46 protein-coding genes (1 of these 46 only partly in view) are annotated in these 57671 nt (G+C 59.8%); 19 read left to right on the top strand and 27 right to left on the bottom strand.

The window, feature by feature from the left end:
* Positions 1-2034 carry the final stretch of a S8 family serine peptidase gene (locus WJU23_RS07680; protein ID WP_346331965.1) on the top strand. It extends 2115 nt beyond the left edge of the window, so 2034 of the gene's 4149 nt are visible here — the last part of the coding sequence; its start codon lies beyond the left edge, outside the window; its stop codon occupies positions 2032-2034.
* Between the two features lie 12 nt (positions 2035-2046).
* On the opposite strand, the gene WJU23_RS07685 is transcribed toward WJU23_RS07680, so the two are convergent.
* On the bottom strand, positions 2047-3078 hold the full coding sequence (locus WJU23_RS07685; protein WP_346331966.1) for a cobalamin-independent methionine synthase II family protein: 1032 nt from the start codon (positions 3076-3078) through the stop codon (positions 2047-2049).
* 125 nt (positions 3079-3203) lie between these two features.
* Here WJU23_RS07685 and WJU23_RS07690 point away from each other — a divergent pair, with 125 nt between their 5' ends.
* From WJU23_RS07690 to WJU23_RS07720, 7 genes are all read left to right on the top strand, one after another.
* Positions 3204-3788: a hypothetical protein gene (locus tag WJU23_RS07690; protein WP_346331967.1), complete on the top strand. Its 585-nt coding sequence runs from the start codon at positions 3204-3206 to the stop codon at positions 3786-3788.
* A 15-nt stretch (positions 3789-3803) separates the two neighbouring features.
* Complete coding sequence (locus tag WJU23_RS07695; protein ID WP_346331968.1) at positions 3804-5258, top strand: sulfatase; 1455 nt, start codon at positions 3804-3806, stop codon at positions 5256-5258.
* A 54-nt stretch (positions 5259-5312) separates the two neighbouring features.
* The gene (locus tag WJU23_RS07700) at positions 5313-6329 is read left to right on the top strand and encodes an NAD(P)H-dependent glycerol-3-phosphate dehydrogenase (protein WP_346331969.1); all 1017 of its coding nucleotides are present in this window, start codon (positions 5313-5315) and stop codon (positions 6327-6329) included.
* A gap of 121 nt (positions 6330-6450) precedes the next feature.
* On the top strand, positions 6451-7479 hold the full coding sequence (gene tdh, locus WJU23_RS07705; RefSeq protein ID WP_346331970.1) for an L-threonine 3-dehydrogenase: 1029 nt from the start codon (positions 6451-6453) through the stop codon (positions 7477-7479).
* Positions 7480-7488: 9 nt separating this feature from the next.
* Entirely contained in the window at positions 7489-8592 is a 1104-nt protein-coding gene (ald, locus tag WJU23_RS07710; protein WP_346331971.1) for an alanine dehydrogenase, read from the top strand.
* On the top strand, positions 8589-9785 hold the full coding sequence (locus tag WJU23_RS07715; protein ID WP_346331972.1) for a glycine C-acetyltransferase: 1197 nt from the start codon (positions 8589-8591) through the stop codon (positions 9783-9785). Before ald ends, WJU23_RS07715 begins: the two co-directional genes overlap by 4 nt.
* Positions 9786-9895: 110 nt before the next feature.
* A complete protein-coding gene (locus WJU23_RS07720; protein WP_346331973.1) occupies positions 9896-14005 on the top strand; it encodes an autotransporter-associated beta strand repeat-containing protein in 4110 nt (1369 codons plus the stop codon).
* A gap of 27 nt (positions 14006-14032) precedes the next feature.
* Here WJU23_RS07720 and WJU23_RS07725 read toward each other — a convergent pair whose 3' ends face one another.
* From WJU23_RS07725 to WJU23_RS07740, 4 genes are all read right to left on the bottom strand, one after another.
* The gene (locus WJU23_RS07725) at positions 14033-14338 is read right to left on the bottom strand and encodes a hypothetical protein (RefSeq protein ID WP_346331974.1); all 306 of its coding nucleotides are present in this window, start codon (positions 14336-14338) and stop codon (positions 14033-14035) included.
* 165 nt (positions 14339-14503) lie between these two features.
* Complete coding sequence (locus tag WJU23_RS07730) at positions 14504-15973, bottom strand: ammonium transporter (protein ID WP_346331975.1); 1470 nt, start codon at positions 15971-15973, stop codon at positions 14504-14506.
* A 22-nt stretch (positions 15974-15995) separates the two neighbouring features.
* The gene (locus WJU23_RS07735) at positions 15996-16691 is read right to left on the bottom strand and encodes a hypothetical protein (protein WP_346331976.1); all 696 of its coding nucleotides are present in this window, start codon (positions 16689-16691) and stop codon (positions 15996-15998) included.
* A gap of 12 nt (positions 16692-16703) precedes the next feature.
* Complete coding sequence (locus WJU23_RS07740) at positions 16704-16991, bottom strand: hypothetical protein (protein WP_346331977.1); 288 nt, start codon at positions 16989-16991, stop codon at positions 16704-16706.
* Positions 16992-17204: 213 nt separating this feature from the next.
* Between WJU23_RS07740 and WJU23_RS07745 the strand changes: the two genes are divergently transcribed.
* Together WJU23_RS07745 and WJU23_RS07750 are read left to right on the top strand one after the other, a co-directional pair.
* Entirely contained in the window at positions 17205-17984 is a 780-nt protein-coding gene (locus tag WJU23_RS07745) for an SDR family oxidoreductase (protein WP_346331978.1), read from the top strand.
* Between the two features lie 60 nt (positions 17985-18044).
* Positions 18045-18581: a hypothetical protein gene (locus WJU23_RS07750; RefSeq protein WP_346331979.1), complete on the top strand. Its 537-nt coding sequence runs from the start codon at positions 18045-18047 to the stop codon at positions 18579-18581.
* A gap of 89 nt (positions 18582-18670) precedes the next feature.
* On the opposite strand, the gene WJU23_RS07755 is transcribed toward WJU23_RS07750, so the two are convergent.
* The 4 genes from WJU23_RS07755 to WJU23_RS07770 form a co-directional block, all read right to left on the bottom strand.
* On the bottom strand, positions 18671-19150 hold the full coding sequence (locus tag WJU23_RS07755) for a glycine cleavage system protein H (RefSeq protein ID WP_346331980.1): 480 nt from the start codon (positions 19148-19150) through the stop codon (positions 18671-18673).
* A gap of 72 nt (positions 19151-19222) precedes the next feature.
* The gene (locus WJU23_RS07760) at positions 19223-20422 is read right to left on the bottom strand and encodes a PQQ-binding-like beta-propeller repeat protein (RefSeq protein WP_346331981.1); all 1200 of its coding nucleotides are present in this window, start codon (positions 20420-20422) and stop codon (positions 19223-19225) included.
* 214 nt (positions 20423-20636) lie between these two features.
* Positions 20637-22823: a DUF6600 domain-containing protein gene (locus WJU23_RS07765; RefSeq protein WP_346331982.1), complete on the bottom strand. Its 2187-nt coding sequence runs from the start codon at positions 22821-22823 to the stop codon at positions 20637-20639.
* A gap of 249 nt (positions 22824-23072) precedes the next feature.
* Positions 23073-23750: a spermine synthase gene (locus tag WJU23_RS07770; protein WP_346331983.1), complete on the bottom strand. Its 678-nt coding sequence runs from the start codon at positions 23748-23750 to the stop codon at positions 23073-23075.
* 127 nt (positions 23751-23877) lie between these two features.
* Here WJU23_RS07770 and WJU23_RS07775 point away from each other — a divergent pair, with 127 nt between their 5' ends.
* Positions 23878-25098 carry a hypothetical protein gene (locus WJU23_RS07775; RefSeq protein WP_346331984.1) on the top strand — a complete coding sequence of 407 codons (1221 nt, stop codon included), beginning with the start codon at positions 23878-23880 and terminating at the stop codon, positions 25096-25098.
* 24 nt (positions 25099-25122) lie between these two features.
* Positions 25123-25713, top strand: a complete 591-nt coding sequence (locus tag WJU23_RS07780; protein WP_346331985.1) for a hypothetical protein — start codon at positions 25123-25125, stop codon at positions 25711-25713.
* Positions 25714-25716: 3 nt separating this feature from the next.
* On the opposite strand, the gene WJU23_RS07785 is transcribed toward WJU23_RS07780, so the two are convergent.
* From WJU23_RS07785 to WJU23_RS07810, 6 genes are all read right to left on the bottom strand, one after another.
* A complete protein-coding gene (locus tag WJU23_RS07785) occupies positions 25717-26418 on the bottom strand; it encodes a hypothetical protein (protein WP_346331986.1) in 702 nt (233 codons plus the stop codon).
* 81 nt (positions 26419-26499) lie between these two features.
* Complete coding sequence (locus tag WJU23_RS07790; RefSeq protein WP_346331987.1) at positions 26500-27819, bottom strand: DUF1552 domain-containing protein; 1320 nt, start codon at positions 27817-27819, stop codon at positions 26500-26502.
* Positions 27820-27881: 62 nt separating this feature from the next.
* Positions 27882-28154 carry a hypothetical protein gene (locus WJU23_RS07795; protein WP_346331988.1) on the bottom strand — a complete coding sequence of 91 codons (273 nt, stop codon included), beginning with the start codon at positions 28152-28154 and terminating at the stop codon, positions 27882-27884.
* Positions 28151-28363, bottom strand: a complete 213-nt coding sequence (locus WJU23_RS07800; RefSeq protein WP_346331989.1) for a hypothetical protein — start codon at positions 28361-28363, stop codon at positions 28151-28153. Before WJU23_RS07800 ends, WJU23_RS07795 begins: the two co-directional genes overlap by 4 nt.
* Positions 28364-28425: 62 nt before the next feature.
* A complete protein-coding gene (locus WJU23_RS07805; protein WP_346331990.1) occupies positions 28426-30879 on the bottom strand; it encodes a DUF1592 domain-containing protein in 2454 nt (817 codons plus the stop codon).
* A 397-nt stretch (positions 30880-31276) separates the two neighbouring features.
* Entirely contained in the window at positions 31277-32635 is a 1359-nt protein-coding gene (locus WJU23_RS07810) for a cytochrome c peroxidase (protein ID WP_346331991.1), read from the bottom strand.
* 224 nt (positions 32636-32859) lie between these two features.
* Here WJU23_RS07810 and WJU23_RS07815 point away from each other — a divergent pair, with 224 nt between their 5' ends.
* The 3 genes from WJU23_RS07815 (at position 32860) to WJU23_RS07825 (ending at position 38749) form a co-directional block, all read left to right on the top strand.
* A complete protein-coding gene (locus tag WJU23_RS07815) occupies positions 32860-33903 on the top strand; it encodes a thiamine pyrophosphate-dependent dehydrogenase E1 component subunit alpha (RefSeq protein WP_346331992.1) in 1044 nt (347 codons plus the stop codon).
* Positions 33900-34862 carry an alpha-ketoacid dehydrogenase subunit beta gene (locus WJU23_RS07820; protein ID WP_346331993.1) on the top strand — a complete coding sequence of 321 codons (963 nt, stop codon included), beginning with the start codon at positions 33900-33902 and terminating at the stop codon, positions 34860-34862. Before WJU23_RS07815 ends, WJU23_RS07820 begins: the two co-directional genes overlap by 4 nt.
* Positions 34863-35080: 218 nt before the next feature.
* The gene (locus WJU23_RS07825; protein WP_346331994.1) at positions 35081-38749 is read left to right on the top strand and encodes a PVC-type heme-binding CxxCH protein; all 3669 of its coding nucleotides are present in this window, start codon (positions 35081-35083) and stop codon (positions 38747-38749) included.
* A gap of 3 nt (positions 38750-38752) precedes the next feature.
* On the opposite strand, the gene WJU23_RS07830 is transcribed toward WJU23_RS07825, so the two are convergent.
* From WJU23_RS07830 to WJU23_RS07860, 7 genes are all read right to left on the bottom strand, one after another.
* Positions 38753-39214 carry a hypothetical protein gene (locus WJU23_RS07830; RefSeq protein ID WP_346331995.1) on the bottom strand — a complete coding sequence of 154 codons (462 nt, stop codon included), beginning with the start codon at positions 39212-39214 and terminating at the stop codon, positions 38753-38755.
* Positions 39215-39536: 322 nt separating this feature from the next.
* Positions 39537-40964 (bottom strand): adenylosuccinate lyase, encoded by a 1428-nt coding sequence (gene purB / locus WJU23_RS07835; protein ID WP_346331996.1) that lies wholly within the window; start codon positions 40962-40964, stop codon positions 39537-39539.
* Positions 40965-41038: 74 nt separating this feature from the next.
* Positions 41039-41554 carry a hypothetical protein gene (locus WJU23_RS07840; protein WP_346331997.1) on the bottom strand — a complete coding sequence of 172 codons (516 nt, stop codon included), beginning with the start codon at positions 41552-41554 and terminating at the stop codon, positions 41039-41041.
* Between the two features lie 18 nt (positions 41555-41572).
* A complete protein-coding gene (locus WJU23_RS07845) occupies positions 41573-42139 on the bottom strand; it encodes a hypothetical protein (RefSeq protein WP_346331998.1) in 567 nt (188 codons plus the stop codon).
* A gap of 131 nt (positions 42140-42270) precedes the next feature.
* Complete coding sequence (locus tag WJU23_RS07850) at positions 42271-45681, bottom strand: family 16 glycoside hydrolase (RefSeq protein ID WP_346331999.1); 3411 nt, start codon at positions 45679-45681, stop codon at positions 42271-42273.
* 424 nt (positions 45682-46105) lie between these two features.
* A complete protein-coding gene (locus WJU23_RS07855) occupies positions 46106-46339 on the bottom strand; it encodes a hypothetical protein (RefSeq protein ID WP_346332000.1) in 234 nt (77 codons plus the stop codon).
* 4 nt (positions 46340-46343) lie between these two features.
* Positions 46344-46919 carry an N-acetylmuramoyl-L-alanine amidase gene (locus WJU23_RS07860; RefSeq protein ID WP_346332001.1) on the bottom strand — a complete coding sequence of 192 codons (576 nt, stop codon included), beginning with the start codon at positions 46917-46919 and terminating at the stop codon, positions 46344-46346.
* A gap of 139 nt (positions 46920-47058) precedes the next feature.
* On the opposite strand from WJU23_RS07860, the gene WJU23_RS07865 reads away from it, so the two are divergent.
* Genes WJU23_RS07865 through WJU23_RS07875 form a run of 3 tightly spaced genes read left to right on the top strand, consistent with a single transcriptional unit; the run spans position 47059 to position 49588 of the window.
* On the top strand, positions 47059-47901 hold the full coding sequence (locus WJU23_RS07865; protein ID WP_346332002.1) for a transglutaminase-like domain-containing protein: 843 nt from the start codon (positions 47059-47061) through the stop codon (positions 47899-47901).
* 41 nt (positions 47902-47942) lie between these two features.
* A complete protein-coding gene (locus WJU23_RS07870; protein WP_346332003.1) occupies positions 47943-48707 on the top strand; it encodes an AraC family transcriptional regulator in 765 nt (254 codons plus the stop codon).
* Positions 48704-49588 carry an RluA family pseudouridine synthase gene (locus WJU23_RS07875; protein WP_346332004.1) on the top strand — a complete coding sequence of 295 codons (885 nt, stop codon included), beginning with the start codon at positions 48704-48706 and terminating at the stop codon, positions 49586-49588. Before WJU23_RS07870 ends, WJU23_RS07875 begins: the two co-directional genes overlap by 4 nt.
* Positions 49589-49757: 169 nt before the next feature.
* On the opposite strand, the gene WJU23_RS07880 is transcribed toward WJU23_RS07875, so the two are convergent.
* Complete coding sequence (locus WJU23_RS07880; protein ID WP_346332005.1) at positions 49758-50834, bottom strand: hypothetical protein; 1077 nt, start codon at positions 50832-50834, stop codon at positions 49758-49760.
* Between the two features lie 218 nt (positions 50835-51052).
* On the opposite strand from WJU23_RS07880, the gene carA reads away from it, so the two are divergent.
* The gene (carA, locus tag WJU23_RS07885) at positions 51053-52216 is read left to right on the top strand and encodes a glutamine-hydrolyzing carbamoyl-phosphate synthase small subunit (RefSeq protein WP_346332006.1); all 1164 of its coding nucleotides are present in this window, start codon (positions 51053-51055) and stop codon (positions 52214-52216) included.
* Between the two features lie 356 nt (positions 52217-52572).
* On the opposite strand, the gene WJU23_RS07890 is transcribed toward carA, so the two are convergent.
* From WJU23_RS07890 to WJU23_RS07905, 4 genes are read right to left on the bottom strand one after another with little or no spacing between them, the layout of a single operon-like run.
* The gene (locus WJU23_RS07890) at positions 52573-53997 is read right to left on the bottom strand and encodes a DUF4340 domain-containing protein (RefSeq protein ID WP_346332007.1); all 1425 of its coding nucleotides are present in this window, start codon (positions 53995-53997) and stop codon (positions 52573-52575) included.
* A gap of 39 nt (positions 53998-54036) precedes the next feature.
* Positions 54037-56094, bottom strand: coding sequence for a GldG family protein (locus WJU23_RS07895; RefSeq protein ID WP_346332008.1), 2058 nt, complete (start codon positions 56092-56094; stop codon positions 54037-54039).
* Positions 56095-56135: 41 nt separating this feature from the next.
* Complete coding sequence (locus tag WJU23_RS07900) at positions 56136-56894, bottom strand: ABC transporter permease subunit (protein ID WP_346332009.1); 759 nt, start codon at positions 56892-56894, stop codon at positions 56136-56138.
* 38 nt (positions 56895-56932) lie between these two features.
* On the bottom strand, positions 56933-57661 hold the full coding sequence (locus tag WJU23_RS07905) for an ATP-binding cassette domain-containing protein (protein ID WP_346332010.1): 729 nt from the start codon (positions 57659-57661) through the stop codon (positions 56933-56935).
* Between the last annotated feature and the right edge of the window lie 10 nt (positions 57662-57671).

Here is a 57671-nt window from a genome sequence, read left to right on the forward strand (position 1 = left end):
GCCAATTATACGGACTGGACCTTTAGCAGCGTCCGGCATTGGGGTGAATCTTCGCGGGGCATCTGGTCTGTGGTGGCTTCTGAACCGGAGGACGATGTGGATGGCACGCTAGGCTCTGTGACCGTCGCCATGCATGGGACGGCCTATCCGGCAGTTCTGGTGGAGTCAGCTCCCATCTCGCAACTTGTCCCGGAAAACAGCAGCACCGATTTCACGGCGGTAGTGGAGACGCCGGCTTTCTCCACGACTACCAGGCAGTGGTTTAAAAAAGGCAAAGCCATCCCGGATGCCACCAAGGATGTGCTCAGCTTCCCGGCGGTGCAACTGGGTGACGCCGGGCTTTACAGTTACACGGTGGAGAATCTCATTGGGCTGACGGAGATCCCAGTCAGCCTGGGTGTCGTGCGCACCGCCATTGCCGGGCAGCAGGTTCTTGCCGGCAAGACGGCCACTTTTAAAGTCGAGGCAGCAGGACCCGACCTGCGATATCAATGGTTCATTGGCAGCCAGGCCCTGAGGGATGACGGACGCATCACCGGTAGCCGGAGTGCCACACTGAAAGTGAAAAAGGTCACCCTGGCAGATTCAAATGATTATTACTGCCAGGTCAGCATGGGAGACCTGAATCTGAATACCCTGCGTGCCAATCTGGCCATCACCATCCCGCCATCGCTGGAGCTTTTTGAAGCGCCGCTTCCAAGCATTGTCAGCAGCTTCACGGACCACCCCATTGTGGCCTTGAACGGAGCCACCGGTTACCGGGCAACAGGCCTGCCGCCCGGAGTCAAAATTGACAAGGCCACGGGCAGCTTCATCGGCAGGCCCACCAAGCCTGGGACGTACAACATCACGCTCATCGCCAGCAATGCGGCAGGCTCCAGCCCGCCGGTGTCTTTCGTCTGGGAAGTGGCGGATCTGCCTGAGGGTACCGTTGGCACCTATCGCGGCCTTGTGGAGCGCTACGATCTCTATAACCAGGGCTACGGCGGCGCATTCACGCTGACCATCGGCAAGACAGGCCTCTTCACGGGCACGGTCACCCAAGGCAAGCTGCGCACCCCTTTCAAAGGAGCCCTGGATGCCTATGCAGGGGAAGTTTTCTCCACCGGAACCGTCAGCCTTCGCCAGCCTGCAAAGGCTGACCCCTTGGTGCTGACCTTTACCCTGGAAAACGGCAGAATAGATGGCAGCATGGGCCGGGATGAGGACGATGAATACGCCAGCCTCTGGGCGCTCAAGCAATGGATCGCGCTGCCTGGAGAACTCGCCTCCCTGCCAGGCAGATACAACGTTCCTTTGATGCCCGAAGAAACCTCCGCCATCTATCCCCTCGGCAGCGGTTATCTTTCCCTCGCCGTTTCCGCCAAAGGCCGGATCAACTACGCCGGACGGCTGGCGGACGGCACAGCGTTGACCGGTGGCGGCATCGGTCTCGCCGAAGGTATTCTCCCCTTGCATCATATGCTTTACAAAAAAACCGGCTCCGTTCAGGGAAGCCTGGCGCTGGATGAAACGCGGACGTTTTTCAGCGCGGAGATGGACTGGTTTAAATCCCCCCAGCCTGCCAATGCCGCCACGCGCGTGTATCGCAACGGTTTCCCGCTCCATACGCTCAGCGGCACCGGTGGCCGCTACACCGCCCCGGCAGCCGGTCAGTTGCTGCTGGATCTGCCCCTTACGGAAAACAATGCCCGGCTGACGTTCAGCGAAGGCGGGCTTTTTATCCCTTTCTCGCAGACCTTCAGCCTGGTGCTGAACAACAAAGCTGTCTTCCCCGCTGCTACTGGCAATCCCCATCAGCTCAAGCTGACGCTCAATGCCAAAACCGGCCTCATCTCTGGCAAAGGTGCCACCATGGACATTGACCCGGCTAACCCTGCTCTCAACCGTCAGCGGGCGGGCACCGGCAGCGCACTCATCATTCCTGGGTTGGACAGAGCCGAAGGCCATTTCCTGCTGCCTGCGGATACCAGCAAGACAGCCCAGATCCTTTCAGGCCGCCTGCGAATGCTGCCCGCCAGCGCATTGGACTGATCTGCCGCAGGCCTACAGAGCCGCTTTCACCTTCGCCACTCCGGCGACCATGTTCGCCAGCTTTTGCTTCGCCGCCCATCGCGCCGTCTGGCTCAAACCGCAGTCAGGCGCCAAGACCAACCGCTCCGCGGGGGCATGTTTTAAACAGGCCCGCACCGCATCCGCCACGTTGTCAGGGCTTTCGATGTAATAGCTTTTCACATCAATCACCCCCACGGCCACATCCGTGCGTTTGGCGATCTCTCCGATGATCTCCAGCTCTGCATACTCGCGGTTGGCCATCTCCACATGGATCTCATCGCAATGCAGATCCAGGAAGTCCGGGAACAAGGGTGCATACTTGCGATAGCCCACCGGATGGCCTTTGAAGTTGCCAAAACACAGGTGCGTGCAAATGCGCGCCTGCCCATAGCCGCTTTCCACCGTGCGATTAAAGAGGTCCACAAAACGCCGCGTGTCCTCACGGAATCCATAGCAGCTCATGCTCGGTTCATCCACGCAGATCTCCTCCGCCCCCGCCGCCACCAGGTCCGCGATCTCCTGCCTAACGATGGGCAGAAGCGCCTCCGTAATGGCATAACGGTCAGCATACTGTTGGTTAGGCGCAAGCCTCCCGCTCAGGGTATAGGGACCGGGCACACTCACCTTCAGCCTTTTCCCCGATCGCTCAGCCAGCCGTTTCAGCCGCTTGAATTCTTCCACCGCCCCCAGCCCACGCGGAGCGAGCAGTTCTCCGGTGATCTCATGCTTCCCGCGCTGATCATGAGCTGGAGGGCCAAAGCGGCGCGGACTGGCAGGCTCCAATGCGATGCCTTCGATGAACCCATAAAATGACAGGTTAAAGTCAAACCGCGTCTGCTCCCCGTCCGTGATGACATCCAGCCCGGCGGCAAGCTGGTCCTGGATCGCCACCGTCGTCGCATCATCCTGCATCTCCGCCAGATCCGCGCTGCCAAACTGGCCCAGATGCTGAGCAGAAAATTCCAGCCACCCAGGAAAAGGGTAGCTACCGATGACTGAGGTACGCAGAGGTTGATCCTTCATTTCATCAAGGCTACAGCCTGACCATCCTGGCAGTCAACCAGGACCCGCATCTCGCAATTCTTTCAATGGGATAATCCATCCGCACAATGCTGGACATCATGCTGGCTTCTCCAGTATTCTCCTTTATGCGCTTGCTCTACCCCCGCCTCAGCTTGCACCAGTTTGCCTGGATGCTGTTGTTCGGACTCGTTGGAGCACTGATTGCAGGAGCTTATGGAATCCTGCATGACCAGATCACGATGCGGTTGGGCGTGGAGTATTTTTCGCGCTTTAAGCTCGAGCAGTTTCATTACCTGGACGCTTCAGCACCCCTTCATCTCAACGTCATGAAAATCGGTTTCCTGGCCACCTGGTGGGTGGGGCTTTTTGCGGGCTGGTTCATGGGTCGCGTGACGCTCCCTCACGAACCTGTCAAAGTCGCAGCCAGGCGATGCGCCATCGGTGTCGGACTCATGATCATGGTCGCTGTCATCTTCGCTGTCGGCGCCAGCATTTGGGCCCCCACACAGTTGGAGGATGCACGCATTGGAAACTGGTCGGACATGCTATCTTTTTATCATATCCAGGATCCCCTGGCCTTCATCCGTGTGGGTTATATTCATAATGCCAGCTACCTCGGCGGACTGGTGGGGCTTATTAGCGTTCTGGCCTGGCTGAGGATCACGCGCAAACCCTCGCCAAAAATCCCCGCGAGACTGCCGCTTTCCTGACGTTTCCAGCGGGTCATGTTCGCCCGGATCACCACCTGCCTCCTTTTCGTTTCCGCCTCGCTTCTTTGCGCGGCACCGAATGTGCTGTTCATCGCGGTGGATGATCTTCGTCCCGAACTGGGGTGTTATGGCACCAGCTTCATTCAGTCGCCTAACATTGACAAGCTGGCCGCCAGCAGCGTGCTTTTTGATCGAGCTTACTGCCAGGTGGCTGTGTGCAATCCCTCACGCAACAGTGTGCTCAGCGGCTTTCGATCCGATACCACCACCATCCTGGCCAACAACACCTACCTCCGCCCCGCCCTGCCGGATGTGGTGACGCTGCCGCAGCATTTCAAAAACCACGGCTACACTTCGCTCTCGCTCGGCAAGATTTTCCATCACAGCCAGACCGAACCTGGTGATGATCCGCAAAGCTGGAGCGAACCCTCCTGGTACCAGGGCCAGCCCTACCGCCATTGGTTCACCAAGGAATCCGAGGACTTCATCAAAGAGATGAAACAAAGGCCCAAAAAGGACCAGCCCCGGCTCATCCGGGCCAAACCTTATGAAGCGGCCAATGAGCCTGACGATGTGTATCCCGACGGCCAGACCGCCCTCAAAGCCATCGAGACACTTCAGCGTCTGAAAAGTGAAGGCAAACCTTTCTTTCTCGGCGTCGGTTTTGTGAAGCCGCACCTGCCTTTCACCTGCCCGCAAAAGTACTGGGACCTGTATCCCGAAGACAGCATCCGCATGCCGGAAAACTCCGCCCCGCCAGAAGGTGTTCCCTCCCCTGCCCTGCATGATCTATACGAGCTGCGCAGCTACGGCGGCATCCCTCGTACCGGTGACATTGACGAAGCCACAGCGCTGAAACTCATCCGTGCCTACCGCGCCTGTGTCAGCTTCATGGATGCCCAGTTAGGCCGTGTCATTGACGAGCTGGACCGCCTCGGTCTTCGCGAGAATACCATCATCGTTTTGTGGGGTGACCATGGTTATCATCTGGGGGAACAGGGCCTCTTCACCAAGATGACCAACTTTGAACTCGGCACCCGCGTGCCCTTGCTCGTCAGCGCCCCCGGCATGAAAGCCCCGGGCCAGAAAAGCCGCGCCTTGGTGGAGCTGGTGGACCTTTACCCCACCCTGGCCGAACTCGCCGGACTGCCCGTTGCGGATTCCCTGGAAGGCAGCAGCCTTGCCCCCCTGCTGGACACACCGGACCGCCCTTGGAAAAAGGCCGCCTTCAGTGTGTATCTGCGTCGCGGGCCGGAAGGCTACAAAGGCCGCAGCATCCGCACCGACCGCTGGCGCTACACCGAATGGAAAACCCCCAAAGGCAAGGACGCCGGCACCGAGCTGTATGACCATGATAATGATCCCAAGGAGACCGTGAACCTGGCCGCAGATGCCAAGCACGCCGAGACTGTGCAGCAACTGTCCGCCCAGCTTGCAGCAGGCTGGAAAGAGGCCGTCCCGGCACCTTGACCTTGGCCGCTTGACCACCTCCTGACCACCCCTTATAAAGGCGGTCCAATCATCATGCCTGCCCCCCTGCCCTACACCAACGCCCTCGTCATCGGAGCCGGAAGCTGGGGGACGGCGCTCACCGCTGTCCTGGCCGAGCGAGGCCTTAAGGTTCAGTTTTGGGGCCGCGACCCGGCGCTGATGGAAGAGATCCAGACCACCCGCCGGAACTCCCGTTACCTGCCCGGCCTGGTGCTGCCACCCAGCATCCATGCCACGGCCAATGCGGCCGAATTAAAGCCAGCCGACCTGGCGGTGTTTGTCGTGCCTTCCAAAGCCGTTCGCGAGACCGCCGCCAGCATGGCCGCCCTCCCCGCTTTGCAGTCCGTCCGTGTCATCATCTCCTGCGCGAAGGGCATCGAGATGGACAGCGGCAAGCGGCTGACTGAGATCCTGGCGGAATCTTTTGCTTCCACCCCGCTGGCTGTGCTCACGGGCCCGAATCATGCCGAGGAAGTCTCCCAAAGGATGGCCACGGCGGCCGTCGTTGCCTGTGAACAGGAAGACATCGCCCGTGAGGTGCAGGGCTGTTTCACCCTGCCCTGGTTCCGCACTTATACCAGCGATGACGTCACCGGAGTGGAGTGGGCCGGTGCCATGAAAAACCCCTACGCCATTGCCGCCGGCATCGCCCTCGGTTTGAAGCTGGGGGACAATGCTATCGCCGCCCTCGTCACCCGTGCCCTTGCGGAGATGGTGCGCATGGGCATCGCCATGGGTGGCCGTGCCGAATCCTTCATGGGCCTCGGCGGCGTGGGGGATCTCATGGCCACCTGTTACTCCGAGCACAGCCGCAACCACCGCGTGGGCCGGCTCATTGGTGAAGGCATGCCGCTTCAGGAAATCATGTCCAGCACCCGCATGGTGGCCGAGGGCGTGCCCAACACCGCCAGTCTTCACCGCGCCGCCAAAACCAAAGGCGTCCGCACCCCCCTGCTGGATGAAATCTACGCCATCCTCTATGAGGACAAGCCCGCCAAAGACGCCATGCGCGCCCTCCTCTCCCGCGATCCACGGGCAGAAAACGAGTAAACCGTAACCCGGCCAGCGTATCTTTAATGCGCACCCCATGACACTTTACCGGAATCCATTCCCATAAACCGGAATAAACTTCTTGCCAACTTAATGGATACACATCCAATATACCGTTACCATGAAAGCACTTGTCAAAGCCCATGCAGAACGCGGCCTCTGGCTGCAAGACGTGCCTGAACCTGAGGTGGGCATCAATGATGTGCTCATCAAGGTGCGCAAAACCGGCATTTGCGGCACCGACCTCCACATTTATAAATGGGATGCGTGGGCGCAAAAGACCATCCCGGCACCCATGGTGGTGGGGCATGAGTTTGTGGGAGAGGTCATCCGCGTCGGATCCAATGTCTCCGACTTCCACCCCGGTGAAATCGTCAGCGCCGAAGGCCATGTCGTCTGTGGCCGCTGCCGCAACTGCCTGGCCGGCCGCCGTCATTTGTGCAAGGACACCGTCGGCATCGGCGTGAACCGCACGGGAGCCTTTGCCGAATACATCAGTGTGCCGATGACCAACGTCTGGCATCACCGCGAAGGGGTGGATGAGGAAGTGGCGTCCATCTTTGATCCCTTTGGCAATGCCGTCCACACCGCCCTGGCCTTTGAATGCCTGGGGGAGGACGTGCTGATCACCGGAGCAGGCCCCATCGGCATCATGGCCATCCCTGTGGTTAGGCACGCAGGCGCACGCCACGTCGTCATCACCGATGTGAACGACTATCGCCTGGACCTCGCCCGCCAGATGGGCGCGACAGTTGCCGTCAATGTGCAGACGCAAAACCTGACCGATGTGCAAAAGCAGCTCGGCATGAAGGAGGGTTTTGATGTCGGCCTGGAGATGAGCGGCAATGCCTCCGCCTTCCGCAATATGATTGATAACATGTGCCATGGCGGCAAGATCGCCATGCTCGGCATCCCGTCGGAATCCATCAGCATTGACTGGAACAAGGTCATTTTCAACATGCTCACTATCAAAGGCATCTATGGCCGGGAGATGTATGAAACCTGGTACCAGATGAGTGTCATGCTGGAATGCGGACTGAACATCAAGCCCGTCATCACCCATCGTTTTCATTACACCGACTTTGAACAGGGTTTTGCGGCAATGGAGTCTGGTCATTGCGGCAAGGTTGTGCTGGACTGGAGCCACTAATTTCACCCTATGAACATCGGCGTCCCCAAAGAAATCAAGGAGCAGGAAAACCGTGTGGCGCTGACTCCCTCAGCCGCCTACCAGCTCATCAAGCGCGGTCATCAGGTCTTCGTCGAAACCAATGCCGGCAACGGCGCTGGTTTCCCCGACAAGGACTATGAAGCCGTCGGTGCCACCCTGCTCACCGACCACGCCAGCATCTTTGAAAAGGCCGAACTCATTGTGAAAGTGAAGGAGCCTCTGCCTTCCGAATACGGCCTGCTTCGTCCCGGCCATCTACTCTTCACCTACCTGCATCTCGCGGCCAACCGCCCGCTGACGGAGGCCCTACTCCAATCCGGCGCGACCGCTTTGGCCTACGAGACCATTGAGGTGAATCATCGCCTGCCCCTGTTGGAACCAATGAGCGAGATCGCCGGGCGCATGTCGGTGCTGGTGGGCGGTTACTTTTTGGCCAAACACGCCGGTGGCAGCGGCACCCTGCTCGGCGGTGTGCCCGGCGTACTGCCAGGGAAGGTCGTTGTCATTGGTGGTGGTGTCGCCGGCATCAATGCCGCCCGCATGGCCACCGGCCTCGGCGCAGACGTGACGATCTTGGAAGTGGATCTGGAAAGGATGCGTTTCCTGGACATCACCCTGCATACCGCTCATACGCTTTACTCCAACGAAACCCACCTCATGGAGCTGCTGCCGCAGGTGGATCTGCTCATCGGGGCCGTGCTCGTTCCAGGGGCTCGCGCGCCGAAGCTGATCAACCGCGCCATGCTGCGCCAGATGCGCCCCGGCAGTGTGCTCGTGGACATTGCCGTGGACCAGGGCGGCTGCGCCGAAACCACCCGCCCCACCACCCATCACGATCCCGTGTATGTGGAGGAAGGCGTGACCCATTATTGTGTGGCCAACATGCCCGGTGCCTATGCCCGCACCGCCACCCAGGCCCTCATCAACGTCACCCACCGCTACATCGAGCTCCTCGCCGACCACGGTCTCCAGGAAGCCTGCCACCGCCAGCCCGCCCTTCTCGGTGGCATCAACGTCATGCACGGCACCCTCCACAACGAAGCCGTCGCACAGGCCCACAGCATGGCGTTTACACCTCCAGTTTTTCCATGAAATCCTACTCGCGCTTCCAATCCCATCTCACCGACCAGCTAGTCGCCGTTCGTGAAGCCGGGACCTATAAAAAAGAGCGCACGCTGACGACGCCCCAGGGCACCAGTGTGCAGGCGGATGGCGGGCGGGAGGTGATCAATCTTTGCGCCAATAACTACCTCGGTCTGGCCCAGCATCCACAGGTCCGGCAAGCGGCCCATGACGCCCTGGACAAATGGGGCTACGGCCTGGCCAGCGTGCGTTTTATCTGCGGCACCCAGGAAGTGCATAAAGAACTCGAAGCCAGCCTCAGCGACTTTCTCGGCACGGAGGACACTCTCCTCTACGGCTCCTGCTTCGATGCCAACGGAGGATTGTTTGAAACCTTGTTAGGCGCTGAGGATGCCGTTATCAGCGATGAACTGAACCACGCCTCCATCATAGACGGCGTACGCCTGTGCAAAGCCGCGCGTTATCGTTACAAAAACAATGACATGGCCGATCTGGAAGCCCGCCTGCAGGAAGCCACGGACAAAGGCGCACGCTTCAAGCTCATCGCCACGGATGGTGTCTTCTCCATGGACGGCTACATAGCCAATCTGAAAGCCATTTGCGACCTGGCAGACAAGTACGATGCCCTGGTCATGGTGGATGATTCCCATGCGGTCGGCTTCATGGGGGCCCATGGCCGAGGCACGCATGAGCATTGCGGCGTCATGGGCCGCGTGGACATCCTCACCGGCACGCTGGGCAAGGCCCTCGGAGGAGCCAGCGGCGGTTACACCAGCGGACGAAAAGAGATCATTGAATGGCTGCGCCAGCGATCACGCCCCTATCTTTTTTCCAACACACTTGCCCCCGTTATCGCAGGCGCTTCCATTGCCGCACTGGACCTGTTAAAAAGCTCCACCTCCCTGCGTGACCAGCTCGAAACCAACACCCGCTTTTTCCGCGCAGCCATGACCGAGGCCGGATTCAATCTGCTGCCCGGTGAGCACCCCATCGTGCCCATCATGCTGGGCGATGCTTCACTGGCCGCCAAGTTCGCCGAGGCCATGCTGCAACATGGCGTCTATGTCATCGGTTTCAGCTATCCCGTCGTGCCCCAGGGCAAGGCCCGCATCCGCACCCAAATCAGCGCGGCTCATACTATGCTTGAGCTGGATGCAGCCGTGAAAGCCTTCATCGAAGTGAAGCGTGAACTAGGCGTTTAAGGTTCCTACCAGCTTTTCCAGACCAGCACCTGAAATAAGCAGTATTCTTATCTCTTCGCATAATCCAGCAAACAAGTTGCAAACAGGTGACAAGTTCGTTTCCTGGCTGGATGACGGCTTCCCCCCAACCGCTTCATCGTCTTGTCGTATCTTTATGTCTGGCCATCCTGCTCACCATCCAGGGCCAGGCCGCGCCTTTCTTTTGGGATGCAGAGCCCGGCACCTTGCTCAATCAGAACGGCAACGGCACCTGGATTTCCGGTGGCAATGCCGCTGATTCCAACTGGACCGGCAGTGCCGGCGGCAGCAACACCCCCTGGACCAATGGCAGCCACACGGCCAACCTGGGAGCCACCACGGGCTACGATAACGACGGGGTGGGCGGCAGCATCACCCTGGGTGAAAACATCACCACCAACCGCATTGACAAAAGCAGCCGCGCCGGTGCCTACATCATTGATCCCGGCACCGGTTTTAGCCTCACCCTGACCGGATCCAATCCGGGCTTCGGGAATAACAACAGCAGTGCCGCCGCCGCCCTGACCATCAACGCATCTGTGGATGCCGGCACCTCTGAACTGCTCAAGTTTAACAACGGCACCGTGATTCTCGCCGCCGACAACACCTGGTCTGGCGGCACCCGTATCACGACCAATGCCACGTCAGGAACCAACAGCGTTTTGCAAATCGGCAATGGAGGCACCACTGGCACCCTCGGCAGCGGCAACGTCACCTTTGCCACCAGCCACGCCTCCCCCGTCAGCGCCCAAACCGTCCTCGCCCTTAATCGTAGCGATACGGTCACCCTCACCCAAAATCTTGTCAGCGGCACCACCGATCCCAACAAAGGCATCCTGCGCCAGGCAGGCACCGGCACGCTCATCGTCGCCAGTGAAAACACCGCCTTCACCGGTGCCGCGCAGGTCACCGCAGGCACGCTGCAAATCGGCGACGGAGCCACCAGCGGAGCCCTGGCCACGGCCACCGGCATCAGCATCTCCAGCGGAGCTACCCTGCGCTTTGACCGCACGGATGCCACCAGCTTCAGCACCCCCGTCACCGGTGCAGGCCGCCTGCAGAAGGCCGGCACCGGCACCCTGACCCTTTCCGGCGCAGCGCACACCTACAGCGGAGGCACCGTCATCGAAGCAGGCGTCCTTCAGATCGCCAATGACAACGCCCTGCCCACATCTACCACCGTAACCTTCTCGGGTCCTGGCACCCTGGATCTCAATGGCTTCGAACAGACCGTGGGCAACCTTTCCGTGGCAGACAATGTCACCGGCACAGTCATCGGCACAGGCAGCACCCTCACCGCAGGCGCGGCCAACATGGTCATCGGCGGCGTGGCAGGCGGCAGCAGCGCCAGCCTGGACATGTCCGGGCTGGACACCTTTGTCTTCAATGGTCCCACACGCAGTCTGTCCGTCGGCGGCACTTATGTCTCCAGTGCGGGTGCGGCGCTTTTCACCAGCGGCACGCTTCGCCTGGCACAAAGCAACCTCATCACAGCTGCCTCCGTCAACATTGGCAACGTCAACTCCGGCGGTGGCAACCATGAAAATACCGGCACCCTCCTGCTGGGTCAGACAAACAGCATCACCGCTGCTACCCTCAACATTGGCGCGGAGTTTAAAAACCAGGGCTTCGTTTACTTTGCCGATGGCATCACCGGCGGCACCGTCACCCTGCGCGGCACCAATCCCGACGAGCGGATGAACATCCTCATCAGCAGGCACGACTCCAATGGCGTCACCGTGGATGAAAGTTACTTCGACAGCCGCGGCGGCACCCTGGATGCCCTGGTAGGCACCCTCACCCTCGGTGTCACCAGCAACCGCTCCCGCTCCGCCCTGGGTCGTTTCAGCATCGGCCTCGGCACCCTGGATGCCACCACCATCATTCTCGGCCAGCGACTCAGCAGCGCAGGCAGCACAGGTGGAGCTGGTGCCAGCCCTACGGGTACGCTTGAACTGGACGGCGGACTCATCCTCGCCCGCACCATCCTTTTTGCCGACAAACGTGACGCAGGTGTCCCCGGCACCGTCACCGGCATCTTCAATTTTCTCAGCGGCACCCTGCGTGCAGAGACCCTGCAAGGCGGCGCGGGGACCGAAGGCGTGAGCCGTCTGCTCAACTGGACCTCCGGCACCATCCAGCCCTATGATGCCTCCGGTGACCTCACCATCAATGACATCACCTTTCAGCTCATGGGCACCGGTGACCGCCTGTTCCAGATCGGCGAAGACCGCACCATCACCCTGAATGCGGCCATCAACAACGGCCCCACCGCCCCTGCCGTGGCCTTTACCAAACAAGGCGCAGGCACCCTCCTCGTGGGCAGTTCTGGCAGCACCCATACCGGCAGCATTGACCTCCAGGAAGGCATTCTCCGCACCACCACTAATGAAGTGCTCTCCAACGGAGCCGTGGTCAGCTTCACCGGCAGCGCCACCCTGGATCTTCAGAGCTTCAGCGAGACCGTCTCCTCCCTCACCGTCGCCGCCGGTCAGACCGCCACCGTTCTGAGCGCCAATGGCAGCCTCACCCTCAGCAGCGGTCCCAACTGGGTCATTGGCGCCTCCGTTGCCAATACGTCCACGATCCTGGACATGTCCGGTCTCGGCAGCTTCATCTTCGACAGCAGCACGGCCGACATCCACCTCGGTTCACAGGGCAATTTGGTTAACAATAGCGTCACCGTTTTCCTGGCCGCAGGCAGCAACCAGGTCACCGCCAAGTCCTTCGGCATCGCCACCCTGACCGCTGGTGCCACGGGCGGGCAAAACATCGGTACTGTTTACCTGGGCCAGACCAACGAGATCAATGCCAGCAACCTCATCATCGGCGGTTTGAAAAGCCTCACCCGGCTGGAGTTTGCTGACGGAATCACCGGTGGCAGCCTGAAAATCCGTGCCACGGATGGCACCGCGCGTGCCACCTGGCTCATTGGCCGCGGACAGAGCAGCCCTGTGGGCACCGATGCTACCGTGGACCTCAGTTCGGGGAGTATTGATGCCCTCATTGGCACCCTTACCATCGGCCAGAATGATAACAACGGCACCCAAGGTTCCAACACCACCGGCAGCCTGACCGTCAGCGCAGGCACCCTGGATGCCACCAGCATCATCCTCGGCACCCTGACCTCCACCTCCACATCCGCCACTTACCGGGCGGATGGCACCCTGACCCTAAATGGACCCGGCAGCATCAAAGCCGGCACCCTCACGCTCTCTCAACGCACCAGCACCGGCGCAGGCTTTGCCAATGGCACTTTCAACCTCCTCGGCGGCACCCTCCAGGCGGCCACCATCCAGCGCGGCACCGCCCCCAAAGGCGATGCCATCTTTAACTGGGAAGCCGGCACCCTGGAAAACTACGACAGTACAACCGGCCTCACCATCACCGGACTGGACCTCCGCCTCAGCGGCAGCGGCGCCCGCACCTTCAGCGTCACCCCCGGTCGCACCACCACCGTCAATTCCGCCATTGTGGATGGCAGCAGCCCCGGCCCCCTGGCCTTCACCAAAACCGGCACCGGCACACTGCTGCTGAACTCCGCCAGCACCTACACCGGCCAGACCACCATTCAGGAAGGCATCCTCCTCGCCGCCAACAGCAGCGGCTCCGCCACGGGCGCAGGCAGCATCCTCATCCAGGCCAATGGCACCCTGGCAGGCAGCGGTCGCCTGGCCCCGCAAGGCACCGCCTCCCTGCTCAATGAAGGCACACTGAAAGCAGGCACCCCCGGCAGCCTCACGGCCAGCAGCCTAACGCTGGCTCTGGATGCCACCACGGGCGGCCTCACCTCCACCGGCAGCCTTTCCTTCAGCCTTTTCACCAATGCGGGTGATAACAGCGCCATCTCCACCGCCGCCGACCGCCTCCTCATCACCGGAGCCGAGGCCACAGACATCTCCCTCAGCAGTATCTTGCACCTCAGTTTGGGCCAGGGCAGCACGCTGGTTTCCGAAGACTTCAGCGAAGGCGACCGCTGGCTGCTTGTGGACTGGAGCAGCATTGTCACCGGTCTGCCCGGTGTGAACTTCACGGCCATCCAGACTGAAGGCATCACTCTGCCCACCGATTTGAAATGGACCTATGAGTTCAATCAAACCGGCCTCTATGCCGTCGTCACCATCATTCCGGAGCCTGGCCGCATGGCCCTGCTCGGCCTGGGCCTTGGCCTGGTCTTCCTGCGGCGCAAACGCCAGCATTGAGACCAGGCCAGGGGGTCTTTTCCTGGATCAGGCCATGACCTTCACCGCGCCGACGCATTCTTTGCATCCGCCGGCGTCAACGATCAATGAGGTCGGCCGCAGTTCCTGACAGCGGTCGCACATTCTGAAAAAGCGGCGGTCCTTCAGCACCGCCAGCCGCGCCATTTCCACATTCTCAGGCAGCGCCCGTACGGGAAGCATTCTGCCGACACCTTTCCAGGTGACTTCTGGATTTTCTGACGACGGTTTTTTGACCACCATGGCCTGGACCCACTGGCCAAGGCTGGTTTTGATAACACGGGTGTATTTATGTGCGATTTCGACTTCTGTCATAATGGGGGGGGGAGGTTACAACAAGCACCAGGATTCGTGCCAAGCTAGGCAAATCACCAGCGACAAGTCACAAACGTGTCTAAATTCAGCTCAAGGGGGCCTTATTGGACACAATATGAAATCAAGAATTTCAATGTGTCCTTTTGCTCACCCGCTCCGTTTGCCTCACGCCTGCTCCGTTGTCTGGAAGTCAGGGTAGGCGTTTGCCGAGTGTTCGGAGAAGTCCAGACCGTCAATCTGCTCCGTATCCGTGGCCCGAAGCCCGACGGTCAGGTCCACCAGTTTGAAGATGGCGAAGCACAAAACAAAGGCCGTCCCGCTGATGGCGAAGGTGCCCAGCGCCTGCACCCCAAACTTCTGTGCATCAAACCCCGCTTCGTCAAAAAGCGAGACCGACAGCGTCCCCCACCAGCCGTTCACCAGATGCACGGGCACCGCCCCTACCGCATCATCAATGCACATCCGTTCCAGGCCGATGGTCGCCACGGTGGTCAGCAGACCAGCCACAATACCGACGATCAATGCCGAGCCTGGGGTGATGCTTGCACAGCAGGCGGTGATGCCCACCAGCCCACCCAACGCTCCGTTGAGCGTGATGCCCACATCCGGCCGCCCTTGAACAAACCACATGGAGATCATCGCCGCGATCGCCCCCGCGGCCGGAGCCACTGTCGTGTTCACCACGATGCGGCCAATGCTCGCATTGGCGATCAGTGTGGATCCGCCATTAAAGCCAAACCAGCCGAACCACAGAATAAACACCCCCAGCGCTGCCAGCGGAATGTTATGCCCGGCGATGAGGCGGGAAGAACCGTCTTTGCCAAACCGGCCGTGCCTGGCCCCCACCACCAGAATGCCCGCCAGCGCACACGCACCGCCGCAGGCATGCACCACGGTAGAGCCTGCAAAGTCCACAAAACCCATCGCCTCCAGCCAGCCCGGCTCCCCGCCCACACCAAAGCTGCCGCCAAAGCTGCCCCAGGCCCAATGCCCGGTCAGGGGATAAATGAATCCCGAGAGAATCCCCGCATACACCAGATACCCGATGAACTTGGTCCGTTCCGCCATGGCCCCGGAGACGATGGTGCAGGCCGTGCCCGCAAAGACCACCTGGAAGAACCAGAAGCTCCAAAGGCTGTCATCCCCCGGATGCCCCGACAGCCAGAAGCTGTCCGTGCCGATCCAGCCGTCCCAGGAGGTGCCAAACATCAGGCCGAACCCCAGGAACATGAACACCAGTGTGGCGATGCTAAAATCCAGAAAGTTTTTCATGATGATGTTGATGCTGTTTTTGGCCCTGGAAAAACCCAGCTCCACCATCGCAAATCCGGCCTGCATCATGAAGACCAGCGCCCCGCTCAGGATGATCCACACATAGTTGATGTTCACCTGAAGAGCCTCGACCTCGGCTTTGGCCACGGTTCCCACATCCGCTGTTGCGGCAGCAGGTGCCGTCGCGAGCGGTTCAGCGCCCACCTTGCTGGCCACTTCATTCAGCGTCGTCTGGCTTGCGTCCAGCTTTTGGATGATGGTGTCCAGCCTCGTTTCAATGCCGTTCTGGGCTTGAACCGGGATCGTCGTTAAAGCCAGGCAGGCGAGGCCAGCAAGGGCCGTCAGGAGGGAGCGCTTGATCATGAAATGGGAGAAAAGTCTGCGGTCAAAGTTCGTCGAGGTGGGAATCCAGTTCGGAGAGCAACTGCCTTCGCTTGGAAACATTCGGGATGTGTTCAATGACACTGATGGCCAGTTTGCGGACCTGTTTGGGATTCAGCCGATAGGGATCCGGTGTGCCGCTGTCCTGGAGCGTCCGGTCAATCAGGTTGGAAACCTGCGCGCGCCCCATGACCTTGCCCAAAATGCCTTCGATAACCTTGCGCACCTGGCCCCAGTTGTTGACCACCATCTCCGCCTTGTCCGTCATTTCCTGAAGGCGGCGCGGGCTGGTTACGACCAGTTCCTCGATGCCGTCCTCCGTGCGCGGAGTCGAGGCGCCAGGCTCCGTGGAGAGCCCGTCCAGCAGGGCGGCGTGATCATTCAGCAGCACTGTCGCCGCGCTGGCCGCAAGGTCAGCATCCGCCCGGCCTGTGAGCAGAAAGACCAGCACGCTCTCCTCCTTGACAAGCACCAGCAGCACACCGCCGTCAAATTCCAGATACACCTGGCGCATCTTGCGGCGCACCTGGCGGTAGCCTTCCAGCATCTGGCCCAGCGTATCCGTCAGGTCCAGTGCCCGGCCTTCAGAAAAGGGCATCTGGCGGTGGACCGTGTTGCGGCCCTTGAAGAGCATCACACCCGCCACCCCTTCCAGCCTTTGCAATGCAGCCACCGCTGCGATCAGAGAATTCAAAGTCATACGCAGGGGATCTTAGCTCCTGGCCAGGGATTCTTTGATCTGCTTCAATGACCGCCGGTTGCTGCTCACCACCCCGTGCCATCCGTTGGCGGAGGAGTGAAACGCCGTCTGCCCCTCCCTGTCTTCCACGATGCCGAGCTGAAGCTGGTGCATGCCCAGCGTCTCCGCCAGCTTATGCGCATAGAAAGTGATATATTTCACCTCGCTGGCAAATCGCTGTGAAGACTCCGCATCCCCACCGGACAAGGATTCCCTCCCCTGCAGGGTATCCATCTTGATCAGTCCAGGGTCAGGTTCCATGCGGATGACATTGGAGGGTTGCTGCCCTTGTACGGGCCGGTTGGTTTGGATGGGAATGATTCGGGTTGCTTCCACAACCTTCATAAGTAGCACGCAGCGTGCCACTTTTAAGCTGTACACAATCTCATCATCTGGACTTGACGGGCTTTCTCCATTCGACATCGGCTTATCCCTTGCTCTGCTCTAACTCTGTCAGCCTTTCCCCCTCCCATCATGTCTTCCATCTTTGAACTCTTCTCTCTTCAAAACAAAACCGCTGTCGTCATCGGCGGCACAGGCGAGCTCTGCGGTGCCATCGCCCAAGGCTATGCCAGTGCCGGGGCGGAAGTGGTCCTCGTGGGCAGGGATCCTGCCAAGGCTGAAAAACGCCTTGAAGCCATCCATGCCGCAGGTGGCCAGGGATATTTTGTCAGTGCTGATGCCTCCCGCAAATCCGACCTTCAGCTCCTGCTGGACCAGGTCCTGGAGCGCTCCGGCGGCTGCCACATCCTGGTCAATGGTGCCGGGGTGAACTCTGCCACCCCCTTCCTGGACATCCCAGAGGAGGAATACGACCGGATCATGGGCATCAACACCAAAGGCGTGTTTCTGGCCTGCCAGGTCTTTGGCAAATACTTTGTCGAAAACAAGGTGGAAGCCTCCATCATCAACCTCGGCTCCATGTCTGGACTGCTTCCCCTCAGCCGCGTCTTCACCTACAGCATGTCCAAAGGAGCCGTGCACAATCTCAGCAAGAACCTGGCCCGCGAATGGGCGCCCCTGGGCATCCGGGTGAACACCCTGGTCCCCGGCTTCTTCCCGGCGGAGCAGAATAAGAAAGTCCTCACCCCGGACCGCGTGGCCAAGATCATGGGCCACACTCCCATGAACCGCTTCGGGGCCGCCAATGAACTCGTCGGTGCCGCCCTCCTTCTCGCCGCCAATGGCGCAGGCAGCTTCCTCACCGGCCAGGAGATGGTCGTGGATGGAGGTTACAGTTCCATGACGATTTGATCGTTTTAGGACGAAATAATGGTTGTGGAAAAATCGGCCTCCTGATAAAAACGCGCCCTTGTGAATTTATTGGTTCGTTTTTCCAGCCTCATCAGCCTCCTCTGCGCCAGCGTTTATGCGCAGGACAGCCTGCTGCCCCTGCCAGAGGGAGGCCCTGATTTTCACACCTTGGAGGTGCCTGCTGAGACCGTCGTCTTCCTCAAGCCCACGAAGTCCATCAAGCCGCCGATACCGGCAGCCAGCTCCGCCCTGGCCGTCGCCAGGCCTCAGATCCATGCGCCCACCGTCGCCCGCCTCCGCCGACTCATTCTCATGCCCGGCGGCCTTTCCCCGGAGATGATGCGCGAGCAAATGGTGGCCAGCGGCCAGAACCGCACCCCGGTCACCATCGTCGGCATGGAGGCCCCCGCTCCCATTTTGAGCAATCTCGCCAATTTCTTCGGCAGCGATGTCAATGCAGACACCCAGAAGCAGCTTCTGGACACCGTCAGCCAGGGCATGGGCAACAAGACCTCCAAGGTCCCACGCCGCGTTGAAGTCGTCGGCTGGCTGCCGAATGAAGGTGTGATGGCCCTGGCCGTCTATCCCGAAAGCTGATAGTAGCTCAGTTGGGCCCCAACTGACTCTCCCTGATCGTCCGCCATGAGATAAGGGTCTTTGAACAACTCTCTCGAATACTGTGCCCCTTACTCCTCCCCTGCCCCCTCTTCCCCGTGGCCTTCCTCCGCCATGCGGTGAATGATGCCTGACAGGTATTCGATGTACCCATGCACATCCAGGTGGTCTTCCTCCGGCTCACCTTCCACGGCATACAGCCAGCCCACTTCATACGGGTCCGTCCTCACCACACAGGCATCCTGTTTTAAATAGGGATTGCCGCCGGCAAAACGGCCGCTCATCACCGAATAGACATCCGATGCGGCCTTGAAGCCCTCCACCCAGCCGATGTTTTTCCCTGGCTCAACCACATCGCCTTCTTTAGTCGGCCATTCGCAGTCCACCAGCTCCCCCAGCATCCGGGTGGCGAATTTGGTAAACCCCACCCGCCAGACGCCCGGCTGATCCGCCACGGGAGCCATCCAATAATGCGAGCGTGAATAGCTGTAAGCCTCAGGAAAGCGGGCGGAAAAACGGGCGTGTTTGAAGCGGACGGTCGGCAGGGACATGGCGGGAGCAGGAGGCGGCAGTCAACGCTGCCAGGCAGCACCTTCTAGCCAGAAGAATCCCAGTGGCGTAGATTACTTGTTGAGGTCCAGGCATACCACCCGCCCTTCGGAGTTGCGCGCATAGAGCAGGCCGTTGGCCAGCACCGGGGCGCTCCAGCATTTGCCATTCAGGATCTGCGCACGGCTCTCTTCATCAAATTTCTCCGGGCCGGCTTTGACCACAATCAGCTCGCCTTTGGCAGAAAGGATGATCAGCCGTCCATCGGCAGCCATGAGTGATCCAAAACCCATGTTCTCAGACCACATCTCCTTGCCATCGCTGAAGCGCACACACTTCAGGCCCGCACGGCTGTTCTGGTCGCCATCAATGCCGTAGAGATGGCCATCAATCAGCACGCTGGAGTTAAACATGTTCTTCAGGCTCTTGTTCTCCCAGACTTTTTCCGGGGCTCCGCTACCCAGCTTCAGCAGCGTGCAGCCCTTGTTATAGCCGCTGGAGATGAACAGGCTGTCGCCGCTCAGGATCGGGTCTGCAGCATTGACGCCATAACGGGTGTTCCATTTATAAGACCAGAGCTGGCTGCCGGTTTTGACATCCACGGCCACATAGGCATCCGCAGATCCGATGATAGCGAGCTGCCTGCCGTCGCGGGTAATGGGATACGGTGTGGAATAACCGGCACTGTCCACCTCGCTCTTCCAGACAATCTTGCCGCTGGCTTTCTCCACCGCCATGCCGGCCTTGCCTACATTCAGGATCAACAGATTTCCCTGCACCAGCGGTGCACCGGCGAATCCCCAGTCGGGCAGATTGGCACCTGTCTCCTTCTGCACATTTTTCTCCCAGACCACCTTTCCCGTCGCAGCCTCAAAACAAAACAGGTCTCCCCAGCGGCTGAGGTGATAAACCTTGTCCCCGTCAAAAGTCGGCGTCGCGGAAGTTCCGCCTTCGTAATATTTGTCGCCCAAATCTGCCGGATAAACATGCTTCCAGACTTGTTTGCCCGTTTTGGCATCCAGGCAGAAAACGGTGTCCGCATCATCCGCATGGCCGGTGCTGATGACACGGCCTTTGGACACGACAAAGGAGGAGAATCCAAGACCGATCTCAGCTTCCCAAACCACCTTGGGATCACCGGTCAGCTGCCAGTTCTTTTCGGTGGAAAGGCCGTCATACGTGGGCCCCCTCCAGATCGGCCAGTCTGCTGCTGCCACAGTGGTGGCACTGGCCATCAGGATGAAGATGCTATTGAGAAACGATGAGGCGTTCATGCACAGTTAACTACGTGCCAGAGCATGAATCTGGCAACCCCCGTCTGAAACCATTTCGATTGAGCCTGAACTCCAGGCTGGAACATGGACATTCCTGCGCGGTCCACACATGCATCAAAAAACGGCAAAAAGAGGAAACCCCTTTTTGCCGGTTTTTGAAGGTTTTAAACCGGTCCGTTCGCCAGCATCTGACTGCTTTCAGGCGAGGGCTGGATTAACGCTTCTTCCTTTCGTCAGGCTTCTTGGATGAAGGTTTTTTGGCTGAAGGTCTTGCCTGTGGCTTTGGACTTGAAGAGGGCTTTTTCACCTGAGGCCGGGGTGCCGGAGCAGTTTTCTTCACCTGAGGACGTGGAGCCGGAGCTGACTTCTTCACCTGGGGTTTGGGTGCAGGGGCAGATTTTTTCACCTGCGGTTTGGGTGCGGGTGCGGCTTTTTTCGTCTGGGGGCTGGATGAAGGCCGGGCCACATTTAGAGAAGGAGCATCCTTGCGCCTCTCGTCTTTTTTGGGAGGACTTGGCCGGGCTTTAGGTGCGGGTGCTGAGGATGGCTTCACATTAGGGGAAGGCATCGGAGTAGGCCGGGCCTTGGGTGCCTCTGGCCGGGGAGTCTGGCTAGGGCGCGCGTTGGAGGGCTTCTTGGGTTCTGGCATTGGCACCGGACGTGCGCTGGGTGGCACAGAAGGTCCTGAAGAAGGACGGCGCACCTCAGGGGCACCACCCGGGCGGTTGCCGGGCGAACTGGGATTCACTCTCGGCAGTTCAGGACGGGCTGAAGGGGGAGTTGGCATCTTCCGCTCAGGGGTGGAAGGACGGGCTGAAGGAGGTTGATTTTGAGTCTTCGGCGGTGTCACGGAGGAACTTGGAGCACCACCGGGGCGGCGGCTTTCCTCATTCGGCACCACGCCTGGGGCCATGCGTGGGCGGGGAGCTTCTTCAGGCTTCACCCCTGGACGGCGGTCACTTTTCGCGTCTCCTTTGCTGCCAGGCTGGCTGCCTGGAGGCACTAGGCTTGGGCGCTCACCGGGCTTCACATCTGGAGTGCGGCTTCCTGGGATCATGCCAGGAGGGCGGCCTTCTGGGCGGTCACCAGGACGGGCATCGCGATCTGGCATTCCTGGCCGGCCTTCGGGACGCTCACCAGGGCGGCCAGTACGATCCGTCATGCCAGGACGGGCATCCGGGCGGACATCGGGGCGGCCGCCCTCGCGGTCCGTCATTCCTGGACGGCCTGCCTGGCCAGGGCCAGGAGGCGTATCTTGGGGGCCTGGCCTGCCTGGAGTACCTGGGCGGTCAGCATTCGGTATCGGCGTCGCACGGCGCACTTCTTCATCCACTCCGCGTGGATCCGGGCGCTGGCTGCTGCCACGGCGCTCTTCCGGCCTGAGGTCGCGGCCCACGGCTGGAGGGGGCATATTGCTGGTGGCAATGAAGGGCCTTTTCTCCGGGAGATCGGCGGGTTTGGCTTTGGCAAATTCAGCACGCTGGCGCTCACGCAGCGCCTCAGCCGCTTTGGAATCGCCTGCATCACGCCAGCCACGGTTAATTTCCGGACGCTCGAAACGTTCCCGAACTCTGGAAGGCAGGCCTGCATTACCATCTCTTCTCACGGAAGGCGATGCGACCACCAGTTCATTCCGCTCAATGCGGGACAGGCTTCCGAAATCACGCGGACGGTCGCCGCGGTTGTCCAGCCAGTCACGGCGGAAGCGGTCGTCATCACGGCGCAGGCTCAGCCGGCGGATGCGGTTGTCACCACGGTCAAAGCGATCGGGGTCAGGTCCGCCTACAAAGATGTTGTTCACCACATTCTGGCGGTAGCTGATGTTTGTTACATTCACCGACCGGCTGATGTAGGTGATGTTGCGGCTGCGATTGACAATGAACGGACGCAACGAGCTGCTCCGCGCAAAGAGGTTAAAGGGCACAAAATTATACCAGGAAGGGCCGACATCGTAGTAGCTGTCCGTCCATTGGTTGAACCCCACATTTGCCGACCAGCGTGCTTCAGGTGGCAGCGGGGCCCAGCCTACGTGGTCATCGGTCTGCCGCCAGGAAACCCAGGCCGGAGCCCATTCAGTGCCTGGAACCCAGACCCAGCTTCCCTGCATCTGGATCCAGCGGCCATAATGATATGTGGCCCAGCCGAAATCTTCGTTCGAAATCCAGGTCCAGCCTGCATCTGTATAAGCCCAGTAACCGTCCGAGTATGGAGCCCAGTCGGTTTGCTGTGCCAGTGTTGGCTGAAAGACATAGCCGTAGTCATCCGCATAGATCCAGTCTCCGTGCGGACTGAGGGCATCGTAGAAGAAGTCTATGGAGACATCCACCTCCGCCCGCGCCGACGGAACTGGCGCGGCCACGGCAAGGACCGCAGCCAGGATTAATAATGAAAAGTGTTTCATGGGTAGTTGGTTTGGTTGTTTCACCAGCCTTGGATGGAGGGGAGAGGTTATAAATTCGATTGAATTCAAAACGCCCTTCCTTGCCTGACCAAAGCGGGTTAACTCCTCGCACTTCTGCACGTAACCGGCCAATCACCGAGAATCTACCAATGCATTGATAACCAATGATTTACACAAACAACTCAAACTCTTGATCCATGCGCTATGCATGAATGAGCGGAACCATCGTGCATAAAGTCACCAACCCATTTATGCCTTCCGGTCCGCCACGAAGATGACATGCGTCTTCCGCTTTGCCTGCGGATAGGCTTTGCAGCCCACCGTCTCCACTTTGAACCCTGCTTTGCTCAACCGGCGGGTGAAGGCGAAATCCTGATTGGCAGACCAAAACGTCACCCTGCCATCAGGCTTCAACACCTTCATGATCGTTGCCAGCCCCTGGGCCTGATACAGTCTGCCATTGCCATCTTTGACCATTGCCACGGGACCGTTGTCCACATCCAGAAGGATCGCATCATAATGCCCTGCCGGGGCCTGAGCGAGGATCTTGTAAACATCCTCCACTGAAATCTCCACCCGTGGATCATCCAGCAGAAGGCCGTTTACAGACGTGAGGAACTCCCGGTTCCAGGCCACCACCTCCGGCAGCAGCTCCGCCACCTGCACCTTGGCATCTGGGCCCACACATTCCAGCACCCGCCGCAGGCTGAAGCCAAAACCCAGCCCGCCAATGAGGATGCGCGGCACCTTGGCAGATGCCAGCCGGGCACAGGCCAGCTCCGCCAGCACTTTCTCTGACTCGGAAGCATTGGTTCCCATCAGCGGCTGCCGGTTCACCCGCAGATAAAACTCCGTGTCATGGGAGTGAAGGGACAGCACCGCCCCCTCAGGTGTGCGGGCCTCAGCGAGATTGAGAAAGGGTTTCATGGATTGGCAGTCAGTGGCTGCGCACAAGCCGCCTCCAAGATGGCAAAAGAGCGCAGAGCCGCGAGTCTGCAAGGAGTAACCACAAAGCCCCTTGTCCCCGCCCCCCGGCTGGTGGATGAATGTCCACATGAACGCATTCTTCAAAGACCTGGGCCGCACCGTTTTACAGCGCTGGAAACAGGCGGACTTTTCATTGGAGAAGTTCCCGGAAATCGCCCGCAACGCGCTCGATGAAAAACCCCCGGCCCAGCATGTCAAACTGGCCGATTTCATGCGCGAATTCCTCCTGGATGACGAGCAGCCCTTTCAGACCCAGTCCGGCTTCGGCCAGCCGGAGATCATCGCCTACGACCACCCGCGCTTTTACATCCAGCTCCTGTTCTGGCTGGATGGCACCACAGACATTCACCAGCATGAATTTTCCGGCGCCTTCCATGTCATGGCCGGCTCCAGCATTCATGCCCACTATCAGTTTGATCCCAAGCATACCATCACCCCGCATTTGCAGCTCGGTGACGTCCGCATGAAAAAGATCGAGCTGCTGGAGACCGGTAGCACCGTGCCCATCATCTCCGGGTCCAAGTGCATCCACTCGCTCTTCCATCTGGAGACTCCTTCCGTGACCGTCGTCGTCCGCACCCAGAACGATCCCGGCACCAGCCCGCAGTTTAACTTCCTGCCCCCGCACATCGCGCTGGATCCGCATCTCAACGACTTCCTCACCATGCGCCGCAAACAGTTGCTGGATGTCATGGAGCAGTCCGAAGACCCTGCCTATGCGGAACTCGTGCTCGCCATGATCCAGGAGCTCGACTTCGAGCGCGGCTTCTACGTCCTCCAGCACAGCATGGGACATATGGCCGATCTCGGCGAATGGGACACCGTCCTCACCGCCTTTGAGACCAAACACGGTCTCGCCTCAGCCAGCATCGCCCCCACGCTGGAGCAGTGCGTGCATCGCGACAGCATCAAAAACATGCGCAGCCGCATCGCCGATCCTGAGCACCGTTTCTTCCTCGCCCTGCTCATGAACGTGGCCTCCAAAAGCGATGTGCTCACCCTCGTCGGCCAGCGGTTTCCTGAGGTCAAACCCGTCGAAACCCTCCTGCGCTGGGCCGAAGAACTGACCGATGTCTCCGAAGACGGCACCTCCATCCTGGACGCCACCTTCCCCGAGGTATTGGAAACTCCCGCTGAAGAGCAGCCCGAAATCTTCCTGACCTCCTTGCGATACTTCTTGTTAGCCCCCAAAAAGGCTCCTGCCATCCTCAAATCCCTGTCTGCCGATGACCTGGATGAACTTCGCAAAAGCTTTGCCTTCTCCAGCTTGCGTGTCCTCGTTTCCTGAACTCATTCTCACCTCTCCCGTTGCATGAACTATCCCCTCACCTTCCGCTTCAAACTTGTTACCCTGGCCCCGCAGATTTATGTGGAGGATGCCTCGGGAAAACAGGTCTGTTATGTGAAGCAGAAGATGCTGCGCTTCCGTGAAAAGGTGGAGGTCTTCACCGACGAATCCCGCACCCAGCTCCTGGCCACGATCGAAGCCGACCGCATCATTGACTGGTCCGCCCGTTATACCTTCCGCGATGCCCAGGGCAATGAGATCGGTGCCGTGGGCAGACGCGGCATGAAGTCGCTCTGGCGGGCTCATTACGAGGTCTTCGCCCCGGGCTCCCGCGACATCTCATTCCTCATCCGTGAGGAAAACCCCGGTGCCAAGCTGATGGACGGCTTCGTGGACCAGATCCCCATCATTGGCATGTTCAGCGGCTACATGTTCCATCCCCGCTACCTGGCCAGCCGTCTGGATGGCACCCCGGTCCTGAGGCTCACCAAGCAGAGCGCGTTTTGGGAAGGCCGCTTCGGCCTGGTCCAGGTGAATGCCGCCAGCGAAGGCGAGCACACCGCCCTCATGCTTTCCTTCCTCATGATGAACCTGCTGGAGCGCAAACGAGGCTAATCTTCACAGCCGCCGCCGCATCAGCACGCCCCCCAGGGCGAGCAGACAAAACATGCCGCGTGAGGGCTCGGGCACAGAGGTGACGGAGATCGCGATGTTATCAATGTTGATGTTGCGGGCGGTATTGTTCAGGTTCTCAACAACGCGGATCTGGAATACATCACCCACATCCTCGGCAACGGCCTCATAGCTGACATTGAAGTTATGAAACGGATTGATGTCCGCACTTTCATCCGCCCCGGCCCGGGTCCCGCCCAATGCCGACGAAGTTACCATTACCCGGCCATCGGTGACATTGTACAACCCTACCGTGTAGTTTAGATTGGAACTGGAATAGGCATTGAAGGCTGCGCCATATAGATTGAAAAGATCGCCCTCATTGATGGTCGCCGCAAAGGTATAGGTCCAAAATTCATTCCCCGGAGTGGCATCCTTCGTATCCAGGAAAAGCGAGCCATCCCCTTTCACGCCGTCACCGCCATAGACACCGGGACTAATGAGAAAGTTGTCCCAAGAATTCACCGACCGGGACACGGTCCCGCCTTCAGCACCCGCTGCCCAGCCAGCGATGCTGTTGGCACCACTGGTCGTGCTGAAGTTACTGGAATAAAGGACCGTCACCGCACGGGCTGAGCCCTGGCTGAAGGCGGCCAGCAGGCAGAGAAAAAGGGCATGGCAGAGACTTGGAAAGGTACGTCGGTTCACGGCAGGCTTGGGGGGTTACCTCCAGCATTGTCCGCAGGTTGGGTGCCAACCTGTTGATAATCACCCGCCTAGCTGTACTGGTTAAGCCAGATCCAGCAGTCCGCCGTCACAAAGCTCCGCCTTGCCGAAGGTCTTGAGGCCGGTGTGCCCCATGGAATGGGCGACGGTCATCCAGAGCCGGTTGTGGGCGGCTTTGTCGAACTTCAGGGTGCGGCCCATCTTGAATCCGGCCCCGCCGCCGACCATGACGTAAGGGATGTTATCCAGGGTGTGGCTGTTGCCTTTGCCGAGTTCGTTGGTCCAAACAAGCAGGGTGTTGTCAAGCATGTTGCCATCGCCCGTGGGCTCAGGTGTTTCGCTGAGGCGTTTGGCCAGGTAGGCAAACTCTCCGGCAAACCATGTGTTGATCTTCATCAGCTTGGCGTAGCTGTCCTTGTTATCATCCGGATCGTGAGACAGGGAGTGGTGGCCTTCCTCAATGCCCAGCCAGCGCATCTGCGCCATGCCGACGGAGCGCATGTACTGCAGCGTGGCCACGCGGGCCATGTCATTGGCCAGACTATTGACCAGCAGGTCAATCTGCACCCGGCTGATCTCCGGCGTGTTGTCATTCACCAGCTCGATGCTGGGGTCAATCTGTGGCACCGGATGCGCCAGCTTGCCCTGTTTGTCGGCATTTTCCAGGTCCTGCTCCAGACTGCGGACGAGGGTCATGTGCTGGTCCAGCAGGGCTTTGTCCCGGGCGCTGAGCTTGGAGGAAACACGCTTCAAATCATCCCGCACATCATCCAGGATGCTGACCAGGCTTTCCTTGTCCTTCATCTGGCCATACAGTTTGCCTAACATCTGATGCGGATCATCTACGGGGGCGATGGGCTGGTTGCCGCCGGCATAGCTCATGCGCGTCCAGGGGTCCGCCCGGTCCGGCACGGCCACGCCAAATTCCAGGGAACCAAAGCGCGTGCGGGTCTCCGCCCGGCTCTGAAGGAAATTTTTGATTTCCTGGTCAATGGAGATGTTGCTGGCCCAGCCGGCCGGATTGCCACCACCGCCCATGATGTTGCCCTTCAGCAGCTCGTCACAGGTCAGCAGGCAGCTCATGCCGCGCATGTGGCTGTCGCCGTCGCCCCGCACCTTGTTGGCGATGCCGTGAAGAATGAGGGTCTTTTCCTTGAAGGCCTCCAGCGGTTTGAGGATGGATTTGAATTCAAAACCCGCCCCTTCCTGCTCCGGCCAGAATTCTCCCGGCACCGTGCCATTGGGGGAAAACATGATGATCAGCCGCTGCCGCTTCTGCGGAGCCGGAGCCCCGCTGATGCTGGGCAGCCCGGCCAGGAACGGCAGGGCCGTGGCAGAAATGCCGAGGTCACGGAGAAATTGGCGGCGGTTCAGGGCTTTCATGAGAGGGGAGGACAGAGAGGGCTACGTTGCAGATCACCGGCTCTTGCCTGGATTTTATTCTTTCATCGGCGTTTCAAGAGAAGATCATACTCCGCGTGTGAGCCAATCCACACCCACTCGACCCCTCCGTCCGCAACCTTCCAGCCGATGGCCCGATAGTGGTCCCCCACCCGAACGGAAAAGCGATGCCCGCTGCCAGCCAGCCTCTTGAAATGCAGTGAAGGATGCTGCGGATCTTCTGCCCAAAGGCGATAGTTCTTTTCCGCCAAGGCTTGAACATCGGCTGGCAGGGCATTCAATAATTGCCAAAACCGGGGCGTTGCAGTGGACTTCATGCCTGTACCGGCCAGGGGACCGTTTTTCCTGAAGTACGCGCAGCTTGTGCCTCCTCGAAAAGAAAGTCCAGATTTCCAGCCTCGGCATCCACCGCCATTTGTTCTTCCCAAGTTTTGGAACGCTCTTGGTCAAACCACTCGGCCAGCTTCCAAAAATCTTCTTTGGGAAGGCCTTGAATAGCAGATTCGATTTCGACCACAGTACTCATTCGACAAGATAACTGATACGCTGGCAGTTCGCAATTAGACATTGGCCAGGGCAATGGCTGGCTTACTTCATTCCATCCAACGCCGCGATGAGGGAGATTTCGACGAGGAGGATTTGGATGTTGCAGCCGCTGGCGGCGAAGCTGCGCTGGAGGCGGTCCAGGACGTCGGGACCGTAGGCAGGGATCTGCTGCTTGACGGTGTGGTTGAACAGATGGCGGATGAAGGCGCGGTGGCCGGCGGGATTATCGGCGACGTAATTGACGATGTCACGGGGGCCGGTGAGGTGGATCTTCTGGCCTTCTTCGGTGGCGAAATCGCTAACGGGATTAACAGGCTTTTTGTTATCCTGGGTGCGCCAGCGGCCGATGGCATCAAAGTTTTCCAGGCTGAAACCCAGGGGATTGATGGTGGAATGGCAGGACATGCAGGACTGGTTGCGGGTCAGCTCGGTGATCTTTTCACGCATGGTCAGGCTGGGGTTGAAGTGGCTCTCATCAAAGCTCACGGCCATGGGCGGCGACTTCAGCGACAGGCCGACGATGTTGCGCGTGAGGAAGACGCCGCGATGGATGGGGGAGGTCTGCTTGCTGTAGGCCAGGGAGGAAAGCAGGTAAGGGTGGGTGACGACACCGGCACGCTGTTTGGAATCAAAGGCGACGCGCTGGAACTCCGGGCCTTCGACTTTTTTGCCGTAAAATTTGGCCAGCCGGTCATTGAGCAGGAGGTAATCGGCCTGGAGCAGCTCGCGGTAATCGGACTTTTCACTCCACACCACCTGGTCAATAAACTGTAGCAGTGAGCGGCGGAGGTCGGCCAGTACTTCCGTGTTAAAACCGGGGAATGCCTTGGGGTCTTTGGAGGTGTTTTCGGCGTGCTCCAGCTCCAGCCAGTGATGGAAAAAGCCATGCAGCTTGGCCTTGGTGCGGGAATCGCTGATCATCCGGTATGCCTGGGCTTTCACCTGCTCAGGTGTGTGCAGCTTTCTCTCAGCGGCGGCCTGGGTGAGCTTTTTATCTGGGATGGAATCCCACAACGCCAGGGCCAGCCGGGAGGCGACATCATAGTCATCAGGCTGGTCGTTTTCACGGAGGTCCGGGTAGAGAAAACGGGGGGATTTAAGGGTGAAAAGGGCCACGCGTTTGGCCGCCTGCTCGGGGCTTTTGGCGGTCTTGAAATGGCTTTCTACATAGAGGTCCTTTTGCTCATCACTCAGCGGACGGCGAAAGGCGGTTTCGGCAAAGGCGAGGGCAAATTTCTTCAGTTTTTCCGGGCGGTCTTCGGCCCCGGGTTTGGTCCCGGCCAGGCGGTCCAGATTGGTTTCCACATACTCGGCGGTGGCGATGGCTGCCTCGGTGGTGGCCTGGTCCCAGGCCTTGCTGATGCTGGACCCGCGCTCATAGCCCACGCTGCGGTCATCCGCCGGGAAATTGGTGCTGATGATCATAAGCGGGTTCGGCCGGTCCTGGCGGAGCGCGTGTTGGGGGATGATTTCCAGAACGCCATGCGGCGGTTTCCACCAGAGTTCCACGGAGGCGGAGGCCTCTTTGAATTTAAAGTGCTCCAAAATCAGGCGATAGGCGCGGCCACCGACGAGATAGATGCTTTGCTTTTCCTCCCTGACCTCCGGCCCGCTGCTGACCCAGCCGTCAATGAGGGCCTTTTGATCGTCATTGATCCACAGGCGGACGCCGTTCTCACTCTTGATGATGAATTCATAAACTCCGGTTTCTTCGGCGAAGACGCTGCCGTCCCAGCGGTTGTTAAACTGCTCTGGCACCATCTTCTCCTTGTCCGGGCTGTCTGCGCCGAAGTGGAAGGCGATGCGGCTGTCCACCCGTTCAAGCCGGTAGGCTTTGCGGTCCTTCAGGCGCTTCTCCTCCCGTTCGCGTTTTTCTCTCGCCCGTTTGTCCCTGGCTTTGCGCAGGCTGGCCTCCGCCGCCTCGATGAGTTTTTTCTCCGCTTTGGTCGCTTTCAGCTCTTGAAGCTTCTCTTCTTCAGGAAGTTTTTCATCGGGCTTTGCCGCCTCAGGCGGCTGCGGTTCGAAACCCCGGTAGAGAGCTTTGATCCCCGTCTCCTTGCCATAAGGACGGTCAAAACCAGCCCCCATGCGGAAACGGCCAACGAGGTCCATCACACTGGTGCGGTATTGAGGGATGGTGAGGCGGGTGAGGTCCTTGGCGGGCGGATTGATCCGGGCCTGGGCTTCCTGGGAGTAAAAGGCGTCATAAATATACGCTGCCACCTGCCGGGCATCCTCACCGGTGCACAGGTCCGGGTCCTCTTCAGGCATGGTGCGGTCAATCTTCCGGGCCAGGGCTTCTAGCGTACGCTCACCGATGAGGGGCTCCTCGTATTCGCCTTTCACCCCCTGGCCCCGGTCGCCATGACATTCCAGGCACTGCTTTTCATAAATAATCTGTCCTGGGTGCGGTGCGGCGGGCGCAGCGCGGAGGGCCGGGATCGAAAAGAGACAGGCCGATAAAAAGAGCTGGAAGGTGTAAGGAGAGCGGGGCATGGGGGGCAACGAAGCACAAGTGGCGTTTTCCAGCCTGTGAGCAGGATACGGATAAGGAACCGTGACCCATTCAAAATAAGGCACGCATTGGCATTTATCATCCTGGGATTTGAGTTCTTATCTCCCAGTCGCCCGGGCCACGATCCGCGCGACCGTCATTCATCGCCTGTGCAGCAGGAGCCTTTGGCGGTGTAACAATCGTCGCAAATGAACTGGCCGGCGTAAAGGTGGGCATCGGGCTGACCGCAGAAGGCGCAACCCGAGGGGGGAGAAGCTGGCGGGGATGACTGGGGTATGAGCAGGGGGTTCATACAGGATTTACAAAATGGCAGGATTCGCAGATTTAGCCTCATACCTTCAGGGCTGCCGGGGCGATCGTCATGACCTTTTTTTCGGATCACGGGACCACATAGGCGAAACGGTAAAAGCGGGTGCCGGTGAGACTGACGCTGTGCTGCAGGAGGCCGGAGCTGTCTGCGGTGAGGGTAGTGACCACCTGGTTCCAGTCCGCGAGATCGGTGGAGGCCTGGAGCTGGTAAGAGAGTCCGGGCACGGCCTGGCAGCTCACGATGGCGTTTGCAGCAGCGCTTTTTTTAATGACCACCTGGGTGGGAGGAAAGACGATGAGCGCAAGCCGGCCTTCTTCATCAAAGGGGTCTGACCAGCGCGTATCGGTATAGACGGAGCTGCCGGTCAGAGTTTGCAAAAAGGCGACGAGGGCGTCTTTCTGCGGCTGGGTAAGGCCGAGGGACTGCGTGCCTGCAGGAGGCGGACGGCGCAGGCGCTGGTCCAGGTTGTCGTTGTCACCGGGGATCAGATTGTAGTGGTCAATGACCTGGGCCAGCGTCGTGAGGCTGCCGTCATGCATGAAAGGTCCGTTGGAGGAACCGCCGGGGCCGACAAGGTCGCGCAGGGTGGGCGAGCGGGTGTTGGTGAGGTCTGTGCCGCCGCCGATCCGGGTGATGACGCCGTTGTTGCGGCTGGCGGGATCAATGTCAAACTCCCCCGGGCGGTGACATCCGGCACATCCTGCCCCGCCATTGTTGGGTGCCGCGAGAAATAGCTGCTTGCCGGTATTTTCCTGAGGGGTGAAATTGGGGAAGGCTGTGTTCACATTGGCCACCTGGGCGCGGCCTTCATCAAAGCGGGAGTCGAAGGACTGGATGCTGCGGATGAACTGGGCCAGTGCGCGCTGGATGCGGGCTTCCGTCACGGCGGGATCTCCGAAAGTCATGGCAAACAGTACGCGGTATTCATCAATGGCGGCCAGTTTAACCAAAAGTTGCGAAAAGGACGGATCGCCTTCACTGCCACTGAAACCCATCTCGGCATGGTCGCGGATGGGCTGGGTGGTCTGGTTTTCCAGGGTGGTGGCACGCTCATCCCAGAAAAAGCGCACCTCCTGGGCGAAGCGGCTGTTGATGAGGCGCATGGAATGGCGGCCTGTGGTCCCGTTTACCCCCGTACTGGCCGTGGCGGTATCGCTGAAAGCATGGGCCTGCTGATGGCAGGAGGCGCAGGAGATGGTGTCATTCCGCGACAGCCGCTTATCATAAAACAAAACCCGGCCGAGGGTTGCACCGAGGTCGGTGATGGCATTGCCCGCTGTGGTGTTGTTGCGGGTGATGTAGGCGGGCACGTCCTGGCTGGCGTAATTGGCCAGATTTGTCAGGTCAATGATCCCATCCCCTGCCCTGGCGGAGGCGGGCACACCCAGCAACAGAGTACTTAAGACGGCATAAGCAAGCACCTTCATAGAATAGAGGGCCGTTTTTCTCATGAGACGAATCCTCCGGCAATGAGCTTTACGATGGCTTAACAAAACTCATTTTCGGCTGGTTCTCGTGGAGGCGGGCCAAAAGCCCGGATTCGGCTCCTTTCCCTTCCCTCACATCCACTCTGGACAAGGCTCCGTGTCTGTGAAATCATCTTTTACTTTGGCAGTCCTTTGTTGTCAGAAAAGAATGATTCAATTCCACCGTGCCTGCTACCTCAACGCTTCCCAGCCCTGATGTCGCCGCCTATGCGGACCTGCGTGATGACTTTCTGAAGTCACTTCGCTGCATGATCCTTTCCCGCATTCTTGAGGACAAGCTCGGCAGCCTTTACCGGGCCGGAGGGCGTATTGTGGGCGGAGTTTACCTGGGCCGCGGCCAGGAGGCCTTCAGCGCCGCCGCCGGGGGGAATCTGCGCTTTGGCAAGGACATCTACGGTCCCTTGATCCGGGACCAGGCAGGCCGCATCGCCTACGGTGAACCGCTTCTGGACACCATGCGCACTTATCTGGGCGTCGTCACCGGGCCTATGCGCGGGCGCGATGGCAACATCCACCGGGGACGCCCCCGGGACGGATACATGGCCATGATTTCCCATCTGGGCAGCCTGCTTTCAGTCGTGGCGGGTGCGCTTTTTGCACGGCGTTTGCGAGGCCAGCTTGGGGATACGGTGGGTGCCACCAGCATTGGCGACGGCGGCACCTCCACCGGAGCCTTTCATGAAGGCCTGAACATGGCCGCTGTGGAAAAGCTGCCGCTCGTTGTCAGTGTTGCCAACAACCAGTTCGCCTATTCCACCCCCACCTCCCGGCAGTATGCCTGTGAGGACCTTGTGCACCGTGCCAAGGGCTATGGGGTCGAAGGCCACAGTGTGGACGGCACGGATCTCCTCGCCTGCGTCGCCACCTTCCGCACCGCCTTTGCCCGTGCCCGTGCGGGTCATGGACCCCAGCTTGTCGTGGGGAAACTGCTCCGCCTCGGCGGTCATGGCGAGCATGACGACGCCTCCTACATCCCCGATTCCGCCCGCCATCAGCATGAGGCGCGCGACTGCATCGAAGTGGCCAAGGCCCAGGCCGTTGAGCTCGGCTGGGCGACCGATGCCGATTTCCTCGCCTGGGAGGAGGAAGCCCGCCGCGATGTGGATGCGGCCCAGGCCATTGCCAGCAAAGAACCCACCCCCGATCCCTACCGGGAAACCTGGCACGCCCTGTCCACCAGTGCGCTTGTAGAAGGACAGCACGGATGAGCATCACCTATCTCGAAGCCATACGCGAGGCGCAGTATGAGGCGCTCCGCTCCGACCCCAGCGTCTTCCTTTACGGGCAGGACATCAGCACTTTCGGCGGCGCATTCAAAGCCACCAAAAACCTCAGCCGCGAATTTCCCGGCCGGGTTTTTGACGCTCCCATCAGCGAGGATGCCATGATCGGCATGGCCGTCGGTGCCGCCATTGAAGGCGCCCGCCCCATCATTGAGATGCAGTTTGCCGACTTCTCCTCTGTCGGCTTCAACCAGATCGTCAACCAGGCTGCCACCCTCTACTGGCGCACCGGCACCCCCTGCCCCATCACCATCCGCATGCCCTCCGGCGGCACGCCCGGCAGCGGCCCCTTCCACAGCCAGAGCATGGAGAGCATCTATGCCCACTACCCTGGCATTGTCATCCTCACCCCGGCCACGGTTGAAGATGCCTACTGGATGCTGCTGGAAAGCGTGAAGCTGAACGACCCGGTCATCTTCTGCGAGCACAAGTTCCTCTATTACCACCTCAAGGCCGAAGGCTTTGGGGAGGCCCTGCCCATTGGCAAAGCCCGCATTGCCCGGCCGGGCCGGGACGCCACCGTCGTCACCTACAGTGCCATGCTGCATGAGGCGCTGAAATCTGCCGAAGAGCTCCAGATGGACGGCTACCAGGTGGAGGTGGTGGACCTCCGCAGCGTCAAGCCCATGGATACGGACACGATTCTCGCCTCCGTCTCCCGCACCGGCCGCCTCCTGGCTGTGGGTGAGGCCTTTCCGTGGGGCGGTGTGACGGCTGAAATCATTGCCCGCGTCAGCAGCGAGGCCTTCCACATGCTGGATGCGCCCCCCATGCGCCTCAACAGCAAGGACACACCCATCCCCTATCATCCCAATCTCTGGAAAAGCCACCGCCCGACGACCCACAGCATCACCGCTGCGCTGCGCGACCTGCTGAGGTATTAGCACACCTCACGCTCCGAGTGAGGTGATCCACGGCAAAACCTCTCCTGCCCAAACGCATCCATGACTCTTCATCATGTTATTTGACATTGTTTATTGATATCTCAACCCACCTCCCCATCCCCTCTGAAAGAAAAACACGTTTCATCACGAAAATATCACCCCCATATTCTCCATCTCTCCCGCTCCCGCTTTTCCACGTCACTTTTGCACGCTTCACGATGTTACGTCTCCTTTTCGCCTGCCTCCTCCTCGTCACCTGCACAGATCTCGGCAACGCCGCACCTGTCCCTCTTTTTGATGGAAAGACATTCAAAGGCTGGGAGGGTGAAACCACAAAAGTCTGGCGCATCGTGGACGGAACCATCGTCGGCGGCTCCCTCGAAGGGAACCCGCAGAATGAATTTCTGGCCACCAAGAAGCAGTATCGCAATTTTCACCTCAAGCTCGAATACAAGCTCACAGGCACCGAAGGCTTCGTGAACGGCGGCGTCCAGTTCCGCTCCCTCCGCATCACTGAGCCGCCCAATGAAATGATCGGCTACCAGGCCGATATCGGTGCCGGTTACAGCGGCTGCCTTTACGATGAATCCCGGCGCAAAAAGATGCTCGCCACCGCTGTCAAGGAGGTCATCGAAAAAGCCGAAAAGCCGGGCGAATGGAACACCTATGAAATCATCGCCGAGGCCGAGCGCATCCGCCTCGTCGTCAATGGCGTGCGCACCGTGGACTACACCGAGCGTGGCGCGGACATCGCCATGAAAGGCCACATCGCCCTGCAGATTCACGGCAAGTGCAAGGCCGAGATCGCCTTCCGCAACATCGTCATCGAGGAGCTGCCAGACGCCATCGTCCCCGGTGAAAAAGAGGTCCTCAACCGCTTTGGCGACCCCGATGCCGCCCGCGCCGCTCCCGCTGCTTTTAAAGACGGCCAGTTCGAAGTCAGCGACCAGGAAATCATCGTCCTCACAGGCCAGACAAACTTTGTCCGCGAGCAAAAGTCGGGAGAGCTCGAAGCCGTCCTCACCCACGCCCTCACCCAAAAAGCCCCACGCTTCCGCAGCATGGCCTGGGAGGGCGACACCGTCTATGAACAGTGGCGCGACCTCAACTTTGGCGACTGGAAAGCCCAGCTCCAGACCGCCGGTGCAGGTATGGTCATCGCCCAGTTTGGCCAGGTGGAATCCTTCGACGGCCAGGCCCGGCTGGCGGAGTTCCAGTCCTCTTATCATCGTTTGTTAGACCAGTTCAGCAGCGTCACCCCGCGCCTCGTCCTCATTGGCCCGATGCCCTTTGAACGCACGGAGGCTGAGCACGCTCCCGACCTCACCCTCCGCAACGACGATATCGCCCTCTATGCCAATGCCGTGCGCGACATCGCCAAGCAACGCGGAGCCATCTACGTGGACCTCTATACGCCTCTCTCCGAGCGCAATTCCACCCTGCCCCGCCTCACCGACAACGGCCTCCATCTCAATGAAGAAGGCCTTCGCACCGTCGCCCGCCTCATCGCCAGCCAGCTCCGTCTCTCCATCAGCGAGGCCGATGACCTTACCGCCATCAAAGCCGCCATCGTCGAAAAAAACCGCCTCTGGTTCGACTGCTGGCGTCCCGCCAACTGGTCCTTCGTTTACGGCGACCGCGTGACCCAGATGTTCGGCAAACCCTCCGAAAACGCCCCTTCCCTGCGCGAAAGTTTCGAAAGCTACAAACCCCTCATCGCCGCCCAGGACGCCCACATTCTCGCCATCGCCAAAGGTACCGCAGGCACTCCTGCGCGCATTTCCGAGAGGAGCGTGGGCACTCCTGCCCGCAATCAAAACCCAAGCGACGAAGTCGCCACTTCTCTTCCCCCTCCCCCCCTCACTCCCGCGCAGCAGCTCGCCGCCTTTACCGTCGCCGACGGCTACGAGATCAACCTCTTCGCCTCCGAAGACCTGGACGTCGCCAAGCCCACCCAGTTCTCCTGGGACGAGCGCGGCCGCCTTTACGTCGCTTGCTCCCCCACCTATCCCCACACCCTTCCCGGCATCCAGCCGAACGATTACATCCTCATCCTCGAAGACAGCAATGGCGATGGCCAGGCCGACAAATCCACCCGCTTTGCCGAAGGCCTCACCATGGTCCAGGGCGTCGAGCCCGGCGATGGCGGCGTCTATGTCTGCGACTTCGACCAGATCCTCCACCTCAAGGATACCGATGGCGACGGCAAGGCCGATGTGAAGACCGTTCTCTACTCCGGCTTTGGCATTGGAGATACCCACCAGCTTGTCAATTCCATCTGCCATGGCCCCGATGGTAGTCTCTGGTTCACCCAGGGTCTGCATGCCTATTCCCGCGTCGAGACCGCCCATGGGCTGGCCATTCTGGAGAAGGCCGGAGTCTGGCGGTATAACAAGCGCACCCAGAAAATGCACGCCTTTTTCAATGGCGGCAAAGCCGGGCATAACTGCTGGGGCGTGGCCTTTGATGACTACAACCAGGTCTTCCACAAAAGCGGTGACCGCCCCGCCGGATACTTCAGCACCCCCGGCCTCATCGCCATGAAGGACCCGGACGAATACCATCCCACCGGCATGCTGTTTGATACCAGCCCGAAGACCAACTCCATCGAGATCATCGGCACCCGCGCCCTCCCGGATGACATCCAGGGCACCGCCCTCATTGGCGGCTACTTCGGCGGCGTGGTCGAGCTGCACCGTTTTGAGGACGAAGGCTCCGGGTACAAAACCACCCAGCTTCCCCGCCTCGTCACCTCCTCGGATCCCTCCTTCCGCCCCGTGGATGTCAGCGTCGGCCCGGACGGTGCCATGTATCTTTGCGACTGGTTCAATCCCGTCATCGGCCACTATCAGGCCAGCTATGCCGACCCGCGCCGCGATCGCAGCCATGGCCGCATCTGGCGCATCACCGCCAAAGGCCGCGCCCCAGTCAAACAGCCCGCCCTGGCCGAAATGAAACCCGCCGAGCTCCTCGCCCAAATGGCCTCCCCCGAGCGCTGGACCCGCTACCAGGCCAAGCGCCTGCTCTTCGACGGCCTAACAAAAGACGTAATCTCTGCCGCCGATGAATTCATCACCCAGACCCAGGACGAGCACCAGCTCATGGAAGTCTGCGGCGTGTATGAAGCCCACGAAGCCGTCAACGAAGCTCTCCTCGACCGCTTGCTGACTGCCAAAGACGCCCGCATCCGTGCCTACGGCGCGCGTGTCACCGGTGCCTGGGCTGACCGTCTTCCCGATGCCCTCGTCAAGCTCGCCCGTGCCGCCCATGATGACCATCCGCGTGTGCGCCTGGAAGCCGTCGTCGCCACCGCCCGCATCCCCCAGCCGGAGGCCGTCGAAGTCGCCACCCAGGTGCTCGATCATCCTATGGACAAGTTCCTGGACTACGCCCTCCGCCAGGCCGTCCGCGCCTTGCAGCCCCAGTGGCAGCCGGTCCTGGCCAGCCTCACCTTTCACAAACAACCTGCCCAGGCCGAGTATGTGAAGAAGATCGCCAACGCCGCCCCCGTTGTCGCCCATCCGGGCAAGGCCGTTTATGACGCCCTCTGCCTCAACTGCCACCAGCCCGAAGGCAAGGGCCTGCCTGGGATCTATCCGAGCATCGCAGGCACCGACTGGGCCACCGGCGATCCTTCCCGCCTCATCAAAATCATCCTTCACGGCCTCAGCGGCCCCATCCAGGTGGACGGCCAGGAATTCAAACAAATGGCCCCCCTCCCCATGCCCCCCATGGGCCTGGATGACCAGCAAATGGCCGACGTGCTGACCTATGTACGGTCCAACTTCGGCAATCAAGCGACGCCAGTGAGTCCTGACCAGGTCAAGCAAGTCCGCGCTGCCAACGCCGACCGCACCACCTTCTGGACGCAGGAGGAATTGAAATAGAATTCAAGGCAGTGCGATGGGTCGCGCATTCACCCCTGGCAGCAGCAGCAATGCATCCGACAATGGCGATGACGGATCCATCGGAAGCTCTGGTTCCGGAGCCGTCATTCGCTCCAGCCGGACATTCGTATTCATCCGGCGCGGCTGCGGTTTGAGGGCCTTTTTCGCCTGCTCACTCCACACCGTCACCCGCTCATCCACGGTCTCCCAGGGGACCGAGAAAGAGGAAAACGCCACTGCCAGCAAGGCCAGCCAAAAGGTGGGCACATTGAGGCTGGAGCGGCGGCTGGTCTGCTCCAGCTGCTTGAGCCTCTGCGTCATCTCCTCCAGCTTGCGCAGCGTCTCCGCATGCTGCCTGTCTGCCAGTTTTTCAGCCGTTTCACGCTCCACCTCCGGTGCAGGCAAGTGCCTGGATGCCGGGTCTTTGCCAGTGGCATCAGGGGTCAGGGTTGGGTCGGCATTCATCGCACACAGGCTGGGTCAGGTTGAACAATCTTTGCTTTCCGGCTGGGGGATGCCGGTTAGGCTGGAGCCCTGTTGAATCAGGCGCTCTTATGAAAGCAACGCGGCGCAAATGGCACCGGATTGGAAAAAGAAAAGATTCTTAAATTCGAACGTCTTGATGCCTTTTTCTGACGCGATTGCGAAGTATCGTGAGTGCGGGAGGATATGGAGGTATGGGCGTGGAAGACTCCTCGCTCGCCTTTCAGAATGGCGAGTAGCGTTCGCTCCGCTCAGCATACTCGCGCTCCGTGCGGCGGGCCTCTTTCGACCTCGCACCTCAGCATCACAGAATGCTGCCGGGCTCATAGGCGGCGGCCTCAGGATGCTGCGCGGTGAGCTGACCCACGCGGGAGACGAAGTGATCCACCTGCTCAGGAGCATCACCGGAGTTGGCTTTGCCGTGGGCGACGACGGCGTCCAGGGCATCGGCCTTGAGGCCGAGGCGGTCATCGGCGGCGAGGCGGGCGAGGAGGTCGTTGTGGGTGACTTTGCCGGTGCGCATGTCGCGGGCGACGGCGACGGCGTGTTCTTTGATGGCCTCATGGGCGGCTTCACGGCCGGCACCGGCTTTGACGGCTTCCATGAGCACAGTGGTGGTGAGCAGGAAGGGCAGGTAGCGCATGAGCTCCTGCTCGACGACGGCCTCAAAGACTTCCATCTGATTGAGCACGGTGAGCAGGGTTTCCAGCAAGCCGTCCATGGCCAGGAAGGCATCCGGCAGCATGACGCGACGGACGACGGAGCAGGAGACATCGCCTTCATTCCACTGGTCGCCAGCGAGACCGGCGGCCATGGCGAGGTAACCTTTGAGGATGACGTGGAAGCCGTTGATGCGCTCGCAGGAGCGGCTGTTCATCTTGTGCGGCATGGCGGAGCTGCCCACCTGGCCTTTGGCGAAACCTTCGCTGGCCAGCTCGTGGCCGGCCATGAGGCGCAGGGTCTTGGCGAAGCTGCCCGCACCGCTGGCCACATGGGTGAGGGTGGAGACAACCTGGAGGTCCAGGCTGCGCGGATACACCTGGCCCACGGCATCCAAAGAAGCGCTGATGCCGAGGTGATGCAGGATGCGGTCCTCCAAAGCGCGGGCCTTGGAGGCATCGCCATTGAACAGGGTGATCTGGTCCAGGCGGGTGCCGACAGCGCCCTTCAGCCCACGCGCCGGATAACTGGCGATGAGGGCGTTTAGCGCCTCCACGCCGATGAGCATTTCCTCACCAAACATGGCGATGCGCTTGCCCAGCGTGGTGACCTGCGCGGCGACGTTGTGCGTGCGGGCGGTCATCGGGATGTCGCGGCACTGGGCGGCGCGTTTGGCGAAGCCGGACAGCGCTGCGATGCTCTTTTTGCGGACTTCCAACAGCGCGCGGAAGACCTGGAGCTGCTCGACGTTTTCCGTGAGGTCGCGGCTGGTCATGCCCTTGTGGATGTGCTCATGCCCGGCCAGGTCGCAGAACTCCTCGATGCGGGCTTTGACATCGTGACGGGTCACGCGCTCGCGCTCCATGATGGAGGTGAGGTTGACCTGGTCCTTCACCTTTTCGTAGCTTTCGATGACGCCATCCGGCACCGGGATGCCGAGGTCGCGCTGGCCCTTGAGAACGGCGATCCAGTAATCCCGCTCCAGCTTCACTTTCCCCTCGCCCGACCAGAGGGCGCGCATGGCGGGAGTGGCGTAACGTTCGGCAAGGACATTGGAAATGGCATCAGTCATGGGCCGCCCATCTTGCCGGGGAGAAGCGGCGAGTCAAGGAGGGCTGAGGAGAGAGGAACGGACAAATCCAGGCATCAAAACTCGCCTTCCCACTCCATGGAACTGTTTTCAAAGGTATTTAACATCCCAAAAAGAGCTTGGTCATTAAACCGGAATGAATATGACTGCCCGTCTGACTGGTAGCTTTCAGCACTCATCATTCGTGGAAGTGAAGGAGGATTCGGGAGTTCTTTGAGATCACGCGGATAGGTACCATGCTTCGTCCGATATTCCTCAAGCAGCGGGCTCAACCGGTCAGGAAAGGCCATGGCGTCATCTCTGGCCAGACGGAAAATTTGGCGGTTTACCGGAACCAGCACCACAGAGAAAGCGAAGGCAATCAGCAGCGCATGTAAAACAGGCATCACCCATTCAACGGTTCGCCCGCGCCGCCAGCCTAACCACAAACAGATAAAGGCGAAAACAAGCACCGGCAGGAGCAGTGCGCCCAGTAACACTATGGTCATAAAAAGTGGAAAAGGGGGGATAAACCACGCCAGGATGGCAAAAAGGCTGAGCAACAGCGCGATCCAGAACAGGCGGGTTTTCATCGTCAAGGAGACCTGGGCTTATTCAGGAAGCGGCTCATGTTTCAGTGGAGAATTGAGCAGGGCGAGGGCGGCGGCGCGTTCGGGATGGTGGGCAAGTTCCTGGTGGAGGGCCTCAAGCCGGGCATGCAGGTCTGGGCCGAGGCGCTGGATGAGCTGGAGGCGATGGGTTTCATCGCGGGCCTGGTCACGGACGGCTTTCTGCCAGGGCGCGCCAAAGATGAGGTGCAGGGTGTGGTGGAGATTTTCGGCTTTCAGTGCCTCCCATTCTCCGCCATCCAGCCAGATGCTGCCGGTGGTGGAGCGGTCAATGCGAAAGGCATGACCGTGGCCCACGCGGTAGCGGGTCAGGACGGTGCCGGAATCTGGACAGAGTTTCACCGCATCGTCGTATTCGCTGACCGGATGGTTTTCCTCGTCGAGAGCGGGGGTGCTGGCGGGGGGTGTATCCTTCCGGGTGCTGTGCCATTTCCAATAGTGTTCCGCGCGAATCCAGTGGCCCCCGGATTCGGGGCAGCGGTAGGCGATGAGGCCTTGCTCCAGTTCAATCCGCTCCAGGCGGGGGTGATGGCCAACGGGACTTCTCATCCCCGTTATTTAAATGATCTGTGGTTGGGGAGAAAGGAGAAAGGCGAGCTTTTATCACTCCCCCGGAACTTCCGGGGGAGTGAAGCGACATTTACTGTCGGACTCCAAACCCATCACTCGGAGAGTGATGACTACTGAACTTTAAACATGGCGTTCGTCTTGTCGCCACCGCTGAGGATGTAGGCGAGGAGGTCGAGGATCTCTTCCTTTTTCAGCATGGCGAGGAGCATGGGGGGCATGGGGGAGACTTTGCTGGTCTCGATGCTTTTGACTTCTTTGCGGTCAATGCCGACGCGCTGGTTGGGGTCGCTAAGGTCGGTGTTGAGGGTGACGTTGTCGCCGCTGAGGTTGACGACGACGCCGATGTGGACTTCACCGCTGTTGAGGGTGACGACGATGGGGGCGAACTGCTCGTTGATCTCTTTGCTGGGGTTGATGATCTGGTCCAGCAGGTCATGCGGGCTGTAGCGGCCACCGGCTCCGGTGAGGTCGGGGCCGTTCATGCCGCCGGCATTGCCGAAACGATGGCAGGCGTAGCAGGCGGCGGCACCGAACATCTTGCGGCCGGTATCGAAGTCGCGGTTTTTGAGGCCGGTTTTGGCAGCGGCGCTCAGCTCTTCCAGCGTCCACATGGTGGGGGTGCGGCCGGCGAGCATGGCGCCGACGTTTTCGATGGCGGATTTGCGCTCGGGCTTTTTGGCGATGAGTTCGGCATGGAGGGTTTTTTCCTCTTCGGTGAAGGTGGCCAGGGAGTCGTTGCGGATGAACTCGATGAACTTGTCAAAGCTGGAGCCGCCCTTGTAGTTGGCGGCTTTCAGGAACCACTCGAGCTGGGCGGTGCGCAGCTCAGGAGTCCAGCCAGTTTTGAGCATGCGGAGGCTGCGGGCGAATTCCATCTGCGGTTCCTGGCTGTCGGCGGCGGCGATGAGGGCCATGCCTTTGGCGGCGGTGTTCGGGGCCTGCAAATAGGCCAGGGTCTCGCAAAGGAGCCAGTTCAGCTCGAAGCTTTCCGAGGGGAAGGCAGGGTCAAGCTGGGCGATGAGCTTGTCCATCGTGGCCTGGTCAGGATTGCCAAAACGAGTAAGGATGATCTGGGCGAGGCGAACGTGGCTGAGCTTTTGGTCCGGCGTGAGAGCGGCGAAGTCCAGCTTCAACAGGGCGGCGAGCATCTTGTCGCGGGCGGCGGTATTGATGGTGATGGCGGCACCTTCGGGGCGCTGGCTGGGGCTCACACCGGTGACGCGGGCGAGCGCGAGCAGGGCCTCGAGCTGGCGGCCGGCATCGGTTTCGCTGAGTGCTTTGGCCTCCCATTCAGCCAGCGGCTGATGCTCAATGGCGACGCGGGCGGCGCTGCGGATGAAGCGGTCTTTGCTATTCAGGTGCGGCCAGGCGGTGGCGACGGCTTGCGGATCCTGCTTGCCATGGAAGGCTTCAAGCTGATGACGCAGCGCACGCTCGGCGGAGACTTTCGGCGTGAGGTCAATGGGGGAGGTATCCTCACTGCCGGTATAGGTGACGCGATAGAGGCCGGACTGCACGCGGCGGCCGCCGATGGCGAAGTACATGGCACCGTCTTTGGGATGGATGATGGCATCCGTGAGAGGCAGCGGGGCTCCGGTGATGAAGTCCTCTTTGACGCCGGTATAGGAGGAGCCGTCTTCGGTGAGATGCACGGCGTAGAGCTTGCCCCAGCTCCAGTCCATGATGTAATAGGCGCGCTGGTATTTGGCGGGGAATTTGGCCCCATAACCAAAGGTGGTACCGGTGGGGGAACCAGGGCCGATGTTGACGGTGGCAGGCAGGTTGTCAGGATAAAATTCAGGATACTTCCCTGCCCCGTTGCGCCAGCCGTATTCACCACCGCTGACGACGTGGTTCACGCGGGTTGGGCGGTACCAGGGCGTATTGAAGTCATACTCCATGTCGGCATCGTAGGTGAAGAGTTCACCGTCGCTGTTGACGCCGCCGTCATAGATGTTGCGGAAGCCGGAGGCGAAGATCTCGAAGTTTTTGCCATCAGGAGAGACGCGGTAAACGATGCCGCCGGGGGCCAGAACGTGGCGGTTGTGGCCGCGACCGTCGGGCATGCGCGGAAGCAGGTGGTCATCGCCCCAGAGCTTCGGCACAGGGGAGGTGGAGGGAGTGCCGTCAATGGGGCCTTCGGCGAGGACGGCGTTGTTTCCGGTGATGAGATACAGCGCCTTGCCATCGGGAGTGGGCATGAGGGCATGCACGCCGTGGTCGCTCTTGGAATCGAAAGCGCGGAGGAGTTCCACCTTGTCGAGCTGGTCGTCGTTATCGGTATCGGAGATGCGGTAGAGGCCGCTCTGGGCCACCTGTTCGTAGTCGTTCACACCGGCATAGAGGGCACCAAAAGCGAAGACCATGCCGTTGATGGCGCGGATGTTGACGGGCACTTTCTGGACGTCTTTCTGCTCCAGCATCTGGCCTGCGGCAGGCGGGGAGAAGCGGTAGAGATCGCCATACTGGTCGCTGGCGTAGATGCGGCCCTTGTCGTCATTGCAAAGGGCCACCCAGGAGCCCTGCTCGCCACCGGGAACGGAATAGAGAAGCTCGACTTTGAAGTCCTTCGCAGCCTTGATGCGCTCCACCGGCGTGGCCTTGTTTTCACCAATGGCCGGGCCGACGGCTGCCGGGCGGCGAGCCTGGGCGGGTGCTTTGGCCTTGCCTTTGCCCTTGGCAGGCGCAGGTGCATTCCCTGCGGCCTTTTCTTTGCCTTTGCCTTTGGCCTTGTCCTGCGCCGGGCCTTTTTTGGCAGGTCCCTTTTTCGCGGCCGGACCGGGTTTTTCGATCTTCTGGGCGTCGTTCGGAATGTTGGTTTTGGCGAAGGGAATGACGCCGCCCTCAGGCAGCTCCTTGAACATCACTTCCTTGATCTGGACGTTCATGGCCGGACCGCGATGGATCTGGAAAGCCAGCAGGCCCTCCAGCGCCATGGCCTTTTCCTCATGGTCCACGAGGTCAATGGTGACCTGGCCGTTGAGCTTGTGGATGAGGTGGTTTCCCTGGGCGATGACGGTGTATTCATTCCACTGGGCGACATCCACGGCGACGGGGTCGCGCTCGGCGACGAGCCACTTGCTGCCCGCCTGGTCAATGACCACGCTCTGGCCGTTCTGGCAGATGATGCCACGGCCTTTTTCTTCATACACCATGGCGTTGTTCGGCGCGGCAGGATGGATGTCGCACTGGTAACCGCCGACGGACCACTTGCCGTTTTCCGGCAGCTCCTTGCTGCGGTACTGGATGCCGGTGTTATTGCCGGTGACCTTGGCCTTGATGCGCAGCTCGAAGTTTTTGACCTGACCGCCGCGCCAGATGAGAAACTGGTTGTAGCTCAGGTGCTCCGGGCCGTTCGTTTTGCCCGTGATGCAGCCGTCCTCGACACTCCACAGCTCTGGATTGCCATCCCAGCCGGTGAGATCCTTGCCGTTGAACAACGGACGGAAGCCCTCCTGGGCCTGGGCGGCCGTGAGCCCGAAGGACAGGAGTGCGAGGGTGAGTAACGAGGTCAGTTTCATGGGTGGTCGGAGCGCCGGAGTGTGCGCGGTTGTGTCTTTTGAAACGAGATCTTTCGCGAAATCCCACGGCAAAAGATGTGTCGAATTTCGCAATGGGGCCCTTGAACATTGAAATTGGACTTGGCAAATTCCGCTGTGAGCACAGTTCGATGAAGACGGCCAGGTAAAGCCATTTTTCGCCACGGAGGATGAAGGTGATGTCGCCGGCTCATATATATATTGTTAGGGCACTCTGGCAGAGGCTTGTCCAGCAGCAGTTGGGCGAGGGGAGGTCGGCACGACCGTCGCAGGTCTGAGGTGCGCAGGTCTTGGGCTGGAGGACGATGAGGCCTTGCTCCTGCATGAGGCGGCGCACGCGGTCCGGAGCGCACACAAGGCCTTGGCAGCGATGGTGGCAGAAGATCACACCGATGGCCTTGCTGAGTTAGAGCGCAGTGACCACACTTCGCAAAACTCCCAACCAAAGGCCCCCAAAAGTAAACGCTTCCAGACGCAGCCTTTGCAACCGCAGCCGCCGGATTCCAAACGTCAAATTCGCACCCAGCTTGATCAGCAGCACGGAGCGGCCTTTCTCATTCATGCCGCAGCCTGCATAGTCAGACTTACGGACATTTGGGATCACCCGCACCACCCGTTGGGTCATCGTCACGTCGCTCATGGCTTCATCCTCGCACCGCCAGGATACCCGCAGCGATACCTTCCGCAATGGCCTGCCGATGTGAGGGAGTCGCGCAGCGGTTGGCCTCCGTGCGGTTGCTGATGTAACCGCATTCGATCACCGCGGCAGGCATTTTGGTGGAGCGCAGGACCTTGAAATTGCGGCTGATGAGGCCCCGGTATTTACCCGTGACCCGCCGGTCCATAGAGCGCAGGATGCTTCCCGCCAGGATCTTGCCATTGCTGCTGCGATAGTATCCCTCCATGCCATGAATGCTGGTGGTGCGGTTGGCATTGAAGTGGATGCTGACAAAGACGGAGCGCGAATTGCGGTTGGCGATCCAGGCCCGGTCATCCAGAGAGACAAAAGTATCCGTGCGCCGCGTCATCACGACTTTCAACCCTTTGGCCTTCAGCAGACGCTCCACGCGCTGGGCCACATCCAGGCACAGACGCTTCTCCACCAGTCCATACCAGGCCGCGCCGCCATCGTGTCCACCATGCCCGGCATCCAGGATCACGGTACTAAAGGTCAGCGCCTGGGCTGTGGCGGGCAGCGCCAGCAGCAGGAGGAAAAGCATGCATCGTATGATCCGTGAAGATGCCATTTTCTAAACTTTACTTAAAATTAAATAAAGGGGAATATAAAAGAGCGTATTTTTGCCAATTCCTGCCACACTTTCGTCTTTGCTCCCGCCATCGCTCTGCTAAAAGTTCCCCATGTCCGGACTCGCCAAACTTGATGACCTCATCTCCCTGCTGGATGATGAATCCCAGGTGGTGCAGGAGGCAGTGCAGAAGGAGCTGATGAGCATCCGCCAGGATTTGCCGGAGCGGCTACGGCTGATGGACCGCCAGCTCACGGCGGATGAGGAGCGCCACATGGGCCGCCTGCTGGAGCCTGCGCGGCGCGCGGAGCTGGAGGAAACCTGGATGCGCTGGCGCTGGCTGGACCATCCGACCACCCAATTGGAGGAAGGCATTGCGCAAATCTCCGCCTACATGCATGGCTGGCGCACGCAGACAGGGGAACTGGCCAAACGCCTGGACGACCTGGCCGAGGAGGCCTTCAAGGACCAGGGGCGCATGGATGCGCGCGAGCTGAGCGAATGGATGTTTACCGTGCGCGAAGGCAGTGTGCGCTTCCGTGGCAACAGCAAGGACTATTACACGCCCAATAACAGCAACCTGCTGTGGGTGCTGGAGACGGGACTGGGTAATCCGATCAGCCTATGCTGCCTGTATCGTTTGTTAGGCAAGCGGTTTGGCCTGGACATCCAAGGCTGCAATTTTCCCGGACACTTTCTGGCACGGGTGGAGCATTCTGACCGCACCTGGCTGGTGGACTGTTTCAATCGCGGGCGCTTCATGCTCTCCAGCGATGTGGCCCGGCATCACCCGGCCGCGAATCCATCCATTGAGGATGTGGTGCAGACGCCGGCCAGCACGGATGCCATTCTGCTGCGCATCCTGCGCAACCTGGACGAGGCCTTCGACCGCCTGAACAACGTCACTTACCGGCAGACCATGCGGTCATTGGCGGTGAAACTGATGGAAGACTGACCTCCGCCGCAGATGCCCGCCCTCCGCGCCGATGCCGCCCGATGCCCAGCCCCGAACAGCTCCGCGACCGTTTCCTGCGCGCTCTTGCGCCTGAGAGCCAGTTTTACCGGGTGCTGGACCACCTGCCGGGGATCTCCTTCTTTGCCAAAAACGCCCGTTTTCAGATTGTCTGCGCCAACCAGCACTTCGTTGAGAGCCTGGGGTTCAAGAGCGAGGCAGAGCTGATCGGCAAAGAGGACTTCGATCTCTTCCCTGCCCGGCTGGCGGAAAACTTCCGCCGGGATGACCAGGAGGTCCTGACCACCGGCGAGGCGCGGCTGAACTTGGTGGAGCTGTTTTTCAATCCGCAGGGTATTCCGGACTGGTTCATCACCAACAAGCTGCCTGTGAGGGACCGCCGGGGGCGCGTCATCGGCATCATGGGCACCACGCAGAGCTATGGCCACGCCGTGGAGACGGTGCATCCATACCGGCAGATCGAGCATGCGCTGGCGTATATCCGGGAGCACTTTCGGGAGCGAATCACGGTTGAGGACCTGGCCGCCCTGGTGCATATCTCCACGCGCCAGCTTCATCGCAAGTTTGTGGAGACCTTTGGTGTCAGTCCGCAGGCTTTCATCATGAAGCTGCGCATCCAGGCCGCCTGCGATGCGCTCCAGCAGGAGGACGCCCAGATCAACCTCATCGCTGCCGACCTCGGCTTCTGCGACCAAAGCAGCTTCACCCACCACTTCCACCGCCACATCGGCATCACGCCGCTGAAGTACCAGCGCCAGTTCCGACTCGTCAGAAAAACCGGAGAATGACATCCAAAACCGCCACCGAAACCGCCCCGCTCCTGCCCTTCCTGCTGGCCCAATGGCCCGAGGTCAAACGCACGAAAGTGAAACAATGGCTGCGCTTTGACGCCATCAAGGTCAATGGCCGCACCATCACCCAGCACGACCACAAGCTGCAGCCGGGGGACGTGGTCAGCATCCAGCCGCAGAAGGCTCCGCCCGCCACCACGCCCCTGCCTGCGGGACTGAGCGTGGTGCATGAAGATGATGAGCTTTTGGTTATCCGCAAGCCCGTCAACCTCCTCACCATCGCCACCGATACCGAGCGCGACAAGACCGCCTTCCGCATCATGACGGACTACCTGCGTGAAAGCACCCACGGCAGCCACGACCGCCTGTGGATCGTCCACCGCCTGGACCGTGAGACCTCCGGCTTGCTGGTCCTGGCCAAGAGCGAGGACGCCAAAGTCTGGCTCCAGGAAAACTGGCACCGCATGGACAAACGTTACCTCGCCATTGTGGAAGGCAGCATGAAGGCCCCGTCCGGCAAACTGGTGAACCACATTGACGAGACGCAGCCGCATCGTGTCTATGCCCTGGACCACGCCACCGCCACGACTCGCGAAGCCGTCACGCATTACCGCGTGCTGGGCACAGGATACGGTCGCAGCCTGCTGGAGATCACGCTGGAAACCGGCCGCCGCCATCAGATCCGCGCGCAGCTTGCTGCCGCAGGGTGTCCCATTGTGGGCGATGACAAATACGGCGCGAAGAGCGATCCCGTGAAACGCATCGCCCTGCATGCGAGTGACTTGAAGCTGCTGCATCCTCAGGATGAGCGGGAGCTGACGTTTCACTCTCCTTTGCCTCAGGACCTGGCGCGACTTGTGCCGGTGACGGTGGGCTGATGTGCGATGCGATGAGCGAAGGCGGTGCGAGGGTTACAACCGCGCCTTAAAAAGGCGCGGCTAATGGACGTACGCCGCTCTGCGACGGGGAGAGGGGGACGGGAGGTCTGAAACGGTTTCCACCAGCCGGTGTGGAGATAGCGTATGAATCAGTTGGAGCCCAACTGAGCTACTTCTCCTGAGCGACGCGTTGTTGCTCAGCTTCCATGGCTGCTTTTTCGGCAGCGATCGCCGCAATGGCCGCAGCGCGGCGGGCACGTTCTTTGGCTTCCTGCTCGGCGCGGACCTTGGCGGCGGCAGCTTCACGCCGGGCTTTGGCTTCTTCGGCTGCCTGGCGGGCGGCTTCTTTTTCGGCATCCTGTTTCGCCTTCAGCGCGGCGGCGGCAGCTTTCACGGCTTCAAGTTCGCGACGGGCCAGCTCGCGGGCGGCCTCACGCGCAGCTTCGCGTTCGGCATCGGCCTTGGCTTTGGCCTCGGCAGCGGCCTGACGGGCGGCAATTTTCTCGGCCTGCTGGCGTGCCTTTTCAGCTGCCTGCTCGGCGGCGGCCTGGGCCCGCGCAAGAGCGGCGGCTTCTTTTACCTGCTGGAGGCGGGCTTTCTCAGCGGCTTTTTCGGCGGCGGCCTTTTCTTTGGCGATGCGGGCGGCTTCCTTTTCCTCGGCGATGCGGATCTTCTCGGCAGCCTTCTCTGCATCGGCCAGTTCTTTGGCCACTCGCGCCGCTTCCTTCTCAGCCTGGAGACGGGCTTTTTCAGCCGCTTTTTCAACATCGGCCAGTTCTTTGGCCACTCGCGCAGCTTCCTTCTCTGCAGCAATACGCGCTTTTTCAGCGGCCTTCGCCGCGGCCTCCTCTTCTCGGGCACGGATGGCCGCTTCTTTTTCAGCCTGGAGACGGGCTTTCTCGGCCACTTTTTCAGCAGCGGCCTGCTCTTTGGCCACTCGGGCAGCTTCTTTCTCTTCAGCGATGCGTGCCTTCTCAGCCGCCTTCGCCGCCTCCTTCTCCGCAAGGGCCTGCTCACGGGCCAGGATGGCGGCCTCCTTGGCGGCGATGTCGGCGGCCAGTTTGGCTTCCTGGGCTTGGATCAGGCTGGCGGCAAAGCTGCGCAACTCCTGGGCAAGACGGGCAGCGGTTTCACCCAGCCCTGGAGCCACTTCGGTGGGGACGCGAGGCTGGATTTCGAGCGATTCGAGCCGGGCGGCCATGTCGCTAAGCAGGGAGGTAAACTTGAGGTCGGGTCTCGTGGTCATCAGAGGGTTGGCTGAAACAGAACCGTCATGAATGGAGACGGTTGTCCCCCTGTAAAGTCCCTTCCTTACATTCGCCGACAGGGATCCAGGGGAAGCCAGGAATGCGAGTAAATCTGCTCTGACGATTGCCCTGCGCACACCCCGAGCATCTTGCAGACATTTCATCCGCCCCTTGCATTCCCCGTACTATGGCGCTAGGTGCCCAAGTTTCCCATTTAATGAAAGCAATTCTGGCACTCGAAGACGGACGATATTTTGAAGGCATCTCCTTTGGCGCACCCGGCACCCGCACGGGCGAAATCTGCTTCAACACGTCCATGTCCGGTTATCAGGAAGTCCTGACGGACCCATCCTACCGTGGCCAGATCGTGGCGATGACCTACCCGATGATCGGGAACTACGGCATCAACACCCTGGACGATGAAAGCAGCGAGCCGCATGTGCGCGGATTTGTCATTGAGGAACTGTGCGATGTGCCCAGTAACTGGCGTAGCAGCCAGTCCCTGGACGGATACCTGAAGCAGCATAACATCCCCGGCATCCAGGGCATTGACACGCGCGCGCTGACCAAGCACCTGCGCACGCTGGGTGCGATGCGCTCCGTCATCACCACCGAGGTGGGCACAGTGGAAGAGGCCGTCAAGCTGGCCCTGGAAAGCGCGCCCATGAGCGGCAGCGATTTCGTCAAGGAAGTCAGCACGCCCAGCATCTACACCTGGGACCCGGAAAACGAACTGAGCCGCCAGTGGGACATCCCCAGCCCCAGCCAGAACCGCGAAGGCGGTCCGGAAGGCGCTTTCCATCCTCTGGGCGAGGCCCGGCACCACATCGTGGCCTATGACTTTGGCATGAAGCGCAACATCCTGCGCGGCCTGCGCCAAAGCGGCTTCCATGTGACCGTCGTCCCTGCCGCCACCTCTGCTGCCGATGTGCTCGCCCGGAATCCGGACGGCGTCTTCCTGTCCAACGGTCCTGGAGATCCGGCCGCGCTGGGCTACATCCATCAGGAGGTCAAGTCGCTGATTGGCAAGACGCCCGTCTTTGGTATCTGTCTCGGCCACCAGATCCTGGGACACGCCTATGGCGGCAAGACTTTTAAACTCAAGTTCGGTCATCGCGGCGGCAACCAGCCCGTCAAAGACCTGCGCACCGGCAAGGTATCCATCACCAGCCAGAACCACGGTTTTGCCATTGATCCTGGCAGCCTGCCGTCCAATGTGGAAGTGACTCATATCAACCTCAATGACGGCACCGTCGAGGGCATGCGCCATCGTGAAGCGCCGGTCATGAGCGTCCAATACCACCCTGAGGCAGCTCCGGGTCCGAATGATGCGAAGTATTTCTTCGATGAATTCGCGAAGCTGATTGATAAGGCGGACTGAGGCGGATTAGGGGTGCCTATCGAGATGCTGCAGCACCTGGGGTAACGCCAGTTTGAGCGCCTCGAGGAGCACACGAAAGTGCTGCTGCCGAGGCAAGAGACTTGCGTCTGCCACTCTGCCCCGCACTCCAGGACGTGCTGCGAATTCAGAAATCCACATGCCGCGCGGAGCGTCCCTATGGGCGGCGAAAGCGCAGAGCGCATCACCACTTTTCTCTGAAGTCAGCCTGCCACCTAACAGCATGTGTGACCGAGCGACACTGCCCGTCCCCCCCTTCATGCAAGACTTCCCGAAAACAGAAACGGCAGCCTGCGAAGAAACAGGCTGCCGTTTGAAGGGTGGATGAACAGAGGCGTTCAGTTCTGAGGCTGCACCTGAGGTGCGGCTTCTGGGTCTGCCTCCGGTTTGATTTCCGATGCGGGTGCTGCAGGAATCTGGATGGGAGGAGTGGTCACCGACGGCGGCTGGGGATTCAGAGAGTCTGCACCAGCCGCAGGGGCGGCCGGGGTCTCATTCGTCGCCGGAGCAGGGGTGGACTTTGAGGCTGCCGGAGCTTCAGGCGCGGTTACCGGACTAACTGGAGCGTCGGGTGCGGGAGCTGCGGGCGCTTCAGGCGTTGTGGCAGGAGCGGGAGTGGCCTTGGCCTCCACTTTCACGATTTCGCTGCGTTTTTTATGCACGTTATTAACGGTGTATTCGGAGACTTCATAGACCCAGTTGGCGAATTTCTTCTCCTTGGCGAGCTTCTCTTCGAGGGTCTTCTTTTTGGCAGCGAATTCTTCGTCCGCTTTCTTTTTGTCTTCTTCCTTCTCATCCGCAACCGGGGGCCGCGTCTTGGGAATGTCGGCGCTCACGTCCACCGTGAGAAAAAAACGGTCTGTCCCATCCTTGGTTTGTTTAGTGGTGAGCAGATCGTAGGTGAAACCGTCGAAGGTGACGATCTTGACTTTGATGGCATCCTTGAGCAGTTCCGCCCCCTTTTCTTTCGAAATCACATCGTTGAAGACCGGGCTGGAAAGCAGGTTGTAAACGGAGAGCTTGGAATTATCCAGAGCCTCTCCCGGCTTGGCATCCAGAAGCGTGAAATCATTGGTTACGTCGTCTTTGCGGACCACCCTCCAGCTTTCCCGGTCATCCGGAAAAGTGACGCTTACCTCTTTCACTCTCTGGACATCCAGAAAGGATTTGTCCAACCAGGTATCAGCGCTTGGCTCCAGGCTGAAAAAGGTGTTGCTGACAACCCAGATGGTGTCCCCATCCTCGGGAATGCGAACAAACCGCTGATTACCCCCGTCGAACTGGGTGCTGCTGCGGCCACCGGTGATGTCAATCTGTTTGCCGAGGATGAGGGATTTGACGAGTTTGTCCCCTTCTCCCAGGAGTTCAACCAGGGTGCCAACACCTTCATTGCCTTCACCGGGAGGCTGGACTTCGATTTCAGCCCAGGCTCCTTTGCGGACTTCCTGCTTGCTGGCAATACGCTGGTCGTAAAGCTCCGTCAATATGGAGCTGATGCGGTCCAGACTGGCAGGATAACCATCACGCTCGGCGACCTTTGCGCTCTTGCCATCTGCGTCAATAGTGATGTTAAGTTCGGATTTGGCGTCTTTGATGCGCAACTTTTTGACTGCCAGAATGTCGAGGTCCGGCAACAGCCGCTCACGGGACTTCACGCCACGGCTGGCGGCGGTGTTCAGGGTGGCGTTCTGCTGGTTCTGATAAACAACAGCGGCGGCCACAAGTCCGGCGAGGATGATGAAAAGGATGAGAATCTTCTTCATAAAATGGGAATATAACGTCGAAATTAAAGGTTGGCAGGATCAAACGGCGGCGGTGGAAACACGACGGCGGATGGCCAGGAGGAGACCCACGCTGATGACCAGCAGCGGCACGACAAGGAAGTTAAGCAGGGTGATCATGGACTCCGTGAAATCTATTTCCTTGTTTTGGGTCTTTTTGACCTCGCGGATCTCACGGTTGATGTCCGACTGGGTCCTCATGAGCTCATTCAATTCCTTGATCTGGCGCGGGTCGGCAAGCTGGCCGTTTTTGACACGGAGCGGACCCATTTTCTGGGCCGTTTCATCCAGTTTGGCCTGCAATGCCTGAAGTTTAGGACGGTAGTCTTTTTCCACCTTCTCACGCAGTTCGTCCATTTTGATGAAGGGACGCTGGATGGAGGCGCGGCTGCGCACTTTCAGGAGGTCACCGCCGCCGCTCAGAGCCTCGATGGCATTCAGCATCAGCGGCAGATTGGAGTTGGCAGCGACGAGACCGCCAGTCACGCGGTCCTGCTCCACACAGAGGGCATCAAACATCATGTCAGCATCGGAAAACAGGATGACCACGCCTTCTGTATTCACAGATTCTTTGATGGTGCCGTCGGTAATTTCGATCGGCTTCTTCGGCGATTCGGCTTTCGGAGCTTCTGTGGCTGGAGCTTCAGTTTGAGGGGCCACTGGTGCGGCTGCTTCAGTCGCGGTTGCAGCCTCTGGTGTTGCTGCTGCGGGAGCGGGCGCATCTGCGGCTGGGGCGGCATTTGGAGCCGTGGCATCGTCCTGGGCACCGCCGGTTTCAGCACTGCCAGCGGGGCCTTTCGGCCGACCGCCAGGGAAAGCGGTTTTGAACCTTCCGCTCAACCGTACGCCCATGATCTGGCGGCGGCCGCTCGGGTTGAAATTGGTCATTTTTTCGCGGATCAGCTTCTCAGCCTCCGTGGTGTCAATCATCTCGCTGGCTTCCGAGCTGCTGAAAAGAGTGTCAGCGGTAATGCCTTCTTTGGCATCAATGCTGAAGGAACCTGCCATGAGCATCCGGAGGGACTGCAAGCTGGAAGTGATGCTTTCATCTTTGCTGAGTGCCTCACGGGGAAGCTGAAGCTCCACGGGATTCTGTCCGCCCTGGGCCATGCCGCGATAGTTCACATCGGCGACAACCAGGGATTTGTTATAGTTCACGCCCCAGGCTTTGAAAAGGTTGGCCAGATCTGAGCTGGGATTGATCACTCCCCCCGGCTGGCCGGTCATGGGATTCTGCTGGTTGCTGTAAACACGCTGGGCGACGATGCTCTGCGGATCCACAAGGGCGATGACCTTGCCGCCTTTGAGGAGGTACTGGTCAATGGCGTATTCGGAAATTTCGGAGATGTCCGCCGGGTGGATGACCACCAGTGTGCTGATGTCTGAGTCAATTTTGTCGGCGCTTATCGGGATGTCACGCACTTCATAATCCATGCGCAGTCTCTGGATGACGATCCATGGATCCTGACCCGCCTGCCGCTGATAGGGGAACATGGGAGAGCCCATGACCGGCATGGCGCTCATGACTCCAATGACGGTCTTGGTGTTCTTGGACACCTTTTGGATGGCCCGGGCGATGTTATACTCCAGAGCGTTTTCCTCGTTGGGGCTGAGGAAGGGCAAAACTTCTTTCTGCGCGGCGCTCTGGATGGCCATGCCCAGATAGATGTTGTCACCGTTCTGGTTCACTGTCATGCCCTGGAGATCGTCCTCACGGGCACGGTCCTCATCTTCCGTGTTGGGATTGGGGGCCAGCTTTTCCAGGATGAGCTTGCCCTGGGATGCCTTTTGAAATTCCAGCAGCAGATCCTGAACGGTACTGGCATGGGACTTCAGCATGGGCGGCATGACCCGGTCCTCGGTGGTGACATAATAACGGATGGTCACCGGCTTGTCAGGATTCAGGCGTTCCAGGATGTTTTTGCTGCCCTGGGTAAGGGTGTAGAGCTTGTCCTGGGTGAGGTCCACCCGCAGGTTGCCGAGGCCAAGACCTCCGACCAGAAAGTTCACGGCGACGACAATGGCGATGACCAGCAGGGCCGTGATGCCTGCGGTGCCTTCTTTGCTGTTTAAATTCATATAAGGATTCTCAGATGGTTTGGGATGTTCCTTGGGAAGAATCAGGCACGCTTGGAGCGCAGTGCCAGGTGGGTGATGAGGAGGCCTACCACGATCACCGAGAGAAAATACAGGACGTCACGGAAGACGAAGATGCCTTTGGTCATCTCAAAAAAGTGGTCCATGAAGCTGAGGTAGCTGACGAACCTGACCACGTATTCAAAGGAGGACGGCAGCGTGCGTACCACGGTGTCCACAATGCCAGGATTTCCGATCAGCGTCAGCGTCACACAGACGGCCACGGAGACAATGAAGCAGACGACTTGGCTGCGGGTATAAGCACTGACCGCGCTGGTCACGGCAAGACAGCCGAGGGCATAGAGATAGCTGGCCGCGTATCCGGTGATGATGGGCCCCGGGTCTGGATTCCCCAGCCAGAACACCGTGATAACGACGGGGAAGGTCAGCGCCAGGGCAATGAGCCAGACGAGGGCCGCTGCGACGAATTTGCCAATGATGGCCTGCCAGGGGGAGACCGGCATGGTCATCAGCAGCTCAAACGTTCCGAGACGGTGCTCTTCCGACCATAGGCGCATGCCGACAGCCGGGGCAAGCACGATGTAAATCCAGGGGTGCCAGAAGAAGAACGGCTGCGTGAGAGACGCATTGTCCGTGTTCAAAAGCTGGCCGAAGAAGAACGTAAAGCCCATTGTGGCCAGGAGGAAGATCACCACGATGACGTAAAACACCGGTGAGTTGAAGTAGGAGAGGAACTCCCGCTTAAAAATAGCGAGGGTATTGTCCAGATCTCTGCTTTTCATGAGGTTGTTTAAAAAGAGTAAAGGGGTTCTGAGTTGGACTATTTCACCGTGTCAGGACGGGTGATGGCGCGGAAGACTTCATCCAGCGTGTTCACACCCGGGACGAGCTTCTTGAGCTGCTCCGGTGTGCCGTCTGCGACGACCTTGCCGCGGTCAATGATGATGGCGCGGGAGCATGCGGCCTCCACTTCCTCCAGAATGTGGGTGGAGAAAATGATCGCCTTGGATTCCCCCATGCGCTTGATCAGCCCGCGCACTTCGTGCTTCTGATTGGGATCCAGGCCGTCCGTCGGCTCATCCAGAATCAGCACATCCGGATCATGGATGATGCTCTGGGCGAAGCAGGTGCGGTGGCGATAGCCCTTAGAAAGGGTGTCCACACTCTGATTCCGCACATTTTCCAGGAAGCAAAGTTCCAGCACTCGGTCCACCGCCTTGCTCTTGGCAGATCCCGTGACTCCACGCAGCTCTGCGCAAAAGCCCAGGAAGCTGGCCACCGTCATATCGGAATAGAGGGGGGCGTTTTCAGGAAGATAGCCAATGGAGCGCTTGGCCAGCTCTGGCTCTTCAAGCATGTTGATGCCGCCAATGCTGATGCTGCCGGAGGTGGGGCGGAAATAGCCCGTCACCATGCGCATGGAGGTGGATTTGCCAGCACCGTTCGGCCCGAGGAAGCCGAGGACCTGACCCTTTTCGACAGAGAAGGAGACGTTGTCCACCGCCACCTTGCTGCCGAACACTTTTCGGAGGTTTTGCACTTGGATCATACTGTCACTA

The sequence above is a fragment of the Prosthecobacter sp. SYSU 5D2 genome (assembly GCF_039655865.1).
Lineage (GTDB): Bacteria > Verrucomicrobiota > Verrucomicrobiia > Verrucomicrobiales > Verrucomicrobiaceae > Prosthecobacter.

Bases quoted from the DNA above. Each gene is read 5' to 3' on its own strand.
- WJU23_RS07880 (WP_346332005.1), bottom strand. From the start codon at position 50,834: ATGACCACGAGACCCGACCTCAAGTTTACCTCCCTGCTTAGCGACATG.
- WJU23_RS07780 (WP_346331985.1), top strand. From the start codon at position 25,123: ATGAACTATCCCCTCACCTTCCGCTTCAAACTTGTTACCCTGGCCCCG.
- WJU23_RS07690 (WP_346331967.1), top strand. From the start codon at position 3,204: ATGCGCTTGCTCTACCCCCGCCTCAGCTTGCACCAGTTTGCCTGGATG.
- WJU23_RS07895 (WP_346332008.1), bottom strand. From the start codon at position 56,094: ATGAATTTAAACAGCAAAGAAGGCACCGCAGGCATCACGGCCCTGCTG.
- WJU23_RS07805 (WP_346331990.1), bottom strand. From the start codon at position 30,879: ATGCCCCGCTCTCCTTACACCTTCCAGCTCTTTTTATCGGCCTGTCTC.
- WJU23_RS07860 (WP_346332001.1), bottom strand. From the start codon at position 46,919: ATGCTTTTCCTCCTGCTGCTGGCGCTGCCCGCCACAGCCCAGGCGCTG.
- WJU23_RS07800 (WP_346331989.1), bottom strand. From the start codon at position 28,363: ATGAGTACTGTGGTCGAAATCGAATCTGCTATTCAAGGCCTTCCCAAA.
- WJU23_RS07720 (WP_346331973.1), top strand. From the start codon at position 9,896: ATGACGGCTTCCCCCCAACCGCTTCATCGTCTTGTCGTATCTTTATGT.
- WJU23_RS07695 (WP_346331968.1), top strand. From the start codon at position 3,804: ATGTTCGCCCGGATCACCACCTGCCTCCTTTTCGTTTCCGCCTCGCTT.
- WJU23_RS07735 (WP_346331976.1), bottom strand. From the start codon at position 16,691: ATGACTTTGAATTCTCTGATCGCAGCGGTGGCTGCATTGCAAAGGCTG.
- WJU23_RS07765 (WP_346331982.1), bottom strand. From the start codon at position 22,823: ATGAAACACTTTTCATTATTAATCCTGGCTGCGGTCCTTGCCGTGGCC.
- WJU23_RS07845 (WP_346331998.1), bottom strand. From the start codon at position 42,139: ATGAGAAGTCCCGTTGGCCATCACCCCCGCCTGGAGCGGATTGAACTG.
- WJU23_RS07795 (WP_346331988.1), bottom strand. From the start codon at position 28,154: ATGAAGTCCACTGCAACGCCCCGGTTTTGGCAATTATTGAATGCCCTG.
- WJU23_RS07900 (WP_346332009.1), bottom strand. From the start codon at position 56,894: ATGAAAAGCAGAGATCTGGACAATACCCTCGCTATTTTTAAGCGGGAG.
- purB (WP_346331996.1), bottom strand. From the start codon at position 40,964: ATGACTGATGCCATTTCCAATGTCCTTGCCGAACGTTACGCCACTCCC.
- WJU23_RS07890 (WP_346332007.1), bottom strand. From the start codon at position 53,997: ATGAAGAAGATTCTCATCCTTTTCATCATCCTCGCCGGACTTGTGGCC.
- WJU23_RS07840 (WP_346331997.1), bottom strand. From the start codon at position 41,554: ATGAAAACCCGCCTGTTCTGGATCGCGCTGTTGCTCAGCCTTTTTGCC.
- WJU23_RS07685 (WP_346331966.1), bottom strand. From the start codon at position 3,078: ATGAAGGATCAACCTCTGCGTACCTCAGTCATCGGTAGCTACCCTTTT.
- WJU23_RS07725 (WP_346331974.1), bottom strand. From the start codon at position 14,338: ATGACAGAAGTCGAAATCGCACATAAATACACCCGTGTTATCAAAACC.
- WJU23_RS07855 (WP_346332000.1), bottom strand. From the start codon at position 46,339: ATGAGCGACGTGACGATGACCCAACGGGTGGTGCGGGTGATCCCAAAT.
- WJU23_RS07790 (WP_346331987.1), bottom strand. From the start codon at position 27,819: ATGAAAGCCCTGAACCGCCGCCAATTTCTCCGTGACCTCGGCATTTCT.
- tdh (WP_346331970.1), top strand. From the start codon at position 6,451: ATGAAAGCACTTGTCAAAGCCCATGCAGAACGCGGCCTCTGGCTGCAA.
- WJU23_RS07740 (WP_346331977.1), bottom strand. From the start codon at position 16,991: ATGGAACCTGACCCTGGACTGATCAAGATGGATACCCTGCAGGGGAGG.
- WJU23_RS07830 (WP_346331995.1), bottom strand. From the start codon at position 39,214: ATGAATGCCGACCCAACCCTGACCCCTGATGCCACTGGCAAAGACCCG.
- WJU23_RS07730 (WP_346331975.1), bottom strand. From the start codon at position 15,973: ATGATCAAGCGCTCCCTCCTGACGGCCCTTGCTGGCCTCGCCTGCCTG.
- WJU23_RS07770 (WP_346331983.1), bottom strand. From the start codon at position 23,750: ATGAAACCCTTTCTCAATCTCGCTGAGGCCCGCACACCTGAGGGGGCG.
- WJU23_RS07810 (WP_346331991.1), bottom strand. From the start codon at position 32,635: ATGAAGGTGCTTGCTTATGCCGTCTTAAGTACTCTGTTGCTGGGTGTG.
- WJU23_RS07850 (WP_346331999.1), bottom strand. From the start codon at position 45,681: ATGAAACTGACCTCGTTACTCACCCTCGCACTCCTGTCCTTCGGGCTC.
- WJU23_RS07825 (WP_346331994.1), top strand. From the start codon at position 35,081: ATGTTACGTCTCCTTTTCGCCTGCCTCCTCCTCGTCACCTGCACAGAT.
- WJU23_RS07875 (WP_346332004.1), top strand. From the start codon at position 48,704: ATGACATCCAAAACCGCCACCGAAACCGCCCCGCTCCTGCCCTTCCTG.
- WJU23_RS07700 (WP_346331969.1), top strand. From the start codon at position 5,313: ATGCCTGCCCCCCTGCCCTACACCAACGCCCTCGTCATCGGAGCCGGA.
- carA (WP_346332006.1), top strand. From the start codon at position 51,053: ATGAAAGCAATTCTGGCACTCGAAGACGGACGATATTTTGAAGGCATC.
- WJU23_RS07870 (WP_346332003.1), top strand. From the start codon at position 47,943: ATGCCCAGCCCCGAACAGCTCCGCGACCGTTTCCTGCGCGCTCTTGCG.
- WJU23_RS07755 (WP_346331980.1), bottom strand. From the start codon at position 19,150: ATGTCCCTGCCGACCGTCCGCTTCAAACACGCCCGTTTTTCCGCCCGC.
- WJU23_RS07820 (WP_346331993.1), top strand. From the start codon at position 33,900: ATGAGCATCACCTATCTCGAAGCCATACGCGAGGCGCAGTATGAGGCG.
- WJU23_RS07775 (WP_346331984.1), top strand. From the start codon at position 23,878: ATGAACGCATTCTTCAAAGACCTGGGCCGCACCGTTTTACAGCGCTGG.
- WJU23_RS07760 (WP_346331981.1), bottom strand. From the start codon at position 20,422: ATGAACGCCTCATCGTTTCTCAATAGCATCTTCATCCTGATGGCCAGT.
- WJU23_RS07865 (WP_346332002.1), top strand. From the start codon at position 47,059: ATGTCCGGACTCGCCAAACTTGATGACCTCATCTCCCTGCTGGATGAT.
- WJU23_RS07745 (WP_346331978.1), top strand. From the start codon at position 17,205: ATGTCTTCCATCTTTGAACTCTTCTCTCTTCAAAACAAAACCGCTGTC.
- ald (WP_346331971.1), top strand. From the start codon at position 7,489: ATGAACATCGGCGTCCCCAAAGAAATCAAGGAGCAGGAAAACCGTGTG.
- WJU23_RS07905 (WP_346332010.1), bottom strand. From the start codon at position 57,661: ATGATCCAAGTGCAAAACCTCCGAAAAGTGTTCGGCAGCAAGGTGGCG.
- WJU23_RS07715 (WP_346331972.1), top strand. From the start codon at position 8,589: ATGAAATCCTACTCGCGCTTCCAATCCCATCTCACCGACCAGCTAGTC.